This is a genomic window from Citrobacter sp. Ce104 (assembly GCF_030334595.1).
Taxonomy (GTDB): domain Bacteria; phylum Pseudomonadota; class Gammaproteobacteria; order Enterobacterales; family Enterobacteriaceae; genus Citrobacter; species Citrobacter europaeus.
Map to the genome: position 1 here is coordinate 219,041 of NZ_JAOWDP010000066.1, position 57,671 is coordinate 276,711.

49 protein-coding genes, 1 tRNA gene and 1 other RNA gene (3 of these 51 only partly in view) are annotated in these 57,671 nt (G+C 51.1%); 14 read left to right on the top strand and 37 right to left on the bottom strand.

Annotated elements, in window-relative coordinates:
- On the bottom strand, positions 1-3 hold the 5' end (the start) of the coding sequence (pgaC, locus tag OGW16_RS17335; RefSeq protein ID WP_043017462.1) for a poly-beta-1,6-N-acetyl-D-glucosamine synthase. The gene continues 1,332 nt to the left of window position 1, outside the view; only the first 3 of its 1,335 coding nucleotides appear in the window; the start codon lies at positions 1-3; the stop codon falls past the left edge of the window.
- Positions 1-2,021: the 5' portion of a poly-beta-1,6-N-acetyl-D-glucosamine N-deacetylase PgaB gene (gene pgaB, locus OGW16_RS17340; protein ID WP_286518651.1), read on the bottom strand. It extends 1 nt beyond the left edge of the window; 2,021 of the gene's 2,022 nt are visible here — the first part of the coding sequence; the start codon lies at positions 2,019-2,021; only part of the stop codon is in view: it crosses the left edge, with 2 bases visible at positions 1-2. Before pgaB ends, pgaC begins: the two co-directional genes overlap by 4 nt.
- 9 nt (positions 2,022-2,030) lie before the next feature.
- A complete protein-coding gene (pgaA, locus tag OGW16_RS17345) occupies positions 2,031-4,493 on the bottom strand; it encodes a poly-beta-1,6 N-acetyl-D-glucosamine export porin PgaA (protein WP_286518652.1) in 2,463 nt (820 codons plus the stop codon).
- Positions 4,494-5,323: 830 nt separating this feature from the next.
- Here pgaA and OGW16_RS17350 point away from each other — a divergent pair.
- Complete coding sequence (locus OGW16_RS17350) at positions 5,324-5,860, top strand: GNAT family N-acetyltransferase (RefSeq protein ID WP_200001241.1); 537 nt, start codon at positions 5,324-5,326, stop codon at positions 5,858-5,860.
- Positions 5,861-6,157: 297 nt separating this feature from the next.
- Here the strand turns inward: OGW16_RS17350 and vexE are convergent, their stop codons facing one another.
- From vexE to actS, 12 genes are all read right to left on the bottom strand, one after another.
- Entirely contained in the window at positions 6,158-8,140 is a 1,983-nt protein-coding gene (gene vexE, locus OGW16_RS17355) for a Vi polysaccharide transport protein VexE (RefSeq protein WP_286518653.1), read from the bottom strand.
- 19 nt (positions 8,141-8,159) lie between these two features.
- Complete coding sequence (gene vexD / locus OGW16_RS17360; protein WP_043017467.1) at positions 8,160-9,461, bottom strand: Vi polysaccharide ABC transporter inner membrane protein VexD; 1,302 nt, start codon at positions 9,459-9,461, stop codon at positions 8,160-8,162.
- Positions 9,462-9,483: 22 nt separating this feature from the next.
- Positions 9,484-10,179, bottom strand: a complete 696-nt coding sequence (gene vexC, locus OGW16_RS17365) for a Vi polysaccharide ABC transporter ATP-binding protein VexC (RefSeq protein ID WP_043017468.1) — start codon at positions 10,177-10,179, stop codon at positions 9,484-9,486.
- Between the two features lie 25 nt (positions 10,180-10,204).
- Positions 10,205-10,999 (bottom strand): Vi polysaccharide ABC transporter inner membrane protein VexB, encoded by a 795-nt coding sequence (vexB, locus tag OGW16_RS17370; RefSeq protein ID WP_286518654.1) that lies wholly within the window; start codon positions 10,997-10,999, stop codon positions 10,205-10,207.
- Positions 11,000-11,008: 9 nt separating this feature from the next.
- Positions 11,009-12,076: a Vi polysaccharide ABC transporter protein VexA gene (gene vexA, locus OGW16_RS17375; RefSeq protein WP_043017470.1), complete on the bottom strand. Its 1,068-nt coding sequence runs from the start codon at positions 12,074-12,076 to the stop codon at positions 11,009-11,011.
- A 45-nt stretch (positions 12,077-12,121) separates the two neighbouring features.
- On the bottom strand, positions 12,122-13,858 hold the full coding sequence (gene tviE / locus OGW16_RS17380; protein WP_075145664.1) for a Vi polysaccharide biosynthesis glycosyltransferase TviE: 1,737 nt from the start codon (positions 13,856-13,858) through the stop codon (positions 12,122-12,124).
- On the bottom strand, positions 13,858-16,353 hold the full coding sequence (tviD, locus tag OGW16_RS17385; RefSeq protein ID WP_286518655.1) for a Vi polysaccharide biosynthesis protein TviD: 2,496 nt from the start codon (positions 16,351-16,353) through the stop codon (positions 13,858-13,860). Before tviD ends, tviE begins: the two co-directional genes overlap by 1 nt.
- A 29-nt stretch (positions 16,354-16,382) precedes the next feature.
- A complete protein-coding gene (gene tviC / locus OGW16_RS17390; RefSeq protein WP_043017473.1) occupies positions 16,383-17,423 on the bottom strand; it encodes a Vi polysaccharide biosynthesis UDP-N-acetylglucosaminuronic acid C-4 epimerase TviC in 1,041 nt (346 codons plus the stop codon).
- A 2-nt stretch (positions 17,424-17,425) separates the two neighbouring features.
- The gene (tviB, locus tag OGW16_RS17395) at positions 17,426-18,703 is read right to left on the bottom strand and encodes a Vi polysaccharide biosynthesis UDP-N-acetylglucosamine C-6 dehydrogenase TviB (RefSeq protein WP_043017474.1); all 1,278 of its coding nucleotides are present in this window, start codon (positions 18,701-18,703) and stop codon (positions 17,426-17,428) included.
- A 255-nt stretch (positions 18,704-18,958) separates the two neighbouring features.
- The gene (locus tag OGW16_RS17400; RefSeq protein ID WP_286518656.1) at positions 18,959-19,483 is read right to left on the bottom strand and encodes a Vi polysaccharide biosynthesis protein TviA; all 525 of its coding nucleotides are present in this window, start codon (positions 19,481-19,483) and stop codon (positions 18,959-18,961) included.
- 877 nt (positions 19,484-20,360) lie between these two features.
- Positions 20,361-20,434 (bottom strand) — tRNA-Gly (locus OGW16_RS17405).
- Between the two features lie 79 nt (positions 20,435-20,513).
- A complete protein-coding gene (gene actS / locus OGW16_RS17410) occupies positions 20,514-21,272 on the bottom strand; it encodes an amidase activator ActS (protein ID WP_286518657.1) in 759 nt (252 codons plus the stop codon).
- A 166-nt stretch (positions 21,273-21,438) separates the two neighbouring features.
- Here actS and idi point away from each other — a divergent pair, with 166 nt between their 5' ends.
- Positions 21,439-21,987 carry an isopentenyl-diphosphate Delta-isomerase gene (idi, locus tag OGW16_RS17415; RefSeq protein WP_286518658.1) on the top strand — a complete coding sequence of 183 codons (549 nt, stop codon included), beginning with the start codon at positions 21,439-21,441 and terminating at the stop codon, positions 21,985-21,987.
- Between the two features lie 85 nt (positions 21,988-22,072).
- On the opposite strand, the gene lysS is transcribed toward idi, so the two are convergent.
- The 5 genes from lysS to xerD all read right to left on the bottom strand — a co-directional run bounded on the left by lysS (position 22,073) and on the right by xerD (position 28,162).
- The gene (gene lysS / locus OGW16_RS17420; RefSeq protein WP_005123357.1) at positions 22,073-23,590 is read right to left on the bottom strand and encodes a lysine--tRNA ligase; all 1,518 of its coding nucleotides are present in this window, start codon (positions 23,588-23,590) and stop codon (positions 22,073-22,075) included.
- A 9-nt stretch (positions 23,591-23,599) separates the two neighbouring features.
- Positions 23,600-24,698 (bottom strand): peptide chain release factor 2 gene (prfB, locus tag OGW16_RS17425; protein ID WP_100194817.1). Its coding sequence is split into 2 segments (ribosomal slippage): positions 23,600-24,622 and positions 24,624-24,698, totalling 1,098 coding nucleotides; the frame shifts between segments, so codons are not numbered across the junction.
- A 91-nt stretch (positions 24,699-24,789) separates the two neighbouring features.
- Positions 24,790-26,523, bottom strand: coding sequence for a single-stranded-DNA-specific exonuclease RecJ (gene recJ / locus OGW16_RS17430; RefSeq protein WP_043017503.1), 1,734 nt, complete (start codon positions 26,521-26,523; stop codon positions 24,790-24,792).
- Between the two features lie 5 nt (positions 26,524-26,528).
- A complete protein-coding gene (dsbC, locus tag OGW16_RS17435) occupies positions 26,529-27,242 on the bottom strand; it encodes a bifunctional protein-disulfide isomerase/oxidoreductase DsbC (protein ID WP_075145662.1) in 714 nt (237 codons plus the stop codon).
- A gap of 23 nt (positions 27,243-27,265) precedes the next feature.
- A complete protein-coding gene (gene xerD / locus OGW16_RS17440; protein WP_003825519.1) occupies positions 27,266-28,162 on the bottom strand; it encodes a site-specific tyrosine recombinase XerD in 897 nt (298 codons plus the stop codon).
- 113 nt (positions 28,163-28,275) lie between these two features.
- On the opposite strand from xerD, the gene fldB reads away from it, so the two are divergent.
- Positions 28,276-28,797: a flavodoxin FldB gene (gene fldB / locus OGW16_RS17445; protein ID WP_220771436.1), complete on the top strand. Its 522-nt coding sequence runs from the start codon at positions 28,276-28,278 to the stop codon at positions 28,795-28,797.
- A gap of 99 nt (positions 28,798-28,896) precedes the next feature.
- Here fldB and OGW16_RS17450 read toward each other — a convergent pair whose 3' ends face one another.
- Together OGW16_RS17450 and sdhE are read right to left on the bottom strand one after the other, a co-directional pair.
- Complete coding sequence (locus tag OGW16_RS17450) at positions 28,897-29,304, bottom strand: protein YgfX (RefSeq protein ID WP_043017506.1); 408 nt, start codon at positions 29,302-29,304, stop codon at positions 28,897-28,899.
- On the bottom strand, positions 29,285-29,551 hold the full coding sequence (sdhE, locus tag OGW16_RS17455) for an FAD assembly factor SdhE (protein WP_080626132.1): 267 nt from the start codon (positions 29,549-29,551) through the stop codon (positions 29,285-29,287). Before sdhE ends, OGW16_RS17450 begins: the two co-directional genes overlap by 20 nt.
- A 256-nt stretch (positions 29,552-29,807) precedes the next feature.
- Between sdhE and ygfZ the strand changes: the two genes are divergently transcribed.
- Positions 29,808-30,788, top strand: coding sequence for a tRNA-modifying protein YgfZ (gene ygfZ / locus OGW16_RS17460; RefSeq protein ID WP_043017507.1), 981 nt, complete (start codon positions 29,808-29,810; stop codon positions 30,786-30,788).
- Between the two features lie 91 nt (positions 30,789-30,879).
- Here ygfZ and trhA read toward each other — a convergent pair whose 3' ends face one another.
- Together trhA and yqfB are read right to left on the bottom strand one after the other, a co-directional pair.
- A complete protein-coding gene (gene trhA, locus OGW16_RS17465) occupies positions 30,880-31,539 on the bottom strand; it encodes a PAQR family membrane homeostasis protein TrhA (protein ID WP_087051219.1) in 660 nt (219 codons plus the stop codon).
- Between the two features lie 163 nt (positions 31,540-31,702).
- Positions 31,703-32,014 (bottom strand): N(4)-acetylcytidine aminohydrolase, encoded by a 312-nt coding sequence (gene yqfB / locus OGW16_RS17470; RefSeq protein ID WP_043017509.1) that lies wholly within the window; start codon positions 32,012-32,014, stop codon positions 31,703-31,705.
- Positions 32,015-32,066: 52 nt separating this feature from the next.
- On the opposite strand from yqfB, the gene OGW16_RS17475 reads away from it, so the two are divergent.
- Both OGW16_RS17475 and bglA read left to right on the top strand, forming a co-directional pair.
- The gene (locus OGW16_RS17475) at positions 32,067-32,795 is read left to right on the top strand and encodes a MurR/RpiR family transcriptional regulator (protein ID WP_008785744.1); all 729 of its coding nucleotides are present in this window, start codon (positions 32,067-32,069) and stop codon (positions 32,793-32,795) included.
- Between the two features lie 119 nt (positions 32,796-32,914).
- Positions 32,915-34,348, top strand: coding sequence for a 6-phospho-beta-glucosidase BglA (bglA, locus tag OGW16_RS17480; RefSeq protein WP_043017510.1), 1,434 nt, complete (start codon positions 32,915-32,917; stop codon positions 34,346-34,348).
- A 94-nt stretch (positions 34,349-34,442) separates the two neighbouring features.
- Here bglA and OGW16_RS17485 read toward each other — a convergent pair whose 3' ends face one another.
- The 8 genes from OGW16_RS17485 to OGW16_RS17520 all read right to left on the bottom strand — a co-directional run bounded on the left by OGW16_RS17485 (position 34,443) and on the right by OGW16_RS17520 (position 44,665).
- On the bottom strand, positions 34,443-35,186 hold the full coding sequence (locus tag OGW16_RS17485; RefSeq protein WP_043017511.1) for an SDR family oxidoreductase: 744 nt from the start codon (positions 35,184-35,186) through the stop codon (positions 34,443-34,445).
- Between the two features lie 78 nt (positions 35,187-35,264).
- Positions 35,265-38,138 (bottom strand): aminomethyl-transferring glycine dehydrogenase, encoded by a 2,874-nt coding sequence (gene gcvP / locus OGW16_RS17490; protein WP_075145661.1) that lies wholly within the window; start codon positions 38,136-38,138, stop codon positions 35,265-35,267.
- A 177-nt stretch (positions 38,139-38,315) separates the two neighbouring features.
- Complete coding sequence (gcvH, locus tag OGW16_RS17495) at positions 38,316-38,705, bottom strand: glycine cleavage system protein GcvH (RefSeq protein WP_003026965.1); 390 nt, start codon at positions 38,703-38,705, stop codon at positions 38,316-38,318.
- A 25-nt stretch (positions 38,706-38,730) separates the two neighbouring features.
- Positions 38,731-39,825 (bottom strand): glycine cleavage system aminomethyltransferase GcvT, encoded by a 1,095-nt coding sequence (gcvT, locus tag OGW16_RS17500; protein WP_286518659.1) that lies wholly within the window; start codon positions 39,823-39,825, stop codon positions 38,731-38,733.
- A gap of 452 nt (positions 39,826-40,277) precedes the next feature.
- Positions 40,278-41,480, bottom strand: a complete 1,203-nt coding sequence (gene ubiI, locus OGW16_RS17505) for an FAD-dependent 2-octaprenylphenol hydroxylase (RefSeq protein ID WP_087051216.1) — start codon at positions 41,478-41,480, stop codon at positions 40,278-40,280.
- 81 nt (positions 41,481-41,561) lie between these two features.
- Positions 41,562-42,740 (bottom strand): 2-octaprenyl-6-methoxyphenyl hydroxylase, encoded by a 1,179-nt coding sequence (ubiH, locus tag OGW16_RS17510; RefSeq protein ID WP_043017515.1) that lies wholly within the window; start codon positions 42,738-42,740, stop codon positions 41,562-41,564.
- Positions 42,737-44,062 carry a Xaa-Pro aminopeptidase gene (gene pepP / locus OGW16_RS17515; protein ID WP_043017516.1) on the bottom strand — a complete coding sequence of 442 codons (1,326 nt, stop codon included), beginning with the start codon at positions 44,060-44,062 and terminating at the stop codon, positions 42,737-42,739. Before pepP ends, ubiH begins: the two co-directional genes overlap by 4 nt.
- Positions 44,063-44,086: 24 nt before the next feature.
- Positions 44,087-44,665, bottom strand: coding sequence for a YecA/YgfB family protein (locus tag OGW16_RS17520; RefSeq protein WP_003026978.1), 579 nt, complete (start codon positions 44,663-44,665; stop codon positions 44,087-44,089).
- Between the two features lie 167 nt (positions 44,666-44,832).
- Here OGW16_RS17520 and zapA point away from each other — a divergent pair, with 167 nt between their 5' ends.
- From zapA to OGW16_RS17535, 3 genes are all read left to right on the top strand, one after another.
- A complete protein-coding gene (gene zapA / locus OGW16_RS17525) occupies positions 44,833-45,162 on the top strand; it encodes a cell division protein ZapA (protein ID WP_003026980.1) in 330 nt (109 codons plus the stop codon).
- A gap of 41 nt (positions 45,163-45,203) precedes the next feature.
- Positions 45,204-45,387: non-coding RNA, 6S RNA (gene ssrS / locus OGW16_RS17530), on the top strand.
- A gap of 19 nt (positions 45,388-45,406) precedes the next feature.
- A complete protein-coding gene (locus OGW16_RS17535) occupies positions 45,407-46,003 on the top strand; it encodes a 5-formyltetrahydrofolate cyclo-ligase (RefSeq protein WP_286518660.1) in 597 nt (198 codons plus the stop codon).
- Positions 46,004-46,384: 381 nt separating this feature from the next.
- Here OGW16_RS17535 and serA read toward each other — a convergent pair whose 3' ends face one another.
- Both serA and rpiA read right to left on the bottom strand, forming a co-directional pair.
- A complete protein-coding gene (gene serA, locus OGW16_RS17540) occupies positions 46,385-47,617 on the bottom strand; it encodes a phosphoglycerate dehydrogenase (RefSeq protein WP_075145657.1) in 1,233 nt (410 codons plus the stop codon).
- 271 nt (positions 47,618-47,888) lie between these two features.
- Positions 47,889-48,548: a ribose-5-phosphate isomerase RpiA gene (gene rpiA, locus OGW16_RS17545; protein WP_286518661.1), complete on the bottom strand. Its 660-nt coding sequence runs from the start codon at positions 48,546-48,548 to the stop codon at positions 47,889-47,891.
- 159 nt (positions 48,549-48,707) lie between these two features.
- Here rpiA and argP point away from each other — a divergent pair, with 159 nt between their 5' ends.
- From argP to scpC, 5 genes are all read left to right on the top strand, one after another.
- Positions 48,708-49,601 carry a DNA-binding transcriptional regulator ArgP gene (gene argP, locus OGW16_RS17550; RefSeq protein WP_043017520.1) on the top strand — a complete coding sequence of 298 codons (894 nt, stop codon included), beginning with the start codon at positions 48,708-48,710 and terminating at the stop codon, positions 49,599-49,601.
- Positions 49,602-49,834: 233 nt separating this feature from the next.
- Positions 49,835-51,979, top strand: coding sequence for a methylmalonyl-CoA mutase (gene scpA / locus OGW16_RS17555; RefSeq protein ID WP_043017521.1), 2,145 nt, complete (start codon positions 49,835-49,837; stop codon positions 51,977-51,979).
- Complete coding sequence (gene meaB, locus OGW16_RS17560; RefSeq protein WP_286518662.1) at positions 51,972-52,967, top strand: methylmalonyl Co-A mutase-associated GTPase MeaB; 996 nt, start codon at positions 51,972-51,974, stop codon at positions 52,965-52,967. The genes scpA and meaB overlap by 8 nt, the downstream gene beginning before the upstream one ends.
- Before the next feature lie 10 nt (positions 52,968-52,977).
- Positions 52,978-53,763, top strand: coding sequence for a methylmalonyl-CoA decarboxylase (gene scpB, locus OGW16_RS17565; protein WP_008785757.1), 786 nt, complete (start codon positions 52,978-52,980; stop codon positions 53,761-53,763).
- Between the two features lie 24 nt (positions 53,764-53,787).
- Positions 53,788-55,254: a succinyl-CoA:acetate CoA-transferase ScpC gene (gene scpC, locus OGW16_RS17570; RefSeq protein WP_286518663.1), complete on the top strand. Its 1,467-nt coding sequence runs from the start codon at positions 53,788-53,790 to the stop codon at positions 55,252-55,254.
- Here scpC and srsR read toward each other — a convergent pair.
- The 3 genes from srsR to argO form a co-directional block, all read right to left on the bottom strand.
- Entirely contained in the window at positions 55,251-56,147 is an 897-nt protein-coding gene (gene srsR / locus OGW16_RS17575; protein ID WP_043017524.1) for a LysR family transcriptional regulator SrsR, read from the bottom strand. The two genes, scpC and srsR, sit on opposite strands and share 4 nt — an antisense overlap.
- A gap of 123 nt (positions 56,148-56,270) precedes the next feature.
- Positions 56,271-57,017 carry an oxidative stress defense protein gene (locus OGW16_RS17580; protein WP_043017525.1) on the bottom strand — a complete coding sequence of 249 codons (747 nt, stop codon included), beginning with the start codon at positions 57,015-57,017 and terminating at the stop codon, positions 56,271-56,273.
- Between the two features lie 93 nt (positions 57,018-57,110).
- A protein-coding gene (gene argO / locus OGW16_RS17585; RefSeq protein WP_043017991.1) for an arginine exporter ArgO crosses the window boundary here: on the bottom strand, positions 57,111-57,671 show its 3' portion. The gene runs 75 nt beyond the window's last position; 561 of the gene's 636 nt are visible here — the last part of the coding sequence; the start codon falls outside the window, past its right edge — the gene reads right to left on this strand; the stop codon is at positions 57,111-57,113.

Below are 57,671 nucleotides of genomic sequence, written 5' to 3' on the forward strand. Positions count from 1 at the left end.
CATTTTTGCGGGTACCAGTATGAGGAGAACGTCGAGCGAATCTCTGACATCTCAGGTTTGTCGCTGATGAAATCATCCGGGTAATAGCCGTAGTTACCTGCACCGCTTAATTTCAGTTGGCGCATCCATTCGGCTATTTGTTTTCCGCTGATTTCAGCCTCGTCCCCGGATTTACGCCAGTCTCGTGCCTGTAGTTCAAACACGGTTTTGTCCAGCGCGCCGGGCGTTTGTGCAACGGCATTCACTAATCTGTCGAGCCAGGCGTTGGCATCATTAGCCGGGATCTGCTCCATGAATGGCATCGCCATCGGTGCCGTCCAGTCATAGGTATTGAGGAAATCATTCAGATTCTGCGCAAACCAGGCTTCACTCTCCGGTTCCAGTACCGGCATCGCGTAAATATTGCGCGCAGTTTGCACCTGCGGACCGCGAATATTACGCACCGCCTGGGTCAGCTGTTTGGTGAAGTCGATCAGCACCTTACTTTTTAGTCGCGTCCAGCGCTCAAACGACTGTGGGTTGCTACGGATTTGCTCAATGCTGCCCGGAAGACCTGCGGCGCGGTAGGCGGCTACCGCCTCCGGTGACGCATCTTCAAAATCCGTCAGGAAAGCATCGTCGTGGAACAAAATCCCTTTAAAGCTGGCATGCTTCGCCAGGTCTTCATAGATTTCAGTGATGCGTTTACGCGCTTCGCTGTCCCAGGGAGACAGACGAACATAGTTCTCGCGGTTGATCGTAGTAAGGCCCGTTTTCGGATCCCAGGCGGTTACGCGTGGAATGGAAGCGTCGAGATCGAAAGCCAGAACCGGCATCCAGGCATACACCGTCACCCCTGCCCGCGTTTGTAACTGCCAGGAGATATAGTTAAAGAGGTCGGCGCGCATTGGCAGCCAGCGGTTGGGGAAATAGAGTTCGCGAATATTCCCGTCGCCTTTAGGATCGGCGTAGGCCTGCAGGAAGACATGAGAAATGCGCATGTCATAAACGCGCTGGATAAGCTTGTCGATGTTTCGCTTCTGCTGGGCCGGATCTTTGTCATACACGTAATCCAGATCGACATGCATCACGCGCATCGTCTGCGGTTCACGTACCTGCGCAACCTGGCTGGCAAAGCGCTTCAGAGAGGGGTTATCAGAGATCAGCACGCGTGGAATATCGTCGAGAAACGCGGCATTCGCCAGCCCTTCGTTGAGCGTGAAGGCCATCTTATAGCCATGATCTTTAGCCAGGTTTAACGTTGTGCCGTTGGCCGCGCCGTAAGGCCAGACCCACGCGCGCGGCGATTTCCCGGTCACCGATTTAATCTTATTGGTGATAAGAGAGATATCCGCGTTTATGCGTCGCGTGTACTGTTCGTCCGTTTCGTAAGCGCCGGTCTTCTTATCATACAGGCGGTTCGCCACCGCCGGTTCTTTACTTCCCTGCGGGTTGGCTTCGCCACCGAAATGCGAGTTCCAGGTGTGCGCACCGACTTCCACCAACGGCGATTTGCCCATTTCTTCGACCATTTTCCAGGTGGCAAATTTATCTCGCGCCGTCATTAGTCCGCCAAAATCGACCTTTTTGTTGGCGGGGGCATCAACCCAACTCCCTACCGGAGCCCAAAGCGCAGGCCAGTTGTAGGCTTTCAGCAGCGGCCAGACGCGGGTATAAAAACTGCTATATCCGTCATCAAAGGTGAGCAGTACCGCTTTTTCTGGCAACACGATTTTACCGTCATGGGCGTCCAAAATTTGCTGCACGCTGATCGGGTTATAGCCATTATCACGCAGCCACGCCATTTGGTCGCTCAACGCGCTGGTGCGCACAGAAAGATAGCGCTGGTCGGCGGCGCCATCCTCAACGTCGTGGTAGCCGAGCACCAGAAAGCTATTTTTCGGCCACGGATGATCCGCCGTCAGCGGCGTTCTCTGTGCGGGAGGAACATAGCGAGGCGTTGTATTGTGCGCGCTACTGCACGCGGTAATCATCAACCAGCCAGCGATTAATGCGCTAAGCCACAGGCATCTTTTCAGCATGAACAATCCTTAAAACCTGACATTTAAATCGAAAGCGAGGGAGATATTCCGCTCACGTTTACCGTCGTAGGGGCGTTTATCCCAAATCAGCATCACCCCACCATCTACGACGTTGTTCCATTTGAGCCGTTGTCCATATCCCACCTGAACGATGGCACCAGCGTCCTGGCCTTGCTGCCAGTAGCCACCGACACCTGCCAGGCCTTGCTGAGTCCAGACGGTGTCATAGTGGCGGTAAAGAACCTGCTCCGCGCTCAGGCCCGGAACAACGGAAAAATCACTCTTCGGGTTGTAATACGGCACATTCTCTTTGGTGTTAGTGCTCCCGCCGATGCCTGGGGTAAAGTCCAGAGTGAAGCGCGGCGTCGTCCACATGCGTTCTTTTCCGCTGAGTCCGTATTCGATGCGATCGTTACCATCTGAGAAATGTGATGCGGCGAACGACAGTTGATATTCACGTCGTTCGTTTTGATACCAGCGGACAAACATATCGCCGCCGTTGGCATACACGCCGCTACGCAGCGCGCGCAGTGGCGTATTACGCGACAAACGCTCGGCCGAACCGCCTACGCGCCAGTTGTCATTGAAGTCATGCCAACCGGAAAGACGTCCACCAATCTTCTGACCATCGCCATAATTTCGGCCAGACACTTCCATTTCCGCCCAGTAATCACGGGAAGTCCATTCCGCGCCTGCCGCCAGATCGCGGCTGATCCCCTTGCCTTCTTCAAATTCACCGGTAGCAAAGTTGAACCCGGTAAACAGTCGCCAGTTGTCGTTAATTGGCGGGGAGTAAATCGCCGTGTTGATGTTGAAATCATTCTTACCGCTGACCGGGCTATCGGAAGAGATCCCCTGCGTGCCGCTAATACGCACTTCCGACATTTTGTGGACATCACGAATACGCGCGAGGCGCAGTGTCGCTTCATCATCCGGGCTACGGGCGATAACATCATCCGTCAGTTCATCGGCTTGCTTCCACTCCTGGAGATCCAGCGCAACGTAAGCCTGCTGACGCTCCAGCTCCAGGTTGCTTGGCTCAATTACTTCCGCAAGCTTCAACTCTTTCTCCGCCGCATGTGGCAAGCCACGCGCTTCAAGTACAGAGGCATAAGATATGCGCAGTCCCTGGTTACCTGAGCCTGTTCGCGCCAGATGCTCTGCGAGCTTTTCTGCCTCTGGCAATTCATTGGCAGCAATATAGTATTGCGTCAGCAGCGACTGTCCGAGCAGCCAGTTATCGTTAGGCTGCGGCGTTGGCGAACCATAGATGCGTCGCAGGTACGGACTCTCTTTGATTAAGTTTTCGGCCTGCTTTTTAGCAGCATCAAAGTTTTCATTATCGATATGCGCGTAGAACAGATCCTGTTGATCCTCTGGGCCGAGCGGCATAACAGGAATCGGTCCGTTCGGATAGTAGATGCTCATCAGCATCGCTTCGGTTTTTTCTGGCTGGCGCTCGCTTAACCATGCCGATGCTACCCAGCGTTTTGCGTAGTTTGGCACTTCGCCGCTTGCAGACAGAGATTCGTATTCATTAATCACTTCAGAAGTACGTTTACGAACCAGCAAAGCGCCCATGCGGTCAATTCTCGCCCGACGAACATCATTCTGCGCGGATGGTTCATCCTTCCAGGCAGCCAGTAACTGGTCATAGCGGGCCAGGGCTTTATCCGCCACGATAAACCGTTCTTCTTCATTCCGTGCGGACGTATAGGAGGAACGTACCATTTCGGCGGCAGCATCAAGTTCAAGGCGACGCTTCACAGGAGCTGCTGTAGGTACTACCTCCGCCATATTTAGAGCGGGCCCGGAAACGCGGTTTGCTGACAGAGCAGATAGCAGCGTGGATTTTGCATTTTTATTATCTGGATCAACGTCATCTGCCTGGCTGGCAACCAACAGCGCGTCCCAGTTTTTCCCCTGGGAATGATAGACATAGGCAAGTAACGCGTCGGAGTCTGCGCCCGGATGCGCCTGTGCCCATTTATTCGCTTCAGTAAGGGCTTGCTGGTTGTAGCGAGCATCCGCCAATGTCATTATCCAGCCGGTACGTACGTCAACGTTGTCAGGTTCTTCCTGTAAAACGCTTTCCCATACCGCCAATGAATCATTCCAGTTTTTCTGGTTACGGTACGCACGAGCAGCGGCGACTTTGCCGCGCGCAGGCACTTCCATCTGCCCACGATAGCGCTGCCAGATTGCAATGGTGGTTTTATCGTTGTTCTCAACCCAACTGGAAACTTGCAGCCAGTCGGCAACCTGATTTGGCGATAGCGCGCTTTGCTTTCCCTGATCCTCAAGATAACGCAATAACGGCGCACTATTACCACTTCGCGCTTCAATAACCAAAGCGTCATAATCTGATACCGCTGCAGAGATTTGCATAGGAAAAAGAACGCTTGCCGTAAATAAACAGCTTAAAGACTTAAAACGTTTAATGAAGTTGGCATGTCGACGCATACTTAACATATCTGCCCTTATAACTTACATCAGAGTAAAAATAAGTGTTTTCAATAGATTACGGTCAATCCCTGACGGTTGCCGACCATGTAAGATGCACTATCGCTTATTTCGTAATAGGGTTATGAAGCAATTAATTCTTTCGTCTTATTGACTACCCGAGCCTCGTCCTCTAATCGTTGGAAAGGAGGCGTAAACTCAAAAATTTTATCACTCAGCGTAGTTCGTGGCTATGCGATAAGAAAACTCTTAGACAAAAAAAGTATTTTAGACCAAATTATCCTAATACTCTTGGGATTGAATTCTGGATTTAGATTAAGTTTGCATGACGAAACCTTGTGCTGCTGATAACTATTGCTGGTTAGCATAGCTACACCGCGCAACTGTTTGCATGGTAACTATTTTGCGAGATGGATAGAGAAAAATCTGATATGTGCACTCTGCTAAGAATAAAGATAACAATATACGTAATATAACTTAATTTCCGTCCTCAAACAGGACCAATAAGATGAAAATAAGGATACAGTTGCGAGAAGAATTAGGTACAGTAAAAATTCAATGAAATCAAACGAGTTTTTTAATCCATGAGTAAAACCTACCATAATTGGTATTTTGATATTCGACAGAATTCCTGCGCAAGAAATTGTGTTTTGCTCTACTCGGAAATGTATTTACCAACCTTGTGTATTATTGACAATATCAACCACAAACAACTTTTTAACCCTACAGATAGCAAGCTTAATTTTATTGAGCGTAGCGCTCTCAGCATAATTTTTTGCACTTACCTTCCCTTCAGCCTTTCAGGTAATCTTGACTAAGACGCCAACAGGGACTGAACAATGAAAATCGTTAACGCAGAAGAAGAGCACATCAACGCCATACGCGATATCTACGCCCATCATGTTATTCACGGTACCGGCAGCTTTGAAACTGACCCGCCGGATACCCGAGAGATGCTGGCACGTCTGGAAAAAATCCGCAGTCTGGGACTGCCGTGGGTTGTTGCGCTGCAGGAAGATAAGGTCATAGGGTATTGTTATCTCACTCGCTATCGCGAGCGTTATGCCTACCGCTATACCCTCGAAGATTCGATTTACATTGACCCGACGGCACAGCGTCAGGGGGCGGGAAAAGCGTTGCTCCGCCATGTCATTGACTGGGCCGAAACGCACGGTTATCGGCAGTTGATCGCCATCGTCGGCGACAGCAATAATCAGGGATCGCTGAAGGTCCATCAAAAGGCCGGATTTACGCAAATCGGCACGCTAAAGAACATTGGCTTTAAACATGGACTCTGGCTTGATACGGTATTACTGCAACGCAACCTGGGCGCAGGCGACAGCACCCTACCAGCAGATTCCGGTGCCGCTATTTAACACTACTTAGGGATGACTTCAGGATACTGCCCTCTGGTAACCCACAGCTAAATTTGTGTGACCCAAGCGCATAGTAATGCCTCCTGTCATCCGGCCAATATGTCGTACATTCAGACTAACAGAATAACAATCCCGGCATAACGTAGTTATTATTTAATTCTCAAATAGTTAAGCCTGTTAGAACGAAAAAAGCACCCGAACGTTAATGAACGGATGCTTTAAAAATACACTCACTCAGTTTTACTTAGCGGGCGGTCCCACCTGATGCGTCATAAGCATCGTAGGACTGACGTCTTTTCAGCCCGAAGTTGATTCATCCCTACGCGTGATGTTTCGCCAAATCCCTCCCGAAAGTCTCAGGTTTTCCGGACCGCTTTTCAGGATTTGAGTAACACATTTAAGGTAATTGTCCTTCCAGCGAGCAATGAAAGAAGACTGACTTTCGAATCTATGCGGAGAGACCATTTTCTCCAGCACAAAATGGATGCGCCCGTCTCGCCAAACCGGAACACCAAATACGGTTGGCAAGTGCATTTTCCAGGCAAGGCGAGAGCAAAAGGAAGAGTAGGTAATCTGCTGACCGAAAAAGTCGATAGTCGGCGCACTCAAATTCAGCGCACCGTCTATCGCCACCACAAGCGACTGCCCACTATGTAAGGTCTGCATGCATGCCCTGACCACGTCCGCTTCGCTTTTATCGCTAACCGAAATCAATCGCTCACCGTAGCCCCCTTTGAGCACGCCAGGAGTGGAAGCCACCCATTTGCTGTTCATCTCCAGCAAAGACAGGATCATCGGCCCGGCATACATTGCGCCCAGATGAGCCGAGACAATAATGCAGCCACGCTGATCGAGCTGCAGTCCTCGGAAAAACTGCTCAACATGCGATATATCGGCCAATCGGTACATGGGTTCGTCGGCCTGCTCTCCTCGGCATTCAAGCCAGTCGAGGAGAAAATTATCTGCAAGATAGCCCCACTTCGCTCGGCGCTCCCATTCATGGCGCTCGATACCTGACTGTTTGCCGGCAATTTCCCATGCCCAGTCAAGGCGCTCATGCGGCAGGTTAACGGCGGAAATTTTCCCATCAAGCGCCAACAGCCCCTCCTCGAATGACTGAGGCAGATGATTTCCCCTGGCCCGAACATAGTGTGCAAAAACGTTTTCCGCTTCGCTTGTTTTCCCCGCCTGTAACAACGCCGCCGCGGCATAACGGTTCCATTTGCTCGTAACCCCTTTTTCCTTTGCCAGTTGTACAAATTGATCGCTGGCAGCAGCGTATTGCCCCACCTGACGCAGCGCTCGAGCATACATTGCTCTGACATAATGAAGTTCAGGATGACAAGCGAGCGACTGTTGCAGCAACGGAATGGCTTTCTCGTTCTGACCCGTTCTGATTAAGGCATCGGTATACAGGGTCACGATACGCAAATTATCAGGGGTAAAACGTAGGGCATGACGCCAATGCTCAGCGGCCTGAAGCTTCACTTTCTGGCTGCGGCCGGATTGATAGCAGGCAAGCCCCAGGCTACGACGCAGCGCAGCGCCATCTAACCCACGGGCTAATGCGGATTCTCCAGTCTGAATGGCTTCCTGATATTTGCCAACAGCGCAGAGCGTATCAATCGCCAGACCCGCCGACTCCTGCTTTTCTAAAGCGAAGAAAGGGAGCAATGCGCAGGCCAGGTCATAATCGCCTGGTAGGGGGCTTTTATTTAAGAAACTGAGGCAGGTCGCAATCATATCTACCCGTGGGGGAACTTCCTGCGCCTGAATTCTGGCCAGCGAGATTGCCTGTTGCCCTTTATCCGCCAGAGTCAAGCTGCGCAAATGGAGCGCAAAAATTTTGCTGTTACCAGAAAAAACGAGCCGTGCCCGCTCGGTTAAATCAGCAACAGTCGTATATTGTTTACTTTTAAGCAGTGCGCTTGCGACCAGCAGAACATCATCCGGCTGGCACGCATTCACCGCCAGCAGTTTGTTAACCACCTGTAGTACAGTGTCCCGATGATGTGATGCCAGCGGCGAAATAACCCATCGTCGCAATAAATTACGACTATTCCTTGCCGTCAGCACACGGTCGGACAATAACGCCATCCCGGCATCTGTTTCATCTTTACGTAAACACGCAATGGCGAAGAGAATAATATTCTGCTCATTTCCGGCACTATCGAGCACTTTTTCAGGATGCTGAGCAAAATAGCGGTATAGCCCATCCCAATCCTCTTGTTTGAGCAGGGTGGTAGGCGATATTTTTTCACATGTAGAGAGCAAGCTCATCGTTTTTCCTTAATAAGCTTTATTCACGCATCCGCCTGATGGTTATCAGGAGCGAGGTCACCAGGTACGCGATACCCAGCAACACAAAGAACAGTAACCACTTTGTACCATCGGCATAGCGGGTGGTGTCCGACACCACCATTGGTTGAGAAATGATCAGCAAATACCGCCTCTCACGTAGCGCTTGCAGCTTCCCCTGCTGTAAGGTTTGTAACGCAGATTCCCAGCGTGTTTTAGCGATTTCACTCTGCAGGCGAAGATCTTCAAACAAAGACAAACTTTCTGAAGATCCCTGCGACCCTAACTTATTGGACAGACGGTTACGCTGCTCGCCGATCTGCTTTTCCAGGACCTTGATTTTGGCCGACAGTCTGGGAATAAGGGGGTTTTGATCCAAACCATTAGCCATTAATTGCGCATATTCCGCTTTCGCCTCCGCCAGTTGCGTTTCAAAACCTGCAATCAGTTGATAAATCGCGGTCACTGTTTCCTGTGGTTCAATATCTTTTTGTATATGCTGTATTTTTAGCAATTCAAGCCGAACCGCCCCCAGATTTTCCTGGGCCGATTTAACATCGTTCTCCAGCCATAATATCCGTTCCTGCTGCATCCGCGCTGAAACGGTATTAACGTGCTGTTCCGCAAAAGCCAAAATACGCTGGGCAAAAAACTCAGCCTGTTCCGCACTCCGTGCCTTCACGTTTAAACGCAGCATGCCCTGTTGAATATCAATAGCGACCGAGACTTTTGATAAATAGTAACGATAGGGATCATCATTAATTCCCAGCGGCGCGTGATAGCGGGAAAATAATGCGATATCATCTTGCGCAAAATAAGATAAAAAGCCGAGTTCTTTTTCCATCCGATCCATCATTTCTTTCGAAAGAATAAACTCGCGAACCTGAAAGCCTTCTGACATCTCATTACCTGCGCCAAAGAAAGCTGTTCCAGAAAAATTATCCTGGCTGGCATCAGTTTGCACAATAAAGGTGGCATCCGCGCTGTAAAAACGCGAGGTTAATAACCACGACATAAGCATAATAATCAGTAGCGGCAAAGCAATATAAAGAAAGAGTCGACGTAGCGATCGTTTGGCTTGCTGAACACGCCGTTCTTTAATAACCAATGATGCTCTACGGACAGAATCAGCATCCGTCGCAGACCAGACTGAGTCTGGTCGATTATGACTTATCGATTCTGCCATTTTTTCCTTCTGGCGAAGGGCGCATTCTTCTTTTTGTTGCAGTCGCGAGGCTCGGCTTTCTTCTGCTACCTTCGCCCTTCCTTCTTTCCATTTTTTAATACGTTCTGAATTTTCCACACGCTATCCGTATATTTTCTATTTAAATATCAAAAGAATAATCATCAGTTTGCATCATCGCCTGATTTAACTGATATTGTTCAAAAAGCGCAGACGCTTGGGCTAAATCTTCACACATGGTAATTTTCCCATGCAGCAGTACGCCAAAGGCATGGCAGTGTTCTTTAATAAGCCGGGGGTTGCGTGTTAGCACAATCAACCCTTTCTGCTTTAGCTCATGAGCTAGCGCCTCCTGCATACGCGATTGTGAGGCATTGTCCCCGGTATACAGCTTGTCATCGGCAATATAAAGACGGCAGGGAAGCAGTAAATTAATGGCAAATGCCAGATGCGCTTTCATCGTGACAGAGTATTCACTCACCCTGTCGGTATAGCGCTGTTCAAGCTGGGTCAATTGATAGCAAAAATGTGAAAACTCATCTCCATCCAGACCATAAAGACTGGCCATCATGCGCGCATTCTCTTCGCCGGTTAATCCGGGCAGAACAAAAGCATTTGCCCCCAGCGGAAGTGCATCACCCCGCAGCCCCAGAAAATCCCCTTCATCAGGAGCATCTATGCCGCACAGCACTCGGGTTAGCGTCGTTTTGCCTGAACCAGGAGCCGCCAGAATACCGATATGCTCATGGTAATCCATGACAAAATCTGTTTTATCAAGGACCACTCGCGGGCCTTTATCAGACTCAAAATAGCGTGTACAACCTAATAAACCGAACACGAACGCGTCTCTCCTGAAGCTAAAGTCAGTGATTTTTAGTGTCATAAATCCGGTGAAAAATGATGCCCGCGATGAATAACGTTGCGGAAAATGCCAGAGGATAAAAAGGTTCAAGGTAAAAAGAGTGGTACCCTTCAAACATTCCTTCTCTGACTATCTCATTGACATGAAGAAGAGGATTCCAGCTGAATATACTTAATAATGAATATGGCAATTCATTCGCAGTATAAAATACAGCTGAAATCAAAAACATAGGTCTTAACACCACAGGAACCGCTTTATAGACCAGCGAAAACCGTTCAGACAGAGCATCACAAAAGTAACCAAACGATAGCCCCAGCAGCCAGGCGATAACCATCCCTTCAAAAATAAGGATCGGTTTATGGGCTTCCCAACGGGAGAAGATAAGAAAGTTAATCAATGAAACAATAATATAAATGATAACCGCATTAACAAATTCGACTGCGGCGAGAGCAAAAATCACATATCGTTTTTTAACCTGAGAGACAACCGCCAGTGATGTAAAGAATGAACGAGTGCGCATGGTAGCAGTAATGGTGTAGCGAAATAACAGATACGGTAATATACCTGAAATAACAAAGCTGATATCGTCAGTAAATATTGGAACTGCACGATTCAAATATTGGAAGGAAATAACGGTAATGGTTATCCATACCAATGGCACGGCCAATACCATCATATAATTTAGCACATTACCATTATATCGCGTCTTGATGTCGCGCGACATGAGTAAAATAATCAACTCACAGACGGAAATGAGTTTTACAAAATAATAAGTATTATTTTTCAAAATATTCATATAGCGACATTAGAAAGAATTAGAGCCACGGATCAAAAAGCTATCGAATGCGGCTTTTACCTTAGCGAAATCTGTCAAAGAGGCGTTAGAGATATAGATAATATCACCATCTTCCACTCGCATGGCCTGCGCTAAAAAAAATGAATCAGGTAGGCCCATATTGACATGATAGATATTCAACTTACGCATCTGCTGCTTCGCTTGTTCTGCTTCATTATGCTTGTACAGAAATACCGATTGCGGATCGGCAAGATTGTCGTTTAATCCTTTAGCCAGCGCCAAGGCATCCACTACGCTGGAATGACGCTGAACCAGAGCATGTTTCCCCTGAACACCCGCCGCACCAAGAACATTCACATATTCGGTCACCTGGCGCAGAGTAATGCGATCATCCGGCTGTAAGACAATATCCAACGCTGGATACTGATAAATATCTGACAGGCGCGCATTAAAATAATGCTGCTGACGCGTCACGTGAACTTCCATCATATCTGCGCTGGTAGTTTCCATCGCCGCCGCCGTTGCCAAAAAATGACTTAGACGATTCATACTCCGTTCAAGAGGGTAACGCCCCGTTTTCCCACTGCCCTCGACGGTCACCATGGCCCCCGTGCGGGCAGTGAGCGTTACCAGTACCTGAGGGTTCAGGACAACGCGCGAAAGCCGCTTTCTGACCTCTTCAGCCAGTTGCGTCACATCCATGCCGGTAACAGGAATTGTCCCAGCATAAGGCACCTGAACAATATTACTGTCAGTCACAAGAATATTTTCAAAATCCGCCCGGTCGCCGCTCGCGTTATTGGACAAATACCCCGCGCCGCCCGAGGATAAAATAGTGATATGCAGCACATCACCTTTAGCCAAAGATGTCCAGTGCCAGTTATTTTCGGCAAAGACCGGATCGACAATAGTTTTCGTCGCATTATCGGCATCACTCAGTTTTAATTCTGGCGTGACTTCGACCAGACGATAATGAGGATCATCCTGATTAATCAAGCTGGACTTAAATCCCGCTCTGGGAATAGTGCATCCTGAGAGCAGAATAAATGTCATTAATACAATAATAATTTTTTTCATAACTTATTATATAAATCAAAAAATTGAAAAAATGCCGTCCAAAAATTAACGTGGCTGAGAGGCAATGGTCTGTACAAACGTTTCCACCATATGCTCCACGGTAAAACGCTCTTGTAAAAATGACTGCGTCTGTTCGCAAATACCGGTTCTGCTACGCCATAAATTGACCAACTGTTCTGCATAGCTACAAGCCTGGTCAAGATTGACCGTCTGTGCATCATCAAGAATAAAACCTGAAATACCCGCAATAAAGCATTCAGCCGATCCGCCTGCAGGAGTCGAAATCACTGGTACCCCGACCATTTGTGCTTCAATAAGCACATTGGGCAATCCCTCATAACGAGAGAACAAAATGAATAGGTTCATTTTTTGCAACCAATACCCCACGTCACGCGAGACGCCGACAAATAATATCCTCTCCAGAATCCCCAATTGCTCGGCGCGTTGCTGAGCTTCAACGCGCAAATCCCCATCGCCAACAAGCACAAAACGCGTGGCGGGATGGTGATGTAAATAGCGTGCTGCAAAATCAATCCAGGCGAGAGGATTCTTATCGCCTACAAAGCGGAAAACACCGCCAATAGTCGTGTCCGCATCCTGCGTTTTTTGCGTAAACTGCTGCCAGATTTTTTGTGGCACCTCAGAAGAAGGTTCGGTGGATGGCGGTAAGACGCCGTTATATACAACCTGGAAGTGCTGCGCATCCAACTGCAACCAGTCGGCATAATGCCGGGTCACACAATGGTTGTTACTCATAAAATCAACGCCAGGCACGACCGCCAGTGCCCGGTAGAGAGGCTCATATTCCGGCTTGAAAAGACGTTTTCTCACCACAGGCGGCAACCCGCGTAATCCTAGTTGAATTCTGGGTACGCCAGCAATCAGCGCTGCAAGCGCAATCATCAGACAAGCGCCATCCTGCCAGACGGAGAGATAGTCCGGCTTACGCTCGCATAAGTGGGGCACCAGATGCTTGATGCCATAGTTACACACTGGTGGGAGATGAGAGAGCAATAAGCGCAGTTCCGGAGATTCGATTGTCGCATCGTCAAAGAAGTTTCCGGTAATCTTTGCGATTTCCAGTACCTCAACCTGTTCCTCCAGCACTTCTTTTAGGAAAAAGTCTTGTCTGAGCTCCGGTGACAGGGAGCGAATAATAAGTTCCACCGGTTCTTCTACTTTTAGGCCGCCAATTTTCCCCTGTTGCCGGTATTTTCTGGCGATCTCGATAGCCAGCCTGGAAATCTGACGCTCTGCGCCACCGCTACCTAACGAGCCAGTACAGAGTGAAAGGCGACCGAAAGACCCGACAGGAAGCCGCCGCGTCTGACGATTTCGATATGACAAGATGGCATGCTTCATCGCAATAATACGGGTGTTGGTCCCCACAGGGATCGCTTCCCCTTCAAGGCGCTCGAGTAAATCGCAGATCTTATTTATTTTGCCTAAATAATTGTTATATTTTTTCTGAACGCCGCTGCTAACGTTTGTCAGAATCATCTGTGCATCTTTGGCTAGCCCAGCATTATATAAACGACGCGCATACTCATAACGAGCTTCGTCATTGTTTTGTGCAATCAGCGTTTCATAGAGCGCGTACGCACGCTCCGTTTCATTAAAATCATGAAGAAATTCTGCTTTTTTTAGCGTCGCTAATGAAGTTAAATCCTCGGCCGGTAATTCACTGTCAATTAACGCAATAGCTTGCGCAAGCTTCCTCTCTTTTTTCAATGCTGAAAGCGTGTTTCCTAGCGCCGCTAACTTTTCTTCCTGCGTTATCATTATGACTTCCCTGATGTATTCTTTTGTAATGCGGCTATGCAGGTCGTTACCTGCCTTGTCACCGAATCCGTTGGCCCGTTCACTTTCTCCAGTCGCTGCCAATACTGCAAAGCCTGCGAGTAGTCGCGCAAATGCATCGCATTTAATGCGGCATATTTCAAGGCGTAGGCATTTTCGCTATCAAAAACGAGTAATTTTTTCGCATAATCAAGATGTTCATAAGAAGCGATAGCGCTACCGCCATCCCTCAGAGAATCATTAAATAATCTGATAATTTGCTTATATTCACGCATCAGACGAGAAACATCAGGATCAATACGTTTCATGCTAATCAATAAAGACAATGCTTCATCCAGACGCCCTTCGCTTTTCTTCTGGCGGACACATTTAAGGGCTCTGGTAGCGACATTGCGACATTCTTTCTCGAACAAGTCGTTCATTGATGCATTCTGGAAGGATGGAGAAATGCTCATGACGTTAGCAATCAAATCTATGAGAAATGGGATATCGTTAATGTGACGTATGCTACGTAACATAATCGACTGCAGGCTGGTAATGTTCGAGTTACGAATCAAGGTCATGTGGGCCAGTGTGCACGCTTCTTTCCAGGCACCAAGATTCACCAACGTTCTTGCACAATATACGGTGCTAACAGGATCGAACTCCAGAAGCGGCCACACAATTTTTGCCCCTGCCAGGATATTTTCATAATCCTCGCGCTCATACATTTCTCTTAATTTATCGCGCCATGCCGCTTTAACTTCATTATTAAAGCGAGAAATACGTGCGTGGGGATAAACCATAAATGCAGAGTAGCTGTACACCAGCGAAGTACTCAGTGAGACAAAATCTTCAACCGAATGTAGCGACAGCGCAGTATTGTTCCATGCCTCAAAAACATCGTGGAGTTTATCTTTATACGAGGTGCTAAGCGCCTGTTGATAGTTCATATTCTTGATGCAGAAAGCCGTTCGGATTACGAGGCCGGTATCATGAATTGTCGACAACACCGTCAGCGCAAATTCTGACTCATGGCGGAGTAACTGCTCGAGCGTCTGCATGAAAATCAATTCATCCCTGAATTTGACTGCCAATGATAGCGCTGTCTCCATAAACGCATCATTTAAACACTGCGATTGAATGCCGGCCTGGAAAGCGTCGGAAAATGCGTTGCCACCATTGAAATATTGTGTGCTACTCAGGAAACTAACCCATCCGCTTTGGGTTACAGGATTCAATAACAGTACACGTTTCCAGTATTGATATGACTTGTCAAATAGCTGTAAAGCATCGGCTGAGCTGGCGGCAACGGTAAGTACTTCTTCATCTTCAATCTCATTAGAAAGCATCATCTCGGCCGTCGATAAAGATTCCTGCCAACGCGCTAATCCATGTAGAGACCTCAGCCGGCAACGTAAGGTACTGTCAGTCGTACCGATAATTTTCTCAACATCACTAATATCCTGATAAGCCTGTTCATAATAACCTAAGCGACTAAAAATTACGGATCGAAGTTGAATCAGAACGGGCTCTTTCTGTTGATGTCTTAATGCGGCAAAAAGTTGCTGTGACGCGGCAATAATGTCGCCATCCGCAAGCTGCTTCGTGATCGATAAGGTAAGTTCACGTATTTGGTCTTGTTTCTCTTGCCGCCCCTCATCAAGATGATGATTAGTACTGTTGATCACATTCTTAAAAATGGTCGCAACGATAGCATCACCAAACATGTCGGTATAATGAGTAAGATCGTCGCCATTTTTTTCCAACGCACGTTTTTGCCCCCATTTTTCCATCAAATTTGTTGGATTAACGCAGGGAATACCCATCCTTGCGGCGATGGTGTCGACATTTTTAATCAACCGACTGCGGGACTGAATGACAGTTCCTGCACGAGTGACAGCATCAATATGGGTCATAAACATAACGCGATCGCGACCGAGAAGCTGAACGATTTCCTGCATATCCTGTTCGATAGCATGCTCATCCATCTGCTCGACATTGATACTGCTTAATAAGGCACGATCGCTTTCCGACATTCCTGCAAAACAGGGATCGTCTTTGAGATAGGCCAGTAGTTTGTGCTGATTTCCTTGCGACGCTAGCGACCAGTAGGCGCGTGCTCGCTCTGTTTGGCTAAAAAACTCATAGAAATGACGAGTTAAATAATTTATTTGTAAGCAGAATCCATAGGCCATAATCTTCTTCTGACTCGAAATTTCAACGATATAGAAATCAGAAGGACTATGAACATCGGTGTTTAAATAACTTACAGCAGGTCTAAAAATAAATGGTCGGACCTGATCCGGAATATCTATCAAGCCTAGAAAAAAACGAATTTGCTGTAATGCCTCACTGCTCGTATGCGTAAACCCGTAAATTTTCTTAAAGTTAGCCTGAAAATTAAAATAAGGCTGAGCTCGTTTTACTGGACTCACAATACGGCAACTACCAATTGCTGTAAGCGTAAACATCCCTGACGATTTCATTAAATTCATCCACGTAAAAAGAAAATGAGCAGTTATACTCAGGAATACAAGATAGTTTGCTTATCAATATACCATTTTAGAGTTTGTTTCAGTCCTTCTTTGATATCAAACTCTGGCTCATACGAAAGCAATTTTTTTATTCTGGTTATATCAGCCTGGCTATGCTTAACGTCACCGTCACGAAAATCCTTATAAATTGGCTCAGCACAATTTTGCTCATCCCGCCATAAATTTAATCCATCGCGAATAAGATAATAAAGCTCATTAAGTGACGTTCTATCTCCGACAGCCACATTATAGACTTTATTTTTTGAGGCTAAGTTATTAGTCGTTGCTGATAATAGATTGGCCTGAATTACATTTTCTATATAGCAAAAATCACGGCTCGTTGTACCATCGCCATTGATATAAATCGGTTCATCTTTAAGTAGTGATAGTATCCAACGTGGAATGACTGCAGAGTATGCGCCGTTAGGATTTTGGCGGCGGCCAAAGACATTAAAGTAGCGTAAGCCAATAGCGTTAAAATCATAACTACGTGCAAACACATCAGCATATAATTCATTGACGTATTTTGTTACCGCATACGGGCTTAATGGTCGGCCGATCCGTTCCTCTATTTTAGGTAAATCGGGATGGTCGCCATAAGTGCTGCTGCTTGCTGCATAGGTGAAACCAGATACATGTGCATCTCTCGCCGCCGTCAACATATTTAAAAAACCATCAATGTTAGCGCTATTTGTCGTGATGGGATCCTGTAAAGAACGTGGTACGCTTCCCAGAGCAGCCTGATGTAAAACGTAATCGACGTTCTCACAAACAGCCCGGCAATCGGCAAACGATCGAATATCCCCATGAATAAAGGTAAACCGGGACCATTGTTCTTCACTGACAGCGGCGCGCACGTCCTCTAAGTTATGCTGATAGCCAGTTGAAAAATTATCCAACCCAATTACCGTTTGATTTAAAAAGAGCAGTTCTTCCAATAACCCTGAGCCGATGAAACCGGCTACGCCAGTAATAAGCCAACGTTTTGGTTCAAGAACAAGTTGTATTTTTAATTCATCATAAGCTGTCATGATTATAACCTCACATCTGACTGCTCAGGGGGAAGAATATACTTCAGATCATAAAGCACATGTTTATCTTTTCCAAACCCACGAATATCATGACTCCCCATCAGCTTAAACTGCTCATGTCCGACTGCGACAATAATGGCATCATAAGATGCAGTTTTGATTTCCGATACAGGTATAATCCCGTATTCTTCTTCCACTTCCTCGGCATCAACCCAAGGGTCATAAATATCAACATTACAACTGTAATTACCCAATTCTTTTACAACATCAATAATGCGGGTATTTCTGATGTCCGGGCAGTTTTCTTTAAAAGTAAACCCCAGAATCAGAACGTTAGAACCCTCAACGTTAATTCCTTTTTTGATCATGGCTTTAATCAACTGTCCCGAAACATAGTTGCCCATATTATCGTTGAGTCGACGACCTGCGAGGATAATTTCTGGATAGTAACCGATGCCCTGAGATTTATGAGTCAGATAGTAAGGATCGACACCAATGCAGTGACCACCAACCAGTCCCGGACGGAATGGCAGGAAGTTCCATTTACTTCCCGCGGCTCGCAGCACGGCTTCAGTATCGATCTCTAATCGGTTAAAGATAATAGCCAATTCATTTACCAGCGCGATATTGAGATCACGCTGGGTATTTTCGATCACTTTTGCCGCTTCCGCGATCTTAATGCTTTCGGTTTTGTATGTTCCTGCCGTGATGATCTGTCGATAGATTGCATCAACCAAACAGGCCGTTTCCGCAGTTGAACCAGAGGTAATCTTCTTAATAGTTGTCAGTCGGTATTTTTTATCGCCGGGATTGATACGCTCTGGGCTATAGCCAACGAAGAAGTCTTTGTTAAATGTCATCGCTGATATGCGCTCCAGTATCGGCACGCATTCTTCTTCGGTACATCCTGGATATACCGTAGACTCATACACGACAATATCCCCCGGTTTCAGTACCTTGCCAACGGTTTCACTTGCCCTGATCAAAGGGGTGAGGTCTGGTTGCTTGTAATCGTTGATCGGCGTCGGGACAGTAATGATATAAAAATTGCATTCTCTGATTTCATCAATTGATGAAGTAAATGTCAGATGACGAGCATCACGCAACTCTTCTTCTGTAGTTTCGAGATTGACATCGATCCCTTCTTTTAGCTCAAGTATACGTTTATGATTAACATCAAAACCAACCACCTGACGAATTTTCCCAAATTCAGCGGCTAACGGTAAACCAACATATCCGAGTCCGATAATGGCAATTTTCACATCATCTTTGCTGATCATTACTGATAAGTCCTTTATTTAGTATTTATTAATTTTAAACTAATCCCAGATGTTTCTGGAATGCTACCGCCCCTGGCGAGCTTAGCCAGCATATCTATTGGTATTGTGATTGCGATAATTTCCAGTCTAATTAAGGCTAGAATTGTATATTTTCTAATTATAATCATACGAAGGTCGTATGCAGAATCCGTACTAAAACAGTAATTAAATTCCGGATCTTAAAATGTAATTATTACTGAGTTAATGCATGGCTGTTTAATCTGGCAATAGAAGATACCGAGGGTCCCGCACACCAAATTTCATGGCGACCTCTTTTCTCCAACGATACAATGTAGACGGTGAGTTCATAAATCTATCCTGTAGCTCCTCCATACCGCTTTCGGTCAAGAAATACTTCATCTTCATGATATCTTTTTTGCTGATCTTAAAGCTGCATTCCTTCCGCCCTGCCGTTATCTTGTCACCATTTCGATACAGGCTTATTTTTTTTATCATCTCCGGCACTGGCGTTGTGGTATCGAAAACAGCAATAACATTTTTGATATTATCCAGCCAAAAAAGAGCTAAAGGCATCAATCGTGAACTGGAAATGATGATTATTATTTTATTAATATCTTTATTCCGTGAAAAAAAGATCAACGTACTGCGCAAGCTGTATCGATTAAGGCTCACGAATAAATAATTTCTTTCGTTTGTAATCAGTGACATTTCATCAATAATACCAGCGACGCCAACCCCAAAGTAAATATCATTTGGTGGCCAGAAATGTTGATACTTCATGAAGCCTCCATAACCTCAAACAACTCTATTTCATCCATGGTAAAGGTAAAGGCGTACTTTCAAGCACACCTACCCTCTAAGCAAATACCTAACAACCGAGTAATTTATTTTATTAATATTGCTAAGTACATGAAATGAACTTTTACACAACAAGGATGTGATATCAACCCCTCACCATCCATAACTAAAACCTATCAATCATTCCATTTTGGATTTGAAATACTAATGAATGTTGGCAATTTATTGCTCTTATTGGTTGTATTATTAGCACTGACTGTGAAAACAAACTTTCATCTTTTATTCAAAATGAGAAAAGTCTCAAAACCCACAGAAACATTATCTTACAAATTCACGACATACACACCACGCTTAGAGGTGATATGCCTGAATTGTCACGCATGTCCCTACGCTTAAATTTTTATTGGTACTGGGTGAGATCTTAATCAGTATAACTATAGCCAATCTCACTATATTTTCCGTATTCTTCGGCAGTATTAATGTAATATATACAAGGCTTACGATCCGCTCGACCTTGCAAGTATTAGAAATGGTAAGAAGTAGTAGGCTAACTCGTATTTTTTATGTATTTGAACAATCTCGTGGTCGGATGATTAGAATTAAATCAGTTACCTTAATAAACATGTAATTTATTAATTTTGGTAGATGTGCAGACGCTTGAAACATTCCTTTATTAGCTCATGTGGATTGTTAGTTTCACAGGGAGTATCTCTCAGAAGGAGTATCAAATCCCACCAGCTTTCTACCACAGTCGGTTTGGCCTACATAGCTGTTACATGAGTCCGATTAACGATAAACGAAGTAACACATTGAAATTTAGAAGGATAATTGAATCAGGAGAGTCAGTGAGTAGAAGAACTGGAGCGGGCGAAGGGAATCGAACCCTCGTATAGAGCTTGGGAAGCTCTCGTTCTACCATTGAACTACGCCCGCATTGAAGTGCGTAAGGGATTATAAACCTTACGCTCTTCTTGGCAAGGGACTAACCGACTGACTGGCGATTAATTCACCGTCAGCATTTTGGTTTACTGCCCTGCGGCGGCAAATAACGCAGCGGATCGATAGCTGTCGCCCGGTAACGGATCTGGAAATGCAGCCGCACCGTAGTCGCATCCGAGCTGCCCATCGTCGCGATCTTCTGCCCGGCTTTCACGTTTTGACCGTTGTTCACCAACATGGTGTCATTATGCGCATACGCAGTGATGTAATCCTCACTGTGCTTAATCATAATGAGATTACCGTAACCCCGCAGCTGATTGCCGACATAAACCACCTTCCCCGCTCCGGCCGCATAAATCGGCGTACCGCGCGCAGCTGAGATATCAATGCCCTTATTGCCGCCGTCCGCGGTTGAATAAGGCAGGATCACTTTACCGCTGGCGGGCCACTGCCAACAGCGTTGCCCCACTGGCGGCCACGACGACTGCGGCACAGAAGAAGATGGTCTGACCGCCGCCGTTTTGGTTGCGGATTTCTTGGTTGCTTTGCCAGAGCCAGAACTGGATTTCGCGCCGCTGCTAACTTTCAGCTTTTGCCCTACTTCAATGGTATAGGGCGGTGAAATATTATTCAGGCGGGCGATCTCTTTCACGCTGGTCCCGGTGGCGCGCGAAATACGGTATAGCGTATCACCTCGCTTCACGGTATACACGGAGCCGGAATAACTTCCTGTATCAGACGACTTGCTCCCGGAACACCCTGCTAACAGCAGACCAACACACAGCAGCATCGCGATACTCAGGCCATTTTTCTTCAGGCGTCCTGCACTCAAAACAATACCTCGCAACATTTTCAGACGCTTTATCATAGCAGCCAGAAACCGGAAGCCAAATCATATCGCGCAACGAGGCGTCGACGCTGGCATTTCACACCCTCTGTTAATCATTCTGACTTAATTAAGCATATAATATGGGTGCTTAAGATTGATGGTGGATGCTATGCGACAGGAACATGTCATATTATTGAATGAGCAGGACCAGCCTTGTGGAACACTGGAAAAGTATGCGGCGCATACCGCCACAACGCCTCTGCACGCTGCGTTTTCATGCTGGATATTTAACGACCAGGGACAACTGCTGGTGACCCGCCGCTCACTGCATAAAAAAGCCTGGCCAGGCGTCTGGACCAACTCTGTCTGCGGTCACCCGCAGTTGGGTGAAAGCACCGAAGCCGCTATTGTCCGCCGGGCTCGCTTCGAACTGGGTGCAGACATTGACGCGCTCAGCCCCGTGTATGTTGATTTTCGTTATTGCGCTGCGGACCCGAGTGGAATAGTGGAAAACGAAGTATGCCCGGTTTATGCCGCACAGATCGTCAGTGAGCTACAGCTAAACCCAGATGAAGTGATGGATTGCCAGTGGGGCAATCTTGAGGATGTCTTAAGCGGAATTGACGCGACGCCGTGGGCTTTTAGCCCATGGATGGTATTACAGGTTGCAAACGATAAGGCGCGAGAATTACTGCGCAAGTTTGCCAACAGGAATTGACTGCCTGATGGGGCGACGCTTACCTGGCCTACATAATAAATAGTAGGCCGGATAAGGCATCAGCCACCATCCGGCATTTCACATCTTACTTAACCGGTCGCATCGCCGGGAACAGGATCACATCGCGGATGGTATGGCTGTTGGTGAACAGCATAACCATACGGTCGATACCAATACCCAGACCCGCAGTCGGCGGCAAGCCGTGTTCCAGAGCGGTAACGTAGTCTTCGTCGTAGAACATCGCTTCGTCATCACCCGCATCTTTGGCGTTAACCTGATCCTGGAAACGCTGCGCCTGATCTTCCGCATCGTTCAGCTCGCTGAAACCGTTACCGATTTCACGTCCGCCGATGAAGAATTCGAAGCGATCGGTGATTTCCGGGTTTTCATCATTACGACGCGCCAGCGGAGAAACTTCTGCCGGGTATTCGGTAATGAAGGTTGGTTGAATCAGGTGCGCTTCCGCAACTTCTTCAAAGATCTCGGTCACGATACGGCCCAGACCCCAGCTCTTCTCAACCTTGATGCCGATAGATTCAGCAATCGCTTTTGCAGAGTCGAAGTTATCCAGATCGGCCATATTGGTTTCCGGACGGTATTTCTGAATCGCTTCGCGCATGGTCAGTTTTTCGAACGGCTTACCGAAGTCGAAGACTTCTTCACCGTAAGGCACTTCAGTCGTTCCCAGAACGTTCTGCGCCAGCGTACGGAACAGTGATTCGGTCAACTCGATCAGATCTTTGTAGTCCGCATAAGCCATGTAGAGTTCCATCATGGTGAACTCTGGGTTATGGCGAACAGAGATGCCTTCGTTACGGAAGTTACGGTTAATTTCGAAAACGCGTTCGAAGCCGCCAACCACCAGACGCTTGAGGTACAGTTCCGGCGCGATACGCAGATACATGTCCAGATCCAGCGCGTTATGATGAGTGATAAACGGACGCGCTGCCGCACCGCCTGGGATCACCTGCATCATCGGGGTTTCTACTTCCATAAAGCCGCGACCCACCATGAACTGACGGATACCCGCCATAATCTGTGAACGCACTTTAAAGGTGTTGCGGGATTCATCGTTAGAGATGAGATCCAGGTAGCGTTGACGATAGCGCGCTTCCTGATCCTGCAGACCGTGGAATTTATCCGGCAGCGGGCGCAGCGCTTTGGTTAGCAGACGCAGCTCGGTGCAATGAATAGACAGCTCACCAGTCTTGGTCTTGAACAACTTACCTTTCGCGCCGAGGATATCGCCCAGATCCCATTTTTTGAACTGCTCGTTGTAGACGCCTTCCGGCAGATCGTCGCGAGCAACGTACAGCTGAATGCGACCGCCAACATCCTGCAGCGTAACGAATGATGCTTTGCCCATAATACGGCGGGTCATCATACGGCCAGCAACGGATACTTCGATGTTCAGCGCTTCCAGCTCTTCGTTTTCTTTCGCGTCGAAGTCAGCATGCAGTTGGTCTGAGGTATGATCGCGACGGAAATCGTTCGGGAACGGGATCCCCTGCTCACGCAGGCTCGCCAGCTTCTCACGGCGCGTTTTCAGTTCATTGTTAAGATCGGCTACCGCGTCAGCGCCCTGTACGTGTTGTTCAGACATGTTGGTTCCTCATAACCCTGCTTTCAAACTTGCTTCGATAAATTGATCCAGGCTGCCATCCAGCACCGCCTGCGTGTTACGGGTTTCAACCCCGGTACGCAGATCTTTAATGCGGGAGTCATCAAGGACATAAGAACGAATCTGGCTACCCCAGCCGATATCTGACTTATTGTCTTCCATCGCCTGTTTCTCGGCATTCTTCTTCTGCATTTCCAGTTCATAAAGCTTCGCTTTCATCTGCTTCATGGCCTGGTCTTTGTTCTTGTGCTGGGAACGGTCGTTCTGACACTGCGTCACAATTCCGGTCGGGATGTGGGTGATACGTACCGCCGATTCTGTACGGTTAACGTGCTGACCGCCCGCACCAGAGGCGCGATAAACGTCAATGCGCAGATCCGCCGGGTTGATGTCGATATCGATATCATCGTCAACTTCCGGATAGACAAACGCCGAGCTGAACGACGTATGGCGGCGACCGCCGGAGTCGAACGGGCTCTTACGTACCAGACGGTGTACGCCGGTTTCAGTGCGCAGCCAACCGTAAGCATATTCGCCAGCAATTCTGATGGTCACGGATTTAATACCCGCCACTTCACCTTCAGATTCTTCAATAATTTCAGTCTTAAAGCCGCGTGCTTCAGCCCAACGCAGATACATACGCATCAGCATGCTTGCCCAGTCTTGCGCTTCCGTACCACCGGAGCCAGCCTGAATATCGAGATAGCAATCTGCGCTGTCATATTCGCCGGAGAACATACGACGGAATTCCAGCTGCGCTAACTTATCTTCCAGGGTATCGAGTTCTGCTACGGCTTCGTTAAAGGTTTCTTCGTCGTCGGCTTCTACAGCCAGTTCCAGCAGGCCGGAGACATCTTCCAGGCCCTGGCTCATCTGATCGAGCGTATCAACGATGGCCTCGAGGGAGGAACGCTCTTTACCCAGCGCCTGCGCGCGTTCGGGTTCGTTCCACACGTCCGGCTGCTCCAGCTCGGCGTTTACTTCTTCCAGACGCTCTTTCTTGGCATCATAGTCAAAGATACCCCCTAAGAACGTCAGAGCGTTCCGTGAGGTCCTGAATGCGGTTATTTACCGGATTAATTTCAAACATTGTCTGATTTCTTTTATTGGACTAGTCAAAATGCGGTTATAAGAGCGGGATTGTAACTAATCCACGCCCTTTTTTATAGCGATTAGTGACGCTAAAGTGGCCAGATATTATCGATTATTAGCTGCAAACTGCGGTTGCCGCGAAACTCATTAATATCCAGTTTATAGGCCAACTGAACATCGCGCACGCCGTTGTCCGGCCAGCAACTGGTATCAACGTTGAACGCAATTCCGTCCAGCAGTGGACCGCCGCCAACAGGCTCGACCATCACCTTCAGATGACGCTCACCGACCAGACGCTGCTGGAGCAAACGGAAATGCCCGTCAAACAGCGGTTCAGGGAACATTTGCCCCCACGGCCCGGCATCACGCAGCATTTGCGCGACGTCCATGGTCATCTCCGCCGCGCTCAAAGGTCCGTCTGACACCACTTCGCCCTGCAGTAAAGCGGGATCCAGCCACTCGGTTACCAGTTCGCCGAAACGCTGCTGAAAACGTTCAAACTGCGCCTCCTCCAGCGACAATCCCGCCGCCATGGCGTGACCGCCAAACTTGAGGATCATGCCCGGATAAAGGGTGTCCAGGCGCTCCAGCGCATCGCGCATGTGCAGCCCCTGAATCGAACGCCCGGAGCCTTTCAGCGTACCGTCACCGGCAGGAGCAAACGCAATCACCGGGCGGTGGAAGCGCTCTTTAATACGCGATGCCAGAATCCCCACCACCCCCTGATGCCACTCGGAATGATACATCGCCAGACCGCCCGGTAGCATATCACTACTGCGTTCCAGCTTTTCACACAGGGTCAGCGCTTCGGCCTGCATACCCTGCTCTATCTCTTTGCGCGTCTGGTTGAGTGCGTCCAACTCATTAGCCAACACGCGCGCTTCGCCAATGTTGTCGCACAGCAACAGCGCCACGCCAACGGACATATCGTCCAGGCGCCCCGCCGCGTTCAGTCTGGGCCCGAGGGCAAAACCTAAATCACTGGCAGCCAATTTGAGTGGATCGCGATTGGAAATCTCCAGCAGCGCTTTAATACCCGGGCGACACTTTCCGGCACGAATACGGCTTAAGCCTTGCCACGTCAAAATGCGGTTATTGGCATCCAACGGGACCACATCGGCCACCGTGCCAAGCGCGACCAGATCGAGCAAATCCGCCAGGTTCGGCGGCGTAATGCCTCGTTCATCAAACCAGCCTTTGTCACGCAGGAAGGTGCGTAGCGCCAGCATCAGATAGAAGGCCACGCCAACGCCTGCCAGCGATTTAGACGGGAATTCACAATCGTGCAGGTTAGGATTGATAATCGCTTCAGCGCCCGGCAGCGTGTCCCCTGGCAGGTGGTGATCGGTCACAACGACCGGGATCCCCAACGTTCTGGCATGTTCAACCCCCGCATGGGACGAGATGCCATTATCTACGGTGACAATCAGCTGAGCGCCACGAGCATGAGCCTGATCCACCACTTCCGGGCTTAAGCCATAGCCGTCTTCAAAACGATTAGGCACCAGGTAGTCAACGTTGCTGCAGCCCAACGCGCGCATTGCCAGGATGCTGAGCGCTGTACTGGTGGCGCCATCGGCATCAAAATCACCGACCACGATGATGCGGGTTCCCGCACGAAAGGCGTTATAGAGGATCTCTACCGCTTTTTCGACGCCGTTCAAATGCTGCCACGGCAGCATGCCTTTCACGCTACGCTCAAGCTCCTGCGCGCTGCGCACGCCGCGACTGGCGTATAAACGGCGCAGCAATGGCGGCAAGTCAGCAGGTAGCTCGGCGGTCTCGTCGGCCTCACGCCGACGAAGTTGTATCTGTTGTTTCACGCGAATTATTTACCGCTGGTTTGTTTTGCATGCGCATCGAGGAATTCTTTCATCTCTTTCGGGCCCTGATAGCCTGGCACTACGTAGCCATTGCTCAGCACAATCGCTGGCGTACCGCTGACGCCGAACTGGACGCCCAGCGCATAGTGGTTAGCGATATCCACATCACAGGTCGCCGCTTTCACATCTTTGCCAGCCATGGCGTCGTCAAAGGCTTTGTTTTTGTCCTTTGCGCACCAGATAGACTTCATGTCCTGCTCGGCCTGGCTTTCCAGTCCCTGACGAGGGAAGGCCAGATAGCGTACGGTGATCCCTAACGCATTGTAATCTTTCATCTCTTCATGCAGCTTGTGGCAGTAGCCACAGGTGATGTCGGTGAAAACGGTAATGACGTGTTTTTCCTGCGGCGCTTTGTAGACGATCATCTCGTTCTCCAGCGCGTTCAAATGTTTCATTAGCAGCTGATTGGTGACATTTACCGGGCTTGCGCCACTCACGTCATACATCGGTCCCTGAATAATATGTTTACCGTCTTCAGTAACGTACAGCACGCCGCTATTGGTCAGTACCGTTTTCATACCCGCAACCGGAGCTGACTGAATCTCGGTACTCTGAACGCCCAGCTTCGCTAATGACTGGCGAATCGCCGCATCGTCTGCATGTACCATGCCGGAAAACGCCGTCGCCAGCAGAGTGAACATCATAAAACGTTTTTTCATAACCTATCCTTTCCTGTCAGCACTCACGCTCGCGGGTGATGCTGTTGATGTAGTTGCCGCAAGCGCTCCGTTGCGACATGAGTATAAATCTGCGTTGTCGAGAGATCGCTATGCCCCAGTAGCATCTGCACCACGCGCAGGTCAGCGCCATGGTTGAGCAGATGGGTGGCAAACGCGTGCCGCAGGACGTGCGGAGACAGCTTTTCGCTGTCGATTCCAGCCAACACAGCATAATGTTTAATACGATGCCAGAACGTTTGACGGGTCATCTGTTGCGCCCGCTGGCTGGGAAACAGCACATCAATCGATACACCGTTGAGCAACCATGGACGACCATGTTCCAGGTACGTTTCCAGCCAGTACACCGCCTCCTCACCTAACGGGACAAGGCGCTCTTTATTACCTTTACCGATCACCCGGACCACGCCCTGACGCAGGCTGACGTCACTCATCGTCAGCCCCACCAGTTCAGACACGCGCAGGCCCGTGGCATACAACACTTCCAGCATGGCTTTGTCGCGAAGCTCCAGCGGTTGTTCGATGAGCGGTGCCTGCAGCAGTCGTTCTACCTGTGCCTCACTGAGATCTTTGGGCAGACGCTGCGGAAGTTTAGGTGATGCAAGCGAGGCGCTGGGGTCATCTTCGCGATATTTCTCACGGTACAGATGCTGAAAAAAACGCCGCGTTGCACTGAGCAAGCGTGCGGAGCTGGTGGCTTTATATCCCCCATCCATCCGTTCAGCCAGCAATGCTTGCAGGTCATCACTCTGCGCAGTCGCAAGCGAAGCGCCGCGGTGATGTAGCCATTCGACAAGCATGGTCAGATCGCGACGATACGCACTTAATGTGTTTTCCGCCAGATTTCGTTCCAGCCACAGGGCATCAAGAAACTGCTCGATGCGCGCCAGATCCTGTTCCACTCGCGCCCCTTAATCCACTCTCATTTTTGATGCATTATGCCTCATTGTGCCGAGAATGCGGCGATTCTGTTACACTACCCGCAACGCTACAGCAGAATTGAGATGTTTACGTCATGAACATGGGTCTTTTTTACGGTTCCAGCACCTGCTACACCGAAATGGCAGCAGAAAAAATCCGCGATATCCTGGGTCCCGAACTGGTGACACTGCACAACCTCAAAGATGATTCCCCGAGCTTAATGGAGCAGTATGACGTGCTCATTATGGGCATCCCGACCTGGGATTTCGGTGAAATTCAGGAGGACTGGGAAGCGGTCTGGGAGCAACTGGACGACCTCAACCTGGAGGGCAAAATCGTTGCGCTTTACGGTATGGGCGATCAGTTGGGTTACGGCGAATGGTTCCTGGATGCGCTGGGTATGCTGCATGATAAGCTGGTCACCAAGGGCGTAAAATTTGTTGGTTACTGGCCAACCGAAGGCTATGAATTCACCAGCGATAAACCCATCATTGCCGATGGACAGCTGTTTGTTGGCCTGGCGCTGGACGAAACAAATCAGTACGATCTCAGCGATGAACGCATTCAGGTCTGGTGCGAGCAAATTCTTGGTGAAATGGCCGAACACTGGTCCTGATAACCACTTTGCCGGATCCTGACGTATACGCCATATCCGGCCTACTTTATTGACCGAACCGAGACCTTAAAGCTGCGCCCCACCAGGCATTTATCGACGTTATCCCTGCTTCGCCTGTTGCAGTATTAACCGTCGCAAATCCCGCCACTCAGCATCATCCATACTGTCTGCCGCCAGCCACAAATGCTGACGCTTTCCGACATCAGAACGCAAACGCAGCATCATGCCCGTTTTGACCATCCAGGGTGCGCTAACAATAGACCACTCTTGCCCTTGCCAGCGCAGTCGACCGTTCATCAACAGCCGAATCTCGCCCTGACAGGCGTTAATTCGGCGCTGGCTTCGGACGCTATCGAACACCACCAGAGAGAGCAGAACCAGCCATAATGGGGTGTAGCTCAATGGCCAGGGCATCAATAAAATGAATACCGCCACCAGCCCATGAATGAGCAGCGAAAGCCATTGCGCGCGCCATGAAACGCGTAAATCAGATTGCCACTGGACCACGTTCCCGATTCCGTGTCTGGATAAGTCGCACCATCTGCTCCAACTGATCATCAGCTGGTTTCCCATGATTCATCAACCAGTTAAACAAGTCTGGATCATCACATTCTAGCAGACGGATAAAGATACGTTTTTCTTCGTCACTTAAGCTGTCGTATTCATGTTCGAAAAACGGCATGATCGAGATGTCCAACTCGCGCATACCGCGACGGCATGCCCAATGAATACGCGCTTTGTTGTTAATATCCATGTTCTTCTCCCTGTCTCGCGAAAACGAAGTATCCCGCTATTGTAACGTGTTTTTCCCGCACATTTACGGGAATATCATTAAACGGAAGCGTGTTCGCTAAATAAAACCGCATTAAGTCAAAGGATTCAGCATTTTTGGATGTCTCCTCGCAAAGCTTAATATATGGCACAAATAGCCTGTTTAAACCGCTTGCAATGGGCCATAGCTCTTTTACCATTAGTCATTATCACTGCGTTAAGCAAATCAGGACATTATTATGGCTTTTACATCTTTTCCTCCTCGCCAGCCTTTCGCGTCAACGCGTTTGCCTCTGACGCTAATGACGCTCGATGACTGGGCGCTCGCCACCATCACCGGTGTCGACAGTGAGAAGTATATTCAGGGTCAGGTCACGGCGGATGTCAGCCAGATGACCGAGCATCAGCACCTGTTGGCTGCACATTGTGACGCCAAAGGTAAAATGTGGAGCAACCTGCGTCTGTTCCGCCAGGGTGACGGTTTTGCATGGCTTGAGCGCCGTAGCCTGCGTGATGCGCAGCTCACTGAGCTGAAAAAATATGCGGTTTTCTCGAAGGTGGCGATTGTCCCGGACGACGAGCGAGTACTGCTGGGTGTAGCGGGGTTCCAGGCGCGTGCGGCGCTGGCCAATCTCTTTAGCGAATTACCAAACAGCGATAAACAGGTTATTACTGACGGTTCTTCCACCCTGTTGTGGTTCGAACATCCTGCTGAGCGTTTCCTGCTGATCGTTAATGTTGCAACGGCGGAAACCCTGGTAGAGAAGCTGCGCGGTGAAGCGGAGTTAAATAACAGCCAGCAGTGGCTGGCGCTGGATATAGAAGCAGGTATTCCTGTTATTGATACTGCCAACAGTGCGCAGTTTATTCCGCAAGCCACCAATCTGCAGGCACTGGGCGGGATCAGTTTTAAAAAAGGCTGCTATACCGGTCAGGAAATGGTTGCTCGCGCAAAATTCCGCGGAGCCAACAAACGCGCCATGTGGACTCTGGCAGGTGCGGCCAGTCGGGTACCAGAAGCGGGTGAAGACCTGGAGCTGAAAATGGGCGAGAACTGGCGCCGTACCGGCACCGTACTCGCCGCGGTGCAACTGGCTGATGGTCAGATACTGGTGCAGGTTGTGATGAATAACGATATGGAAGCCGACAGCGTGTTCCGCGTTCGTGACGACGCGAAAACGCTGCATATTGTGCCGCTGCCGTATTCACTGGAAGAGTAAAAGATTAACGCCGGATGGCGCTACGCTTATCCGGCCTACAGGCACATTTTGTAGGCCGGATAAGGCGTTAGCCGCCATCCGGAATCAAGGGTTACGCCTGTCCAACATACAAATAAATCGCCAGAAAGTGGCAAACGCTGCCGCCCAGCACAAAGCCGTGCCAGATAGCATGGTTGTATGGAATACGCTTACAAACGTAGAAAATTACGCCCAGCGAATACACCACACCACCAACGGCCAGCAACGTCACGCCCCCCACAGCCAGTTTAACCGCCAGTTGATACACCACAATCAGTGATAGCCAGCCCATTGTCAGGTAGGTTACCAGTGAGAGAACCTTAAACCGGTGCGCAATGGTCAGTTTGAATAAAATACCGATCAGCGCCAGGCTCCAGATAACAATCATCAACCCACGTGCCAGTGGCGAATCCAGTCCCACCAGCAGAAATGGTGTGTAGGTCCCGGCAATCAGCAGATAAATCGCACAATGGTCGAATTTTTTCAGCCAGACTTTCGCTCTCTGATGGGGGATCGCGTGATACAAGGTTGAGGCGAGAAACAGCAGGATCATGCTGCCGCCGTACAGGCTATAGCTGGTTATCGCCATAACGCTGGCGTTGGTATCCACTGCCTGGACCAGCAATAACACCAGTCCGACAATCCCAAACACCAGCCCGATACCGTGACTGATGCTGTTGGCTATTTCCTCTGCCAGCGAATATCCCTGCGCGATTAATGGCTTCTGAACCATAACTTACTCCCGAGAAACGTGCACTATCGTGATTGCTCCTCTAGCGTAACTGAGAATGGTTCCAGTGAACACATGTTAGCTAAAATAATTCCCAGATAAAAATTAATCCATAAAAATCATTATGTTAATTTTATAATTTCAGCTAACAGGCGTACCTTTATAATTAAAGGCATTTAAAATCAATCACATAAAATTGCGTTTGATCCGGGTAAATCTCAGCAATGACATGTTTAAGTTCTTCAAGCGTCATATTTTCCTGCTGGGCATGTTTTTCCGTCAGCGTATCCAGCGTAACGGTTGAGGTGCCAACAACCTCAATCGTGCAGAAGTATCCCTCATCCTCAAAGCGTCCAACCCGTAGAATGTCACCGGTTTTGAAGTGTGATTCGGACTCGTCACGAATGGTGATGGTTTTGCGTCCGGCCAGAATGTCATCCTGGAAACGCTGAAAAAAAGTGATGTCATTTGGCTGCATGTTATTATTCCCTGTAGATGAAGTCTGATGAGTGAGTTTTGCCATTGTGAGTATGTTCTCCCACGCTGCCATCGCCAGTCTCAACAATCTTGAGATGCTGGTCTACAACTATGTCATCAAAAATCGTGACAAAGTCATGTACATGACCATTCGCGAACTGGCCGATGCCGTGGGCGTTTCTACAACCACCGTGCTGCGCTTTTGCCGCAAGCTTAAGTGTGAAGGTTACTCAGAATTTCGCGTACGCTTCAAATTATATTTAGAGCAGAATGAACCGCAACAGGCTAATTTCGGTGCCAGCGAAATCATCAGCTTCTTTAAAGGTGTCAATAACGACGAGTTCGATAATCTGCTCGATCAGGCTGTTGATATTATATTATCCTCCGAACGTATTATATTCGTCGGAGCGGGAACATCCGGAGCTTTAGCCAAATATGGCGCACGTTTTTTCTCAAATGTCGGAAAATTCAGTAATCACATTGATGACCCTTATTTCCCGGTAACGAATGACATGGCCAGAAATGCGCTGGCGATCGTGCTTTCCGTTTCTGGTGAAACAGAAGAGATCCTGCGTTTTGCCAGCCAGTTCAGCCTGCACAACTGTAAGGTCCTGTCGGTCACCAGCCATGAACATTCGCGTCTGGCGAAACTCGCTGACTTTAACCTCTCCTGGCACGTTCCACAAACGCGCATTGCCGGGGTATACGATATAACCACGCAAATCCCTGTTATTTATATTCTGGAATCACTTGGCCGCAAGCTGGCGAAAAGAATAGCGTAAAAAAACAATCTGTTTTTTTGATGTAACAAATCACATTAACGCTATTTTGTTATAGCGTGACATTTATCTTTCCTTTGTTAGACTCAAAATCAGATTGTATTAATTTGAGACTGACGCAGATGAAAAAACTTACCTTACCAAAAGATTTTTTATGGGGCGGCGCGGTGGCGGCGCACCAGGTTGAAGGAGGCTGGAACAAAGGTGGTAAAGGCCCCAGCATTTGCGACGTACTGACCGGTGGCGCACACGGCATTCCGCGGGAAATCACTCAGGAAGTTGTGCCAGGTAAGTACTATCCCAACCACGAAGCCGTTGATTTTTACGGTCATTACAAAGAAGACATTAAGCTGTTTGCCGAGATGGGCTTCAAATGCTTCCGTACGTCAATCGCCTGGACCCGCATCTTTCCTCAAGGGGACGAAACCCAGCCAAACGAAGAAGGACTAAAGTTCTACGACGACATGTTTGATGAACTGCTTAAGTACAACATCGAGCCGGTCATCACCCTTTCTCACTTTGAAATGCCGCTGCATCTGGTCCAGCAGTACGGTAGCTGGACCAATCGTAAAGTCGTCGATTTCTTTGCCCGATTTGCTGAAGTGGTCTTTGAGCGCTACAAACACAAGGTCAAGTACTGGATGACCTTTAACGAGATCAACAACCAGCGAAACTGGCGCGCGCCACTGTTTGGTTATTGCTGCTCCGGCGTGGTGTATACCGAGCATGAAAACCCGGAAGAAACTATGTACCAGGTGCTGCACCACCAGTTCGTGGCCAGCGCTCTGGCGGTGAAAGCCGCACGTCGCATCAACCCGGAAATGAAAGTCGGCTGCATGCTGGCGATGGTGCCACTGTACCCGTACTCCTGTAAGCCTGAAGATGTGATGTTCGCCCAGGAGTCTATGCGTGAGCGTTACGTTTTCACCGACGTTCAACTGCGCGGCTACTATCCATCCTATGTGCTGAACGAATGGGAGCGCCGCGAATTCAACATCCGAATGGAAGCTGGCGATGAGCAAATCCTGCGAGAAGGCACCTGCGACTATCTCGGATTTAGCTACTACATGACCAACGCGGTAAAAGCGGAAGGCGGCAGCGGCGATGCCATTTCCGGTTTTGAGGGCAGCGTGCCGAACCCACACGTAAAAGCATCCGACTGGGGCTGGCAGATTGATCCGGTCGGCCTGCGTTACGCGTTATGCGAACTGTACGAGCGCTATCAGAAGCCGCTGTTTATCGTTGAAAACGGATTTGGCGCTTACGACAAAGTGGAAGAAGACGGCAGCATCCACGATGACTACCGCATCGACTACCTGCGCGCCCACGTTGAAGAGATGATGAAAGCGGTGACCTATGATGGCGTAGACCTGATGGGCTACACGCCGTGGGGTTGCATCGACTGCGTCTCGTTCACCACCGGCCAGTACAGCAAACGTTACGGCTTTATTTACGTGAACAAACACGACGACGGCACCGGCGATATGTCGCGTTCACGCAAGAAAAGTTTTAACTGGTACAAAGAGGTCATTGCCAGCAACGGCGAGAATCTGTGATTTTTTACCAGATGGCGACGTAAGCATCTTATCAAGCCTACAGGTTATGCGCCCGTAGGCTGGATAAGCACAGCACTATCCGGCAAATAAATCTCTACTTCCCGCCAGCCAGTTCCAGAAAACTCCCCGTCACATATGATGCCTTCTCGCTCAGCAGCCAGGTAATCGCCTGCGCGACCTCCTCCGGCTGTCCGCCGCGCTGCATAGGTAACGAGGATTTCACACGATCAACCCTTCCCGGCTCGCCGCCAGACGCGTGCATTTCAGTGTAGATAAGACCCGGTCGCACACAGTTCACGCGGATCCCTTGCGCCGCAACCTCCAGCGCCAGGCCGGTGGTAAGCGTGTCTACTGCGCCTTTTGAGGCCGCGTAATCAACATATTCGAAAGGGGCGCCAAGCCTTGACGCTGCCGAAGAGACATTCACAATCGCCCCACCTTGCCCTCCATGTTTGAACGACATGCGCTTTACCGCTTCCCGACAACACAAAAAATAGCCGGTAACATTGGTTGCCAGTACGCGGTTGATTCTTTCGGCAGTCAGGCTTTCCACCGTGCTCTGTTCAAACAAAATCCCGGCATTATTCACCAGCGCAGTCAGCGGCTCCCCTTCGCGGTCAATGGACTCAAACATCGCCCCAACCTGACTTTCATCGCTGATATCAGCCCGCAGAGCAAACGCCTTTCCCCCGGCAGCGGCAATGATATTCACCACCTCGGTTGCAGCACGAATATTATGGTGAAAATTAACGGCCACCGTGTAACCCTCTTGCGCTAACTGCAGCGCGGTTGCCCGACCAATACCGCGACTACCACCCGTAACAAGTGCGATTCCCATGGATACCTCCAGATATGAAAAAGCCGGGAGGCGGCTTCGCCTTACCCGGCCTGGAAACTGCTTTACTACGCGGAAAAGTTACTGATATTCACTCATCGGCACGCAGGAACAGAACAGATTACGGTCGCCGTAAACATCATCAAGGCGTTTCACGGTCGGCCAGTATTTGTTCGCAACACCTGCCGGGAAGACGGCGATTTCGCGGCTGTAACCATGATTCCACTCCGCGACCAACTCGTTTTGCGTGTGCGGGGAGTTAACCAGCGGGTTGTCTGTAAGCGGCCATTCACCAGCTTTCACGCGGTCGATCTCAGCGCGGATTGCCAGCATTGCGTTGATAAAGCGATCCAGTTCCACTTTGCTTTCAGATTCGGTCGGTTCCACCATCAGCGTACCCGCAACCGGGAACGACATGGTCGGCGCATGGAAACCGTAATCGATCAGACGCTTGGCAATATCCAGTTCACTGATACCGGTCTCTTCTTTCAGCGGGCGAATGTCGAGAATACATTCATGCGCCACGCGACCATCACGACCGGTATACAGCACCGGATAAGCATCTTTCAGACGGCTGGCAATGTAGTTAGCGTTAAGGATCGCCACCTGGCTTGCCTGTTTCAGACCTTCTGCGCCCATCATACGGATGTACATCCAGCTAATTGGCAGAATGGATGCGCTACCGAACGGCGCCGCAGATACTGCGCCCTGACGGGTTAGCATTCCTTCAATCTGAACTACGCTGTGGCCCGGTACGAACGGCGCCAGATGCGATTTAACGCCGATCGGCCCCATACCTGGACCGCCGCCGCCGTGCGGAATGCAGAACGTTTTATGCAGGTTGAGGTGCGATACATCTGCGCCGATAAAGCCCGGCGTAGTGATCCCAACCTGAGCATTCATGTTCGCGCCATCAAGGTAAACCTGACCGCCAAACTGGTGCACAACGTCGCACACTTCGCGGATCGTTTCTTCATATACGCCGTGGGTGGACGGATAGGTCACCATGATGCAGGAGAGATTCGCAGCATGTTGTTCTGCTTTTTCACGCAGGCAGGTAAGGTCGATATTGCCGTTCTTATCACAGGCGACAACCACGACCTGCATCCCCGCCATTTGTGCGGAAGCCGGGTTAGTACCGTGGGCGGACGCCGGGATCAGGCAGATATCGCGATGGCCTTCGTTACGGCTTTCGTGATAATGACGAATCGCCAGCAGGCCAGCGTATTCGCCCTGCGCGCCGGAGTTCGGCTGCATGCAGACGGCGTCATAACCGGTCAGTTTTACCAGCCACTCGGAAAGCTGGCCGATCATCTGGTGATAACCTTCCGCCTGCTCTGGCGGGCAGAACGGATGCAACTCAGCAAATTCAGGCCAGGTAATAGGGATCATCTCGGCAGCGGCGTTGAGCTTCATGGTGCAAGATCCCAGCGGGATCATCGCCTGGTTCAGCGCCAGATCTTTGCGCTCCAGCGAGTGCATATAACGCATCATCTCAGTTTCGCTGTGATAGCGATTAAACACCGGATGGCTGAGGATCGCATCGTCACGCAGCATACTGTCCTGAATTGAACGGCTGTCGAGCGCCACGTCTTTATCCAGCGTGTCGATGCTCAGGCCGTGGCTGTCGCCCAGCAGAACATTGAACAGCTGCACCACGTTTTCACGGGTAGTGGTTTCGTCGAGCGTAATGCCTACCGCGTTATGGATGTCGCTGCGCAGGTTGATTTCTGCCGCTTCAGCACGCGCCAGAACCGCCGCTTTATCGGTCACTTCAACACACAGCGTGTCAAAGTAGTGCGCATGACGCAGCTTTAAGCCTTTCTGTTGCAGACCGGCTGCCAGAATATCGGTCAGACGATGGATGCGATTTGCAATGCGTTTCAGGCCAACCGGGCCATGATACACGGCATACAGGCTGGCGATGTTGGCCAGCAGGACCTGTGAGGTACAAATGTTAGAGTTCGCTTTCTCGCGGCGGATATGCTGCTCGCGAGTCTGCATCGCCATGCGCAGTGCGGTATTACCCGCCGCATCTTTGGAGACGCCGATAATACGTCCTGGCATGGAGCGTTTGAATTCGTCTTTAGCAGCAAAGAATGCCGCGTGCGGGCCGCCGTAGCCCATCGGTACGCCGAAGCGTTGTGCAGAGCCGAAAACGATATCCGCACCCTGTTTGCCCGGTGCAGTCAACAGTACCAACGCCATAAAATCGGCAGCGACGCTGACCACAACTTTACGGGATTTCAGCTCAGCAATCAGTGCGCTGTAGTCGTGCACTTCACCGGTGGTGCCAACCTGTTGCAGCAGCACGCCAAACACATCCTGGTGATCCAGCGCTTTCGCCGCGTCATCAACTATGACGTCAAAGCCAAAGGTTTCTGCACGGGTGCGTACAACGTCCAGCGTTTGTGGATGAACATCAGCCGCCACAAAGAAACGGTTGGCATTTTTCAGTTTACTGACGCGTTTGGCCATCGCCATGGCTTCAGCCGCCGCAGTGGCTTCATCCAGCAGAGAGGCGGAGGCCATATCCAGACCGGTCAGATCCAGCGTCACCTGCTGGAAGTTCAGCAGTGCTTCCAGACGTCCCTGAGAGACTTCCGGCTGATACGGCGTGTATGCGGTGTACCAACCTGGGTTTTCCAGCATGTTACGCAGGATAACCGGTGGCAACTGCACGGCGGTGTAGCCCATGCCAATGTAGGACGTGAAGCGCTTGTTACGCCCGGCGATGGCTTTTAATTCAGCCAGCGCAGCGTATTCGGTCGCCGCCTCGCCAACCTGCGGCGGGGTTGCGAGCTGAATGTCTTTCGGCACAATCTGGCCGATCAGCGCGTTTAACGACTCGGCGCCAACCGCATTCAGCATCTCTTGCTGCTGCGCGGCGTCCGGTCCGATGTGGCGTTCAATGAAAGCGCCGCTGTTTTCAAGCTGGCTTAACGTCTGTGTCATGGGCGATGGTTCCTGAAACGTGCAGTGAATCGTAGGTGTCTCTACTTACCTGAATACGCAAAATAATTCGCGTTGCAGGACGGCGGCGACGCAGCGCATCCCCAGGAGCTTACATAAGTAAGTGACTGGGGTGGGCGAAGAAGCCAACACACCTGCAACGTGAAGAATGAAGCGTATTTATTCGTCTTCTAACAATGCTTCGTATGCGGTCGCATCCAACAGCGATTCAATTTCGCTTTCATCACTGGCTTTGATTTTAAAGATCCAGCCACCCGCATACGGCTCGCTGTTGACCAGTTCCGGGGAGTCGCTGAGCGCGTCGTTTACAGCAACAATCTCACCGCCTACTGGCGCATAGATATCGGATGCCGCTTTTACGGACTCCGCAACGGCGCAGTCATCGCCCGCGCTGACGGTAGCGCCAACTTCGGGCAGGTCAACGAAAACCATGTCACCTAACAGCTCCTGAGCGTGTTCGGTGATACCCACGGTGTAAGAGCCATCAGCTTCTTTGCGCAGCCATTCGTGTTCTTTGCTGTATTTCAGTTCTGCAGGTACGTTGCTCATCAATCAATCTCCAAAAAAGGATGAATTACGCGACGGCTTTGCCGTTACGCACAAAAACAGGTTTAGTCACTTTTACCGGCATTTCACGGTTACGGATCTGTACGATTGCGGTCTCACCGATACTCGCAGGTACACGCGCCAACGCGATGCTGTAACCCAGGGTTGGGGAGAATGTCCCGCTGGTGATAATGCCTTCCTGCTGGTTGCCCGAAGCATCGGTGAAACGCACCGGCAGTTCATTACGTAGCACACCTTTCTCGGTCATCACCAGCCCGACCAGCTGTTCATGACCTTTTTCACGCTGCATTTCCAGCGCTTCACGACCGATAAAGTCGCGGTCAGCCGGTTCCCATGCGATGGTCCACCCCATATTGGCCGCCAGCGGTGAAATTCCTTCGTCCATCTCCTGCCCGTACAGGTTCATACCGGCTTCCAGACGCAGCGTGTCGCGCGCGCCGAGACCGCAAGGTTTGACACCTGCTTGTACCAGCGCACGCCAGAAATCTGCCGCCTTTTCATTCGGCATGGCAATTTCATAGCCAGCTTCGCCGGTATAACCGGTAGTTGCGATAAATAAATCACCCGCCTGAACGCCAAAGAACGGCTTCATGCCTTCTACCGCCTGGCGCTGCTCGTCAGTAAACAACGTAGCTGCTTTTTCCTGCGCATTAGGCCCCTGCACCGCAATCAGCGACAGGTCGTCACGAACGGTGATGTCGATAGCATAAGGTTCAGCGTGTTGGGTAATCCAGGAGAGGTCTTTTTCGCGGGTGGCGGAGTTTACAACGAGGCGGAAGAAGTCTTCAGTGAAGTAATAGACAATCAGGTCATCTATCACGCCGCCCGAAGCGTTGAGCATCCCGGAGTAGAGGGCTTTACCCGTCTTCGTTAGCTTCGCGACGTCGTTTGCCAGCAGATAACGCAAGAACTCCCGGGTGCGGCTACCGCGCAGGTCGACGATGGTCATATGCGACACATCAAACATTCCGGCATCGGTGCGAACAGCATGGTGTTCATCAAGCTGAGAACCGTAATGCAGTGGCATCATCCAGCCATGGAAATCTACCATGCGCGCGCCACATAGCGTGTGTTGTTCGTACAAAGGAGTCTGTTGAGCCATCTTTTCCTCGTTGAATAAGCGGGGCTACCAACTCTTTCGCGGTGAAATTTTCGCCACGAAACCCAGCACCGCAGCCGCTCCAGGGGCTACGACGCAAACGTTCTCTTTGTCCTGAACTTACCACCGAAACAGGCGCTAAACCATAAGTCAAAATTAACCATCACATTAGCTTATGGCCAAAAACGGCCAGATCGCCAGCAGAATAAAATTCCAGAGATATAGCGATTAACCAGAATAACAATCAAAGATAAACGCGAATTTACCGCACCAATCCACATTAAATGTGGAAAAAATGTCAAAAATGGCGTTATGAAAAAAACGTAATATTAAAAAAACTAATGCGAAAAAAGGCGTGGAATTAGATTATTTCAAATGAGAGAAGTGCCCCGGCGCGCAGGCCGGGAGAGGAAAGTGTGACGGGTCTCAAACTCTTGAGATTGTCCTTACGGACGCTAGCGTAACCACTCAGGAAGATCGTTCAGCCCCATCGCCTGACGGATGAGCTGTGGTTTTACACCAGGCAGGGTATCGGCCAGTTTCAGCCCGATATCACGCAGCAGTTTTTTCGCCGGATTCTCGCCGGCAAACAGCTCACGAAAGCCCTGCATTCCGGCCAGCATCATTGCTGCGCTGTGCTTACGGCTGCGCTCGTAGCGGCGTAAATAGAGATATTGACCAATATCTTTACCCTGACGTTGTAGCCGCTTAAGTTCATCGATCAGCTCCGCCGCATCCATAAAGCCAAGGTTAACCCCCTGACCCGCCAGCGGGTGGATAGTATGCGCCGCATCCCCCACCAGCGCCAGACGATGGGCGGCGAACTGACGGGCATAGCGTCCCGTCAGCGGAAACGCCTGACGTTCGCTTTCAAGGCTGCACAGCCCCAGACGATTATCAAAAGCGATATTCAGCGCCTGATTAAACTCATCAACGCTTGCCTGCTGCATACGTTCTGCTTCCTGCGGCGAGAGCGACCAGACGATAGAACACAGGTGCGGATCGCTGAGCGGCAGGAATGCCAGGATCCCCTCGCCGTGAAACGCCTGACGGGCAATCGCGCCGTGAGCTTCCTGCGTACGGATAGTCGCCACCAGCGCATGATGGCGGTAATCCCAGAAGGTGAGCGGAATGTCAGCTTTATTGCGCAGCCAGGAGTTAGCGCCATCGGCACCGACGACCAGACGCGCCGTCAGCATTGCGCCATCTTTGAGAGTCAGAAATGCCTCGTTCTCCCCCCAGGCCACCTGCTGTAATTCGGCGGGCGCCATCAGCGTAATATCCGCTGAACGCTGCGCCTTTTGCCACAGCGCATAATGAATCTCTGAGTTTTCAACGATGTGACCCAAATGGCTGTAGCCCATGCTTTGGTCATCAAAAGCAATACGGCCAAAGCTGTCTTTGTCCCAAACTTCCATGCCGTGGTAGCAGCAAGCGCGACGGGCAACAATGTCGGACCAGACGCCAAGACGGGTAAGCAGTTTTTCGCTGGAGGCATTAATGGCCGAAACGCGAAGCTGAGGAGGTGCATCCGCCGTCAACGGCTGCGGAACATGTTGTTCTAATACAGCAACGCGCAACCCGCTGCCCTGCAAGCCGCAGGCAACCGCCAGTCCTACCATGCCGCCACCAACAATTGCTACATCAACACTTTGCACTGTTTACTCCTGGAAACCGGAACAATCAAAACCGTAGGCCGGATAAGGCGTTTACGCCGCCATCCGGCCTACTGGCCATATTTATCGCGCGACCCAACCCAGGGTCCGCTCCGCCAGCGCATCGCGCGCGGGTGTGAATAATTCCATCGCCATCAGCCCGACGTTGCGCCCAACAACCAGCGGAGCCCAGCGATTGGCAAACAAATACACTAAATTGTTGGTCACACCAATCGTCGTCTCGCGATCGCGTTCGCGACGCTGCTGATAGCGTGCCAGCACCGCATAATCACCGATATCTTCCGTGTTGTTTTGCGCCTGCGTCAACGTCTCAGCCAGGCTCATTACGTCACGCAGACCAAGGTTAAAACCTTGTCCGGCAATAGGATGCAGCGTCTGGGCTGCGTTCCCAACCAGCACGGTACGATGGGTAATCGCTTTTTGCGCCGAAGTTAACGAAAGCGGATAGGCGTTGCGTTTACCTGCCTGAGTAATACGCCCCAGCCGCCAGCCAAACGCGGTTTGCAGTTCACGGCAAAACCGTTCGTCGGACCAGGCCATTAACTCATCACGCCGTTCCAGCGGATGGCACCACACCAGCGAACAGCGGCCATCAGACATCGGCAACATTGCCAGCGGACCATATTGCGTGAAGCGTTCAAACGCCCGCCCGTCATGCGCAACAGAAGTCGTGACGTTGGCAATTACTGCCAGTTGTTCATAGGGCTGCTGCTGCCAGTCAACGCCGCAGGCGGTAGCCAGCGCGGAACGTGTACCGTCAGCGGCGACCACCACGCGACCGGTAATAACCTCGCCATTTTCCAGCGTGACCTCAACATGTTCCTGCGTACGCGCCACGCTGGCTACGCGATCGGGACAATGCAGCGTGACGCCCGGCGCTTTGCGCAGCAGCGCAAACAGACGCAGCCCGACATCGTGCAGTTCTACCACCTGGCCCAGCGCTGGAATACGGTATTCCTGCGCATCCAGCGTCACAAATCCGGCATGGCCGCGATCGCTGACGTGAACCGTTTTAATGGCCGTTGCGCAATCGGCAATCGCCTGCCATACGCCAATTCGCGCCAGCTGTTGGCAGGTTCCTGCCGCAAGCGCGATCGCCCGGGCGTCAAACCCAGGATGGCGGTCAGTTTCAGGTTCGCTCGCTTCTATAAGATGAACCGGCAGAGTCCCATGGCTGAGCTGAGAAATAGCCAGCGCCAGCGTCGCGCCAACCATACCACCACCGACGATAATCACGCTCATTGCAGTCGCGCCGCGGCCATTAAGGCTTCAATGTCATCCGCACTCTTCACCACGCTGGCGGTCAGGTTTTCATTGCCGTCTTCGGTGATGAGGATGTCATCTTCAATACGAATGCCAATACCGCGATAAGCAGGCGGTACATCGGCGTCCGGCGCGATATACAGCCCCGGCTCGACGGTGAGTACCATTCCAGGCTCAAGAATGCGTGAACGATCCTGACCGTAAACGCCGACGTCATGCACATCCAGCCCCAGCCAGTGGCTAAGACCATGCATAAAGAATGGGCGGTGCGCATTTTCGGTAATTAGCTGGTCAACCTCGCCGTGCAGAATGCCAAGCTTCACCAGACCCGTAATCATGATGCGCACAACCTCTCCGGTGACGTCCTGGATGGACGTTCCGGGACGATACAGACGCAGGCTGGTTTCTAAGGATTCCAGCACAATGTCATAAATTTCACGCTGTGCCGGGGTAAATTTACCGTTTACCGGGAAGGTACGCGTAATGTCGCCCGCATAGCCTTTGTATTCACAGCCAGCGTCAATCAGCACCAGATCGCCATCGCGCATTTCACTTTCATTTTCGGTGTAATGCAGGATACAGCCGTTTTCACCGCTGCCGACAATCGTGTTATAGGACGGATAACGCGCGCCATGGCGGGTAAATTCGTGGTGAATCTCACCTTCCAGCTGGTATTCAAACATTCCCGGACGACATTTTTCCATCGCGCGGGTATGCGCCAGCGCGGTGATCTCTCCGGCACGGCGCATGACCGCAATTTCTTCCGCTGATTTGAACAGGCGCATTTCATGCACCATTGGGCGCCAGTCGATAATCGCGGCGGGCGCGTGCAGATTTTGTCTGGCGCCTTTACGCAGTTTATCCAGCGCCGTGCACACAATCTCATCCGCCCAGGCATACTCGCCCTGCGCGTGATACACCGCGTCCAGACCATTGAGCAACAGGTGCAGCTGTTGGTTGATTTCACTGAAGGCCAGCGCCCGATCAACGCCGAGTTTTTCCGGTGCAGCATCCTGGCCCAGACGGCGGCCAAACCAGATCTCCGCCGTCAGATCGCGAACCCGGTTGAACAAAACGCTGTGGTTATGAGTGTCATCACTTTTAATCAGCACCAGCACGGCTTCAGGTTCGTTAAAACCGGTGAAGTACCAGAAATCACTGCTTTGGCGGTACGGGTATTCACTGTCCGCGCTACGCGTCGCTTCAGGCGCGGCAAAAATCAGCGCGGCGCTGCCAGGCTGCATTTGTGCCAGTAATGCCTGGCGACGACGCTGGAATTCTTGCTGAGATATCTCGCTCATCACACTCTCCTTTGCGTTTCGTTCTTAGTGCAGAGTCGGTTTACGGACTTCCGGCGCGGTCGGCTGCTGACGCGTAAACGTGTCATGACACAGCAAAGCGGCAACGCGCACGTATTCAATTATCTCTTCGAGCGACATTTCCAGCTCTTCCTGATCTTCGTCTTCGTCATATCCCAACTGGGCGATATTGCGCAAGTCGTCAATCGCTTCCCCGGTTTCACCGGTCACTTTGTCGAGCTTCGGCTGCGTCACGCCAAGCCCCAGCAAAAAGTGGTTTACCCACCCCGCCAGCGCATCGGCGCGATCGAACACGCTGACGTCATCGCCTTCTGGCAGATAAAGCTGAAAAAGGAAGCCGTCGTCCTCGAGGGCATCGCTGGTAGCAGAGTGCATTTTCAGCAGTGCCTGAGCCAGCTCGTGGCCGAAGGCCAGACCTTCGTTCGTCAAGTCGTGCAGCAGCGGCTGCCATGAGCTGTCGTTGTTGCCGCCGCAAATCATCCCGCTGATTAAGCCGTGCATTTCGGCCGGGGTTAATCCAGCCCCTTGTTGGTTCAAAAACTGGCTAACTTCGTTGTAGCCAGGCATTTCGTTCTGTATAGACATAAGCATTCGTCATCAAAGGGAGGAATATTCATGGTATGCTACCACTTTGGACCCTGGTGGACCAGAAAAGGGCTTGTATCTTGATACCAGGGTAGCTATAGTGTCGCCCCTTCGCGGACCCAAGGTCTGGAGACGAAGGCAGCGCAGTCAATCAGCAGGAAGGTGGCATGTCTGCACAACCCGTCGATATCCAAATATTTGGCCGTTCACTGCGAGTGAATTGCCCGCCTGAACAAAGGGATGCGTTGAATCAGGCTGCGGACGATCTCAATCAGCGATTGCAAGATCTGAAAGTTCGCACTAGAGTCACAAATACTGAGCAGTTGGTTTTCATCGCCGCGTTGAACATCAGCTATGAATTAACTCAGGAAAAAGCGAAGACGCGTGAGTACGCGGCGAGCATGGAACAACGTATTCGGATGCTACAACAGACCATCGAACAGGCGTTGCTTGATCAGGGTCGCATAACCGAAAAAACGGGCCAAAACTTTGAATAACACTTTTCGGTTTACTGTGGTAGAGTGACCGTGAAGACAAAATTTCTCTGAGATGTTTGCAAGCGGGCCAGTCCCCTGAGCCGATATTTCATACCACAAGAATGTGGCGCTCCATGGTTGGTGAGCATGCTCGGCCCGTCCGAGAAGCCTTAAAACTGTGACGACACATTCACCTTGAACCAAGGGTTCAAGGGTTACAGCCTGCGGCGGCATCTCGGAGATTCCCTTCTACCTGGCAACAGCCATGACATTACTTTCTGAACTCCCTTTATCCCGACAAGAAATCCGTCAACTGATTCGTCAGCGTCGTCGTGCGCTTACCTCCGAACAGCAGCGACAATACGGTCAGCAAGCCGCGACCCGAATGCTCAGTTATCCCCCTGTTGTACTCGCTCATACCGTGGCGGTATTCCTCTCGTTTGATGGCGAACTCGACACCCAACCGTTGATCGAACAGCTGTGGCGAGCGGGTAAGCGCGTCTGCCTTCCGGTTCTTCATCCCTTTAGCCCTGGCAACCTGCTGTTCCTGCACTATCATCCGCGCAGCGACCTGGTCACCAATCGCTTAAAGATTCAGGAACCACGACTTGATGTCCGCGACGTATTGCCGCTGTCACAGCTGGATGTACTGATTACGCCGTTAGTGGCGTTTGACGAGGATGGGCAGCGTCTGGGGATGGGCGGCGGATTTTATGATCGCACGTTGCAAAACTGGCAACAGCATAAGATCCAACCCGTGGGCTACGCACATGATTGCCAGTTAGTGGAAAAGCTGCCTGTCGAAGAGTGGGATATCCCACTGCCTGCGGTGGTAACGCCGTCCAAAATTTGGGAGTGGTAGCCGTTTTTTGCCGATTGACAGCGCCGTTTTTTTGACCTAAATTCCTCGGTGAAGGGTGAGGGAGGCGAACCTCCCTCCTGCGTACTCTCTGTTAATATGCTGGGCAAGCGATGATTAACAGGATCAGCAGCATGATGACGTATCTCATCATCGTCCCTTTCCTTTTTAGAGCCCCTGCTTCGGTAGGGGCTTTCCCGTTTCAGCGCGATGCTGCGCCTCTATCGTAAATTCCTTTTAGTGCTGTACAACACGCAACGCTGCCTTTAGTTACCAATTGCGGCAAGGCTCGAAAACAGAATGTATGCGTTACAGAAAGAGATTTTGAGGCCGGGAAATCAGAGGAAAGATGGGCAGGTCAACCGCCTGCCCATGTAGAGGTAATCAGTAAAGCAGACGCGCGCGAATGGTTCCCGGAAGGGCCTTCATCGCCAGCAGCGCTTTCTCCGCCACATCTTCATCCGCTTCAATATCAATAACCACATAACCTACCTGTGCGGAAGTCTGCAGATACTGCGCGGCAATGTTGACGCCCTGCTCGGCAAAAATCTGGTTCAGCGCGGTCAAAACGCCCGGACGGTTTTCGTGAATGTGCATCAGACGACGACCACCGTGCAGCGGCAGCGAAACTTCCGGGAAGTTAACCGCAGACAACGTAGAGCCGTTGTCGGAATACTTGGTCAGTTTCCCAGCCACTTCCAGACCGATGTTTTCCTGTGCTTCCAGCGTGGACCCACCGATATGCGGCGTCAGGATCACGTTGTCGAAATCACACAGCGGCGAGGTGAACGGATCGCTGTTAGAAGCAGGTTCCGTTGGGAAGACGTCGATGGCCGCTCCCGCCAGATGTTTTGTTGCCAGCGCATCACACAGCGCAGGAATATCGACAACCGTACCACGTGCGGCGTTGATCAGCAGTGCGCCTGGTTTCATCAGCGCAATCTCATGCGCACCCATCATATTTTTGGTGGAGGCGTTTTCCGGTACGTGCAGGCTCACCACGTCGCTCATATTGAGCAGGTCGGAAAGATGCTGAACCTGGGTGGCGTTGCCAAGCGGGAGTTTATTTTCAATATCATAGAAATAGACATGCATCCCCAGCGATTCCGCCAGAATGCCCAACTGAGTACCAATGTGGCCGTAGCCGATGATCCCCAGTTTTTTGCCACGCGCTTCAAACGAGCCGGTAGCCAGTTTATTCCACACGCCGCGGTGTGCTTTGGCGTTCGCTTCGGGTACGCCGCGTAGCAGTAGCAGCAGTTCGCCAATCACCAGTTCCGCAACGGAACGCGTGTTAGAGAATGGCGCGTTGAACACGGGGATCCCGCGTTTTGCCGCAGCGGACAGATCAACCTGGTTGGTGCCGATACAAAAGCAGCCAATCGCGACCAGTTTCTCTGCGGCGTCAATCACATCTTCCGTCAGATGGGTACGGGATCGCAGGCCAATGAAGTGGGCATCACGGATGGACTCTTTCAGTTGCTCAGTGTCCAGAGCGCCTTTGTGAAACTCGATGTTGGTATAACCTGCTGCACGAAGACTTTCGAGCGCTTTTTGGTGTACGCCTTCAACCAGCAGAAATTTAATCTTATCTTTCTCCAGTGATACCTTTGCCATTTCCCCGACCCTGTCTTTTTTTGTTCAAACTGATGTGTTGTGTGTGGGATTTTCATCCGTCTCTTCAACATATCAAAAAAAAATATTGCGGCAATATGAACGTTTGCGTCGCCGTGCTGAAGAAATGTCATTCAACGAGAAATGTCAGAGGAAAATACTGGCGATAACTTTTTCTTTGGAGAGATCGGCAGGACAATATTATAAACGTGACACAAGTCACCAAATTTGCCCTGCCAAAATTTTTTTAACGGGAGAAGACGCTCCCGTCAGATCATTTTACGATAGTTTTCACGCCATCTGGCGTACCGATCAGCGCGACATCCGCACCACGGTTGGCAAACAGACCGACGGTTACCACACCCGGAATCCCGTTGATGGCATTTTCCAGCGCGATGGCGTCGAGGATCTCCAGACCGTATACATCGAGGATCACGTTGCCGTTGTCCGTCACGACGCCCTGACGGTATTCAGGACGACCGCCCAGCTTCACCAACTGGCGAGCCACAGCGCTGCGCGCCATTGGGATCACTTCAACCGGCAGCGGGAAGTTGCCGAGAATATCGACTTCTTTAGACACATCCGCGATACAGATAAATTTCTTCGCTACGGAAGCAATGATTTTTTCACGGGTCAACGCTGCGCCGCCGCCCTTGATCATCTGCATGTGGCCGTTAATTTCATCCGCGCCGTCAACGTATACGTCGAGGCTGTCAACTTCGTTAAGGTCGAACACGTGGATGCCAAGGCTTTTGAGTTTTTCGGTCGAGGCGTCCGAACTGGATACCGCACCTTCAATCTGACCTTTCATTGTGCCCAGCGCATCAATAAAGTGTGCGGCTGTTGAACCTGTACCTACGCCCACAATGGTACCGGGCTGTACATACTTAAGTGCCGCCCATCCTACTGCTTTTTTCAGTTCATCCTGCGTCATGATCGTTTCGCCTGTGGTGGGAAAATTCACGCGCATTATAGAACATTGCGCAGAAAAATGTCCCCACACCCGCTCGCAAGCGGCGGATTTCGTCTTTACCCAATCAAAAATTGTGTCATAGTGCAGAACAAGCAAAAATTTCAGGAGTGCGTCAAAGCAATGAAACGTCCGGACTACAGAACACTACAAGCACTGGATGCGGTTATTCGTGAACGAGGATTTGAGCGCGCGGCGCAAAAGCTGTGCATCACGCAATCCGCCGTTTCACAGCGCATAAAACAGCTTGAGAATATGTTCGGACAACCGTTGCTGGTGCGTACCGTACCACCACGCCCAACCGAGCAAGGGCAGAAACTGCTGGCGCTTTTGCGTCAGGTTGAACTGCTGGAAGACGAGTGGCTGGGCGATGAACAAACCGGCTCAACGCCGCTGCTGCTCTCGCTGGCGGTGAACGCCGACAGTCTGGCAACCTGGTTACTTCCGGCGCTGGCCCCGGTACTGGCAAATTCACCGATTCGCCTGAACCTGCAGGTTGAGGATGAAACGCGCACCCAGGAACGTCTGCGTCGTGGTGAAGTGGTCGGTGCGGTGAGTATTCAGCATCAGGCACTGCCAAGCTGTCTGGTGGATAAACTTGGCGCACTGGACTATCTGTTTGTTGGATCAAAACCTTTCGCCGAGCGTTATTTCCCTAACGGCGTCACCCGCTCTGCCCTGCTGAAAGCCCCGGCGGTAGCGTTTGACCATCTTGATGATATGCACCAGGCGTTCCTGCAACAAAATTTCGACCTGCCGCCAGGCAGCGTACCATGCCATATCGTTAACTCGTCTGAAGCCTTCGTTCAACTGGCTCGTCAGGGAACCACCTGCTGCATGATCCCACATTTACAGATTGAGAAAGAGCTGGCAAGCGGCGAACTTATCGACTTAACACCGGGCCTGTTCCAGCGTCGGATGCTGTACTGGCATCGCTTTGCGCCGGAAAGCCGCATGATGCGCAACGTCACCGATGCGCTGCTGGCCTATGGCCACAACGTGCTGCGTCAGGATTAAACCGTTTATTCCTCCTGAGTGCCGGATGGCGGCGTAACGCTTTATCCGGCCTACAAGCCTTATACCCTCTTTTCATGCTATTCCTGCCACGTCTTTGAAATACATCACAAAATAAAACACGCCGCGCGGCAAAAAACGACGTCCTGTTGGCTATTTTTTGCTGGCGACAAGCCAAATGAAAAAGCACACCGTATTCGCAAAGATTCAACTTATTGCGTAATACGGAGCAAAAAATGGCAAACGTGCAGGAGTGGCAAACACTCGCCAATAAAGAACTCAGCCGACGGGAAAAAACCGTCGAGTCGCTGGAAAGACAGACAGCGGAAGGGATTGCCATCAAGCCGCTGTACACTGAAGCAGACCTCGATAATCTGGAAGTCACGGGCACCCTTCCCGGCCTGCCGCCTTACGTGCGCGGCCCACGCGCCACCATGTATACCGCACAGCCGTGGACCATTCGTCAGTACGCCGGTTTTTCTACCGCCAAAGAGTCCAACGCCTTTTACCGCCGCAACCTCGCCGCCGGGCAAAAAGGGCTTTCCGTCGCCTTTGACCTTGCCACCCATCGTGGCTATGACTCAGACAACCCACGCGTGTCGGGAGACGTCGGTAAAGCCGGCGTGGCGATCGATACCGTCGAAGATATGAAGGTACTGTTCGACCAGATCCCGCTGGATAAGATGTCGGTATCGATGACCATGAACGGCGCGGTGCTGCCGGTACTGGCGTTTTATATCGTCGCAGCAGAAGAACAAGGCGTAACGCCGGAACAGCTCACCGGGACCATTCAGAACGATATTCTGAAAGAATACCTGTGTCGCAACACCTACATTTATCCACCAAAACCGTCGATGCGCATTATCGCCGACATCATCGCCTGGTGCTCCGGCAACATGCCGCGCTTTAACACCATCAGCATCAGCGGCTATCACATGGGTGAAGCTGGGGCAAACTGCGTGCAGCAGGTGGCCTTTACGCTGGCAGACGGTATTGAATACATCAAAGCCGCACTTTCCGCCGGACTGAAAATAGATGACTTCGCCCCGCGCCTGTCGTTCTTCTTCGGCATCGGCATGGATCTGTTTATGAACGTCGCCATGCTGCGCGCGGCGCGATATTTGTGGAGCGAAGCGGTCAGCAGTTTTGGCGCGACGAACCCAAAATCTCTCGCTCTGCGTACCCACTGCCAGACCTCCGGCTGGAGTCTGACCGAGCAGGATCCTTACAACAACGTGGTACGTACCACCATTGAAGCGCTCGGCGCTACGCTCGGCGGCACCCAGTCGCTGCATACCAACGCCTTTGATGAAGCGCTCGGTTTGCCCACCGATTTCTCCGCCCGTATTGCGCGTAATACGCAAATCATCATTCAGGAAGAATCAGAGATCTGCCGCACCGTCGATCCGCTGGCCGGATCGTATTACGTCGAGTCACTCACAGATCAAATCGTCAAGCAGGCGCGTACGATCATCAAGCAGATTGACGAGGCAGGTGGCATGGCGAAAGCGATCGAAGCCGGGCTCCCTAAACGGATGATCGAGGAAGCTTCCGCGCGCGAACAGTCGCTGATCGACCAAGGTAAGCGCGTTATTGTTGGCGTGAACAAGTACAAGCTGGATAAAGAAGACGAGACGTCGGTACTGGAGATCGACAACGTGAAGGTGCGTAATGAGCAAATTGCTTCGCTGCAGCATATCCGCGCCACCCGCGACAACGATGCCGTTAAAACCGCACTATCCGCGCTGACCCACGCCGCGCAGCATAATGAAAACCTGCTGGCTGCCGCCGTCAACGCCGCCCGCGTTCGCGCCACGCTCGGTGAAATCTCCGACGCGCTGGAAGTCGCCTTTGACCGATATCTGGTTCCCAGCCAGTGCGTTACCGGCGTGATTGCGCAAAGCTATCACCAGTCTGATAAATCCGCCGATGAGTTTGACGCTATCGTTGCGCAAACCGAACGCTTCCTCACGGAAAATGGCCGTCGCCCGCGCATTCTGATCGCCAAGATGGGCCAGGACGGCCACGATCGCGGCGCGAAGGTGATCGCCAGCGCCTACTCCGATCTCGGTTTCGATGTCGATCTCAGCCCGATGTTCTCCACACCAGAAGAGATCGCCCGTCTGGCGGTAGAAAACGATGTGCATGTAATAGGCGCATCGTCACTGGCGGCAGGCCATAAAACGCTGATCCCGGAGTTGGTTACCGCACTCAAAAAATGGGGGCGTGAAGATATCTGTGTGGTAGCAGGAGGCGTTATTCCGCCACAGGATTACGCCTTCCTGCACGAGCATGGTGTAGCAGCCATTTATGGCCCCGGCACGCCAATGCTCGACAGCGTCCGCGATGTGTTGACCCGTATCAGTCAACATCATGATTAACGCCGCCACGCTTGAGGATACCGTCCGCCGCTTACGACTCGGTGAACGAGCGACGCTCGCCCAGGCAATGACGCTGGTCGAAAGCAACCACCCGCGCCACCAGCCGTTAAGTACGCAATTGCTGGACGCGATTATGCCGTTCACCGGTAACGCCCTGCGCTTAGGGATCACCGGCACGCCGGGCGCGGGTAAAAGTACGTTCCTGGAAGCATTCGGTATGCTGCTCATCCGCCACGGATTACGGGTGGCGGTGATCGCCGTCGATCCCAGCAGCCCGGTCAGCGGCGGCAGCATTCTTGGTGATAAGACCCGCATGACGGAGCTTGCCCGCGCAGAATCTGCGTTTATTCGCCCGGTCCCTTCCAGCGGTCATTTAGGCGGCGCCAGCCAGCGCGCACGCGAATTAATGCTGCTGTGCGAAGCGGCTGGCTTTGACGTGGTGATTGTAGAGACCGTCGGCGTTGGACAGTCAGAAACCGAAGTCGCAGGTATGGTGGATTGCTTTATCTCACTGCAAATCGCTGGCGGTGGCGACGATTTACAGGGTATCAAAAAAGGCCTGATGGAAATGGCGGATCTGGTCGTCATCAATAAAGACGACGGCGAGAACCATACCAGCGTTGCGATCGCCCGCCATATGTACGAATCCGCCCTGCACATTTTGCGCCGTAAATATGACGAGTGGCAGCCGCGAGTTCTGACCTGTAGCGCCCTGGAAAAACGCGGCATTGAGGAAATCTGGCAGGCGATAACCGACTTTAAAACATGCCTGACCGCCAGCGGTCGACTGGAAAAAGTTCGCCAGCAGCAGGCGGTGGACTGGTTACATCAGCAGGCTGAAGAAGAAGCGCTGCATCTGCTGTTTGCCCGGGCTGATTTCGACCGTTATTTCCAGCAGACGCTGCAGGCTGTCAAAAACAATGATCTTTCGCCGCGCACCGGTCTGCGGCTTATCAGCGAATTTATCCAGCATCATTACTTTCAATAAAGAGAACATTATGTCTTATCAATACGTCAACGTGGTCATCATCCAGAAAGTCGCGGTTATTGAGTTCAACTACGCGCGCAAGCTCAATGCCCTGAGCAAAGTGTTTATTGACGATCTGATGCAGGCGCTGAGCGACCTCAATCGTGCGGACATTCGCTGCATCATTCTACGCGCTCCGAGCGGGGCCAAAGTGTTCTCTGCCGGGCATGATATTCATGAGCTCCCCACCGGACGTCGCGATCCGCTCTCCTATGACGATCCGCTGCGTCAGATAACCCGTATGATCCAAAAATACCCGAAGCCGGTGATCTCCATGGTCGAAGGCAGCGTCTGGGGCGGCGCGTTTGAGATGATCATGAGTTCCGATCTGATCATCGCAGCCAGTACATCCACCTTCTCAATGACCCCGGTCAACCTCGGCGTGCCGTATAACCTTGTGGGCATCCACAACCTGACCCGCGACGCTGGTTTTCACATCGTTAAAGAACTGATTTTTACCGCCTCGCCCATCACCGCTCAACGCGCCATGGCGGTCGGGATCCTCAACCATGTCGTACCTGTCGAGGAACTGGAAGATTTCACCCTGCAAATGGCGCACCACATCTCGGAAAAAGCGCCGCTGGCAATCGCCGTCATCAAAGAAGAACTGCGCGTGCTGGGTGAAGCGCACACCATGAATTCCGATGAGTTCGAGCGTATTCAGGGCATGCGCCGCGCGGTGTACGACAGCGAGGATTATCAGGAAGGGATGAACGCGTTTATGGAAAAACGTAAACCCAATTTTGTCGGCCATTAATCACGTCCGAGAAAGGAGACGGCCATGAAACGGATGAGCGCCGAACAGGCGGCAGAAATTATCCAGCACGATGATATGGTGGCATTCAGCGGCTTTACCCCCGCAGGTTCGCCAAAAGCGTTACCCAGCGCAATTGCCCAACGCGCATGCGAACAGCATCAGCTCGGGCAGCCTTTTCAGATCCGCCTGCTGACCGGAGCATCAATTGGCGCTGCTGCTGATGATGTCCTATCCGCGGCGGATGCCGTTTCCTGGCGCGCGCCTTATCAAACCTCATCGGGCCTGCGCGAGAAAATTAATCAGGGCCAGGTGAGGTTTGTCGATCTCCATTTGAGCGAGGTTGCGCAGATGGTTAATTACGGCTTTTTTGGCGAGATCGATATTGCCGTCATTGAAGCTTCCGCCATTGCGCCAGATGGACGGATTTGGCTTTCCAGCGGTATTGGTAATGCGCCCACCTGGCTTCTGCGGGCGAAAAAAGTGATCATTGAACTGAATCATTACCATAATCCGCGCGTGGCGGAGTTTGCCGACATCGTGATACCCGGCGCACCGCCGCGGCGTAACAGCGTACCCATATTTCATACCATGGATCGCGTGGGCAGTCAGTGCGTGCAGATAGACCCGCAGAAAGTGGTCGCGATAGTGGATACCGACCTACCCGATGCAGGAAATACGGCGGATAAAACCAATCCGGTCAGCCAACAAATTGCCGATAACGTCGTCACTTTCCTGTTGGCAGAAATGGCGCACAAACGCATTCCAGCTGAGTTTCTACCCTTACAAAGCGGCGTGGGCAATATCAACAACGCGGTGATGGCGCGGCTGGGGGAAAACCCGGATATCCCGCCCTTTATGATGTATTCGGAGGTGTTGCAGGAGTCGGTGGTGCATCTGCTGGAAACGGGCAAGATAACCGGCGCCAGCGCCTCCAGCCTGACCATTTCAGCCCCCTCGCTACAGAAGATTTACGACAACATGGACTTCTTCGCCAGCCGTATTGTGCTGCGCCCGCAGGAGATCTCCAATAACCCAGAAATCATTCGACGGCTGGGGGTTATCGCGCTCAACGTGGGCCTGGAATTTGATATCTACGGCCATGCCAATTCCACGCACGTTGCGGGCGTGAACCTGATGAACGGCATCGGCGGCAGCGGGGATTTCGAGCGCAACGCCTACCTGTCTATCTTTATGGCGCCGTCGATTGCCAAAGGCGGGAAAATCTCCACCATCGTACCGATGTGCAGCCATGTCGATCACAGCGAACATAGCGTTAAAGTGATCGTGACCGAACAAGGGATTGCCGATCTGCGTGGGTTATCTCCGATGCAGCGGGCGCACACGATTATCGATAACTGTGCGCACCCTCTTTACCGGGATTACCTGCACCGCTATCTGGAGAAAGCGCCCGGCGGGCATATCCATCACGATCTCAGCCATGCTTTCGATCTGCATCGCAACCTGCTCGAAACAGGTTCAATGCTTGGTTAACTTGCCGTACCGTCACGATCCTCAGCAATATGCTCGAGCATGGTGGCGGTATAGCGATGATTTTTCAGTGAATAGAGAAATTCTTGCATATACATGGGGCTACCGGGCGCGTCGAAATACTTTAGCGTCGACGGATTCACCAGCCGCCAGGCGAAATGAGGGATCACCGTCAAAAACTGCCCGCGCTCCACCGCGCTAATCTTGGCCATAAAGCTGTATGGACGGTAAATAATCGTCGGGTTAATCCCACAGGGTCGCATGTAGGCATCCAGCATCGCCTCAAAGTTAGCGCGATTCTGGAAGCGCATTTGCAGCCAGGGCAACTCGCGCAGCAGATCCTGCGGCTGTTTTTCTTCGTAGCGCCGGGAAACGAGAAAACCCAGACGCAGCGGAGGGAGTTCATTGATCGCCAGATTTTCCAGCTCCTGGACGCGGGGGGAAACGTGCTGCGGCGAGATGATAAAATCGAGTTTGCGATCGAACAGGTTATCAATCACCCCATTCTCACTGAACTCCACGGCCTGGGCCGTCACACCATGGTACTTATCACCAAGGCTTATCAACTGGTCAAAAATAATCGTTGGGTAGGTATTGTCGATGCCGATGACGATTTCCCGCGAACGACGAGAGGCGTTATGGATTTCGTTATCAATGGCAGAGAGGCGCTGATAAACGGGAAACAGCTTCTGATACAGCTCCTGTCCCGCTTTATTCAGACTGATGTTGTTATCTTTGCGGGTAAACAGCGTATAGCCGATTTGATCTTCCAGTGCAGCAATGCTTTTACCGAATGGCGATGCGGTCATATGTATTTTTTCTGCCGCTCTGGCGATGTTATTGGTTTGCGCCAGCAGAATGAAATTACGCATCTTTTTCGAGATAAAAATATCCATAGCGTCCCCTTAAAAATCGCTATGGCCTATCCTCATTACGGCGAAAAAAAAGACCGGATGTGAGGTCTCATTTTTACAGTTGGTCACATAAAAAACCCGGCTGGAAAGCCGGGTCTGGAACGATTACTGGGTTTTGGCTGGCGTTGCTGTTGGCTGCCCCGCAGTCGGCTCAATCTGGAAGACGACATCAACCTGATCGTCAAACTGAATAACCGGCTGTTCGTAGGTTTCCTGAGCGGATGTCGCAGGCGCAGCATCCGCTTTCATCATCCGTACCATCGGGCTCGGTTGATAATTGGATACGTGATAGCGTACGCTGTAAACGGGACCCAGTTTACTGTTAAAGCCCGCTGCCAGTTGTTCAGCCTGATGAATAGCATCATCAATTGCTGCTTTACGCGCCTTGTCTTTATAAGCATCCGGTTGGGCAACACCGAGCGATACCGAACGAATCTCATTCAGACCGGCCTTTAGTGCGCCATCAAGCAGCGCATTGAGTTTGTCCAGCTGACGCAGCGTGACTTCAACGGTACGCACCGCACGATAGCCTTTGAGGATGCTTTTGCCGTTCTGGTAGTCGTAGTCCGGCTGGGTACGCAGGTTTGCAGCGCTAATGTCTTTCTTCGCTATCTGGTTCTGTTCAAGGAAGGAGAGATATTGCGCCACGCGCTCATCAGCCTGCTTCTTCGCTGAAGCCGCATCCTTTGCAGCAACGTTCACTTCAATCGCCAGAGTGGCGATGTCTGGTGTCGCATCCACGCTTGCCGTTCCGGAAGTCACGATGTGCGGTCCATTTGGCAACTCATTTGCCTGTACCGATAGTGCGCTGAATCCGACTAATGCCGCCAGGGCCATTATTTTGAACTTCACGGTCGTTCCTCCATGTTTCATTAATTACCCCGAAACTCAGGGCACATGCAGGCAAGCTTAGCCGATCTCGCTGCGTTGTCCATCAGACAACACTTAGTTGAACAACGCATGAACGTGCGCAACACCTTCTTTTGCCAGCTGAAAAGCGATAAACCACATCACTAATCCTACCAGCGTATTGATGATGCGCTGTGCTTTAGCAGTACGCAGGCGCGGAGCAAGCCAGGCCGCCAGCAATGCCAGGCCGAAGAACCACAGGAACGAAGCGCTGACGGTTCCCAGCGCAAACCAGCGCTTAGGCTCAACGTCCAGTTGCCCTCCCAGACTCCCCAGCACCACAAAGGTATCCAGATAAACATGGGGATTGAGCCACGTCACCGCCAGCATAGTAGCAATGATTTTCCAGCGGCCCTGCTTCATCACCTCAGCGCTGGCCAGCTCCAGATTACTACTCATCGCCGTTTTTAACGCACCAAAACCGTACCAGAGTAAAAAGGCGACGCCGCCCCAGGTGACCAGCGCCATCAGCCACGGCGACTGCATCAGCAAGGCGCTACCGCCGAAGATCCCCGCGCAAATCAACGCCAAATCGCTGATAGCGCAAAGTAAAGCGATCATGATGTGATACTGGCGACGGATCCCCTGATTCATCAC

Bases quoted from the DNA above. Each gene is read 5' to 3' on its own strand.
- sdhE (WP_080626132.1), bottom strand. From the start codon at position 29,551: ATGGATATTAACAACAAAGCGCGTATTCATTGGGCATGCCGTCGCGGT.
- OGW16_RS17475 (WP_008785744.1), top strand. From the start codon at position 32,067: ATGTTCTCCCACGCTGCCATCGCCAGTCTCAACAATCTTGAGATGCTG.
- argP (WP_043017520.1), top strand. From the start codon at position 48,708: ATGAAACGTCCGGACTACAGAACACTACAAGCACTGGATGCGGTTATT.
- ygfZ (WP_043017507.1), top strand. From the start codon at position 29,808: ATGGCTTTTACATCTTTTCCTCCTCGCCAGCCTTTCGCGTCAACGCGT.
- OGW16_RS17535 (WP_286518660.1), top strand. From the start codon at position 45,407: ATGACATTACTTTCTGAACTCCCTTTATCCCGACAAGAAATCCGTCAA.
- scpA (WP_043017521.1), top strand. From the start codon at position 49,835: ATGGCAAACGTGCAGGAGTGGCAAACACTCGCCAATAAAGAACTCAGC.
- pgaA (WP_286518652.1), bottom strand. From the start codon at position 4,493: ATGTTAAGTATGCGTCGACATGCCAACTTCATTAAACGTTTTAAGTCT.
- trhA (WP_087051219.1), bottom strand. From the start codon at position 31,539: ATGGTTCAGAAGCCATTAATCGCGCAGGGATATTCGCTGGCAGAGGAA.
- tviC (WP_043017473.1), bottom strand. From the start codon at position 17,423: ATGACAGCTTATGATGAATTAAAAATACAACTTGTTCTTGAACCAAAA.
- OGW16_RS17485 (WP_043017511.1), bottom strand. From the start codon at position 35,186: ATGGGAATCGCACTTGTTACGGGTGGTAGTCGCGGTATTGGTCGGGCA.
- srsR (WP_043017524.1), bottom strand. From the start codon at position 56,147: ATGGATATTTTTATCTCGAAAAAGATGCGTAATTTCATTCTGCTGGCG.
- pepP (WP_043017516.1), bottom strand. From the start codon at position 44,062: ATGAGCGAGATATCTCAGCAAGAATTCCAGCGTCGTCGCCAGGCATTA.
- gcvP (WP_075145661.1), bottom strand. From the start codon at position 38,138: ATGACACAGACGTTAAGCCAGCTTGAAAACAGCGGCGCTTTCATTGAA.
- yqfB (WP_043017509.1), bottom strand. From the start codon at position 32,014: ATGCAGCCAAATGACATCACTTTTTTTCAGCGTTTCCAGGATGACATT.
- rpiA (WP_286518661.1), bottom strand. From the start codon at position 48,548: ATGACGCAGGATGAACTGAAAAAAGCAGTAGGATGGGCGGCACTTAAG.
- vexB (WP_286518654.1), bottom strand. From the start codon at position 10,999: ATGAATATTTTGAAAAATAATACTTATTATTTTGTAAAACTCATTTCC.
- ubiH (WP_043017515.1), bottom strand. From the start codon at position 42,740: ATGAGCGTGATTATCGTCGGTGGTGGTATGGTTGGCGCGACGCTGGCG.
- OGW16_RS17400 (WP_286518656.1), bottom strand. From the start codon at position 19,483: ATGAAGTATCAACATTTCTGGCCACCAAATGATATTTACTTTGGGGTT.
- idi (WP_286518658.1), top strand. From the start codon at position 21,439: ATGCGACAGGAACATGTCATATTATTGAATGAGCAGGACCAGCCTTGT.
- tviD (WP_286518655.1), bottom strand. From the start codon at position 16,353: ATGAATTTAATGAAATCGTCAGGGATGTTTACGCTTACAGCAATTGGT.
- vexA (WP_043017470.1), bottom strand. From the start codon at position 12,076: ATGAAAAAAATTATTATTGTATTAATGACATTTATTCTGCTCTCAGGA.
- bglA (WP_043017510.1), top strand. From the start codon at position 32,915: ATGAAAAAACTTACCTTACCAAAAGATTTTTTATGGGGCGGCGCGGTG.
- gcvH (WP_003026965.1), bottom strand. From the start codon at position 38,705: ATGAGCAACGTACCTGCAGAACTGAAATACAGCAAAGAACACGAATGG.
- vexE (WP_286518653.1), bottom strand. From the start codon at position 8,140: ATGAGCTTGCTCTCTACATGTGAAAAAATATCGCCTACCACCCTGCTC.
- gcvT (WP_286518659.1), bottom strand. From the start codon at position 39,825: ATGGCTCAACAGACTCCTTTGTACGAACAACACACGCTATGTGGCGCG.
- scpC (WP_286518663.1), top strand. From the start codon at position 53,788: ATGAAACGGATGAGCGCCGAACAGGCGGCAGAAATTATCCAGCACGAT.
- tviB (WP_043017474.1), bottom strand. From the start codon at position 18,703: ATGATCAGCAAAGATGATGTGAAAATTGCCATTATCGGACTCGGATAT.
- OGW16_RS17350 (WP_200001241.1), top strand. From the start codon at position 5,324: ATGAAAATCGTTAACGCAGAAGAAGAGCACATCAACGCCATACGCGAT.
- tviE (WP_075145664.1), bottom strand. From the start codon at position 13,858: ATGATAACGCAGGAAGAAAAGTTAGCGGCGCTAGGAAACACGCTTTCA.
- OGW16_RS17520 (WP_003026978.1), bottom strand. From the start codon at position 44,665: ATGTCTATACAGAACGAAATGCCTGGCTACAACGAAGTTAGCCAGTTT.
- dsbC (WP_075145662.1), bottom strand. From the start codon at position 27,242: ATGAAAAAACGTTTTATGATGTTCACTCTGCTGGCGACGGCGTTTTCC.
- serA (WP_075145657.1), bottom strand. From the start codon at position 47,617: ATGGCAAAGGTATCACTGGAGAAAGATAAGATTAAATTTCTGCTGGTT.
- zapA (WP_003026980.1), top strand. From the start codon at position 44,833: ATGTCTGCACAACCCGTCGATATCCAAATATTTGGCCGTTCACTGCGA.
- lysS (WP_005123357.1), bottom strand. From the start codon at position 23,590: ATGTCTGAACAACACGTACAGGGCGCTGACGCGGTAGCCGATCTTAAC.
- fldB (WP_220771436.1), top strand. From the start codon at position 28,276: ATGAACATGGGTCTTTTTTACGGTTCCAGCACCTGCTACACCGAAATG.
- scpB (WP_008785757.1), top strand. From the start codon at position 52,978: ATGTCTTATCAATACGTCAACGTGGTCATCATCCAGAAAGTCGCGGTT.
- meaB (WP_286518662.1), top strand. From the start codon at position 51,972: ATGATTAACGCCGCCACGCTTGAGGATACCGTCCGCCGCTTACGACTC.